The organism is Sinobaca qinghaiensis, from assembly GCF_003610495.1.
Lineage (GTDB): Bacteria > Bacillota > Bacilli > Bacillales > Marinococcaceae > Sinobaca > Sinobaca qinghaiensis.
Genome location: NZ_RAPK01000010.1, coordinates 55,831 through 111,247 on the forward strand (window position 1 = coordinate 55,831; position 55,417 = coordinate 111,247).

Genomic DNA, 55,417 nt, shown 5'->3' on the forward strand with positions numbered 1-55,417 from the left:
CTGGCGAGTTCCTCAGGCATCTCGGCCTTTCTCGGCGTAACAGAGCCGGCATTATTCGGGGTTAACCTGCGCTTTCGCTTCCCGTTTGTGTGTGCCATTATCGGCTCTGCCATGGCCTCCATGTTTATTACGGTAAACGGGGTTCTCGCTACTTCGATTGGGGTTGGAGGCATTCCAGGCGTCTTCTCCATTTTCCCGGAAGACTGGATTCCTTTCATTATCGGCATGGTAATAGCAATAGTCGTTCCATTTGTCCTGACTATCACGTATGCAAAAGTGAAAAAAATAGAAGTATAATCGTCTGCCGAACAGCCTCTTAAAAAAACAAAACTGGAGCATTTCCCTTATTTATACTAAAGTAAATAGGGGAAATGCTTATTATTACAGCAAAGGTGGTTTTTAGAATGGCGGATTGGTGGAAAAAATCAACGGTTTACCAAATATATCCGAAAAGCTTCAATGATACACAGGGAAACGGCCTTGGAGATATCCAGGGGATTATCGAAAAACTGGATTACTTACGAAAACTGGGTGTAGATATTTTATGGCTGACGCCTATTTATGATTCGCCGCAGAAAGATAACGGTTATGATATCAGCGATTATTATTCTATCTACTCAGAGTATGGAACAATGGCTGACTTTGACCGCCTTCTCCATGAAGCAAGGCGAAGGGATTTAAAAATAATTATGGACATAGTTGTTAATCATATTTCCACCGACTCTAAATGGTTTCAGGAGGCCCTGTCTTCTAAAGATAATAAATACCGCGACTACTTTATCTGGAAGGATCCCGTCAACGGAGAAGCCCCGAACAACTGGAAATCAAAGTTCGGCGGATCCGCCTGGGAATACGATGAAGCATCCGGCCAGTATTATCTTCACCTCTTTGATAAAACTCAGGCTGATTTAAACTGGGAAAATGAAAACCTCCGTGAAGATATTTACCGGATGATGAATTACTGGTTCCAAAAAGGAGTCGACGGCTTTCGGTTAGACGTGATCAATTTAATTTCAAAAGATCAGTCCTTCCCGAGCGACGATGGTTCTATACCACCGGGAGACGGAAGGAAATTTTATACAGATGGTCCGCGTGTGCATGAATATATGCAGGAAATGAACCAACACGTATTTTCTAAATACAACAGCGTGACGGTAGGTGAAATGTCCTCCACGACGATTGACCACTGTATTAAATATACGAACCCGGAGCGCCGGGAGCTTGATATGACGTTTAACTTTCATCATTTAAAAGTGGATTATCCCAACGGTGAAAAGTGGAAGCTTGCGCCTTTTGATTTTCTCGAACTGAAGCGGATTCTCTCCACCTGGCAGACACGAATGAATGAAGGCGGCGGCTGGAATGCTCTATTCTGGTGCAACCACGACCAGCCCCGGGTAGTCAGCCGTTATGGCGACGATGGCGCCTACCGCGTTGAATCAGCTAAAATGCTGGCCTCGACTATTCACATGCTTCAGGGTACTCCCTACATCTATCAGGGAGAGGAATTCGGCATGACCAACCCCGGCTTCAGCCGCATTGAAGACTACCGGGATGTTGAAACGCTTAATGTATACGAAGAGCTTCTGGCTTCCGGCCTGACAGACGAAGAAGCCCTCACAATCATTAAAGAACGTTCCCGCGATAATTCCCGTACACCTGTTCAGTGGGATGCTTCGGAGCATGCGGGATTCACAAGCGGAACCCCTTGGATATTTCCGGCTTCCAACTATAAGGAAATTAACGCCGAACAGGCCGTTGCCGATGAAAACTCCATTTTTTATTTTTATAAGGCGCTCATTGAACTACGGAAGGAATACGACATTATTACGGAAGGCGATTTCACGCTGCTATTGGAAGAAGATCCATCCGTATTTGCTTATGTAAGATCGTCCGGGACAGAAAAGCTGTTAACAGTAAGCAACTTTTACGGCTCTGAAACCAAAGTAAGCTGGAGTGCACAGGAAAAAGAACGTCTGCATGGCAGCGCCGAGCTTCTTCTCTCCAATTATAATAACAGCGCGTCCGGCCCTGAAAACTTATCGCTCCGTCCCTATGAAACAGCGATATACCGGATAACAAATGAATAAGACGAGCTGGTGACAGGCATGAAAAATAAATATATTCTTATATACGATGAGCTGGCCAAAGAGATCAGCAGCGGACTGTATCAATCTCAGGAACTTCTTCCTTCTGAATCGGAACTGACGGAAAAATACAGTGTATCAAGAGAAACCATAAGAAAAGCATTAAAATTATTATCCGAACACGGCTATATCCAGCGGATTCAGGGAAAAGGGTCTGTCGTGCTGGAAATAGATAAAGTAAACTTTCCTATTTCCGGCCTGGTGAGTTTCAAAGAGCTTGCAGGAAAACTTGGTCAAAGAGCGTCTACTTCGGTTACAGCGTTTGAGACCATCCTCCCTACTCCTTTTCTTGAAAAAACGCTTGATATTGATTCCAGGGAGCCGCTTTGGAATATCTCCCGGGTAAGAGAGATTGACGGCGAACGAATTATATTGGATAAAGATGTTATATTAAAGCGTACGGCCCCTGAATTAACAAAAGAAATCTGTGCTTCTTCTATTTATGAGTATTTAGAAGACTCGCTTTCTTTAACGATCAGTTTCGCCAAAAAGGAAATCACTGTGGAGGAGCCTACAGCAGAAGACCGGGAACTGCTTGACCTGGAGGGATTTTCTACGATTGTCGTAGTGAGAAATTATGTCTATCTCGATAATGCCCTGCTTTTTCAATACACTGAATCGAGGCATCGGACAGACAAATTCCGTTTTGTGGATTTCGCAAGAAGAAACCGGTAATAATGCAGGCCCCTGGTTAAAAAGGGGCCTGTTTTTCATTTTGGCGGACCGGCTCCCTGTAAAAGGTGAATTATCGGCTGATCCTATGGTACGATAGGAATGAAAGCAGGTGAACATATGTTTGAAATTAAACCCTACCCCGAATTTTCCTGGTCTCTTTCCAGGCACAAGACGCTTTTAAACTGTGCAAGGCAGTATGCCCATCAATATTATTCGGCTCACAACGGCTGGCTCCGTCAGGCAGAAGAATCACAGAAGCATGCTTATCGCTTAAAAAACATTACGAACCTGGAAATGTTTTTCGGTTCGCTCGTACATGACAAAGTGGAACATATGATAAATGAATTTTACAAAGGTAATCCGCCTGCAGATGAAGAAACACTAAAAAAAGAGATACGCAGCGAGCTGAACAGCGGCTTTCTCGAAGCGGTTAATGAAAGAGAAGTATGGTGGAACCGTCCCAAAAAAGGCACAATGTTTCATGAAATATACTATGGAGCTGCACCTGTGCTTCCTAAAGATAAAATCGAAAAAATAAAACAGCGCCTGGAGCTCGCCTTTGCTCATTTTTTCACCAGTAAAACATACCGGGAAATAAACGAATTCAAAGAGTCCGTTACGTTTATGGAAGCAGAACAGTTCAGGACTATCCGGCTGAACGGCGAAAAAGTCTACGTTGTACTCGATTTTCTATACCATAATAAAGAGACGGATGTATGGACTATCGTCGATTGGAAAACGGGAAAAAAATCAGCGGAGGATCCTCATCAGCTTGCGCTGTATGTGCTGTATATTCTTGAGAATTACCCGGTTCCGGATATTGAACACATTGTTATCCGCAATGAATACCTGCTCGAAGGGACGCATGAGGAGCACGTATTAACAAATGAGGTGCTCGAAGAAGTCCAGCAGTTAATGAAAACAAGCGTAGGCCGGATGAAAAGCTATTTGGAAGACCCTTCCTTAAATAAACCGCTGCCGATTGAACAGTTTCCACAGACAACCGAATACCAGCGGACCTGTACGCGCTGTAATTTTCATGAACTCTGTTTTCCAGGGGAAATTCTTTTCAAGTGAAAACGAAAAAAGCAGCCGGATTGTTAACCGGCTGCTTTTTCCACTTCAGCTTAAGGATCGGCCTGCGGAAAGCGACCCCTGTAAAATTTTTTGTCTTTTTTATAAGAGAGAATCAGGGCTGCTTGCAATCATTTCCCCGCTGCCTTGAAACACAACGCTCTTGAGGGTCGCGGGCAGAATGAAATGTTCTCCTTTTTCTGCTTGAAACGTTTCATCCTCTGTAATTATTTCCAGTTTTCCTTCAGTGACGCTGATCAGCTGATAGCTTGAAGTGAAATCAGGCTTATAGCTGCCATTTACCTGCAGGTGAAGGACGGAAAAAAACGAAGAAGACACCAGCTGCTCCACTTTCGCCTCTTCCGTCTCCAATACACTGCTGCGCTCAGGCTGGACGTTTTCATGAGGCGTCCTGGTTACATATATTGATTTTTCTGTATGAAGTTCTCTTTTGCTTCCATCAGGATTCAATCTGTCGTAGTCGTATACCCGGTATGTCGTATCCGAACTCTGCTGGGTTTCCAAAATAAGCGTTCCCTTGCCGATCGCATGAATGGTACCGCTCGGCACATAGAAAAAATCACCTTTTTGAATAGGGACTTTATGAAGAAGACGGTCCCAGGCACCCATTTTCATATATTCGCTTAGTTCTTTTTTTGATTCTGCATGATGACCCAGAACAAGCTCTGCCCCGTCTTCTGCTTCGAGTACATACCAGCATTCTGTCTTTCCATAGGCTTCGCCCTTTTCAAGCTCCTGAGCCTGAGTGTCGTCCGGATGAACCTGAACAGAAAGGTCTTCAGCCGCATCCAGTATTTTCACTAAAAGCGGAAAGGTATCTTCTTTAGGATTCCCGAAAAGTTCCGGATGGCCGGACCAGAGTGCAGATAGTTTCCTGCCATGAAGCGGGCCGTTTTTCACAACGCTTTCTCCATTTGGATGTGCAGAAATCCCCCAGCATTCGCCTGTTTTATGCGATGGAATAGTATAACCAAAATTGGTACGAAGCTTTTCGCCGCCCCAGATACGTTCTTGAAAAACCGGTTCCAGAAAAATTGGTTCGTTATACATAAGTGCCTCCTTTTGTATGCTGTTGTATTATGTACTTATTCATTGTAGAAAACTTTAGGAAAAAAGAAAAGCTGAAACCGGTCTTTCGGGGCCTGGTCTCAGCGCGGAGGTTATAAGATGAAACAAATTGCTGTCATTCCGTGCGGTAAAAAGAAAATATGGGATATTGACCCCCGGACGGGACCTGTGTATGCAAAAGAAGCTTATCAAGGAACGCTGCATAAAAAATGCACGCAGTACGCCCGCTTTCACCACCTGTATCCGGTAATCCTTTCAGCTAAATATGGATTCCTAAAACCTGATGATGTTGTCCCCGCTGACTATGATGTTGGGTTTCAGCACCATTCCGGCGTCATTAACGACGAAGCACTAATCTCACAGTGGCACGCAAAAGGCTTTTCCAGGACAGAAATAATTGTTGTGCTGACCGGAAAAAAGCATATCCGTGTCCTGAACCGGGTCATTGAAACCCCTCATCAATGGGAATTCCCACTCGCACATGCCCGTGGAATCGGTGACATGCTTCGCATTCTGGACCAGTCGGTTCAGCACTAACGTTTCACTTCCGCTCCGAGCGTGTTTTTAAAATGACTCAGTGCCCATTCGTGACCTGTTTTATTGAAGCTTGCTACGTGCGCTTGATCTACATGTATGCGAAAGCCTTCATTGTAAGCGTCCACTGCCGTATGGAGAATGCAGATGTCTGTACATACGCCTGCAAGAACTACCGTTTTAATTTTTTTCTGGCGGAGAAGCATTTGAAGCGGCGTTCCGGCAAACGCACTGTAACGGGTCTTATCAAGCCAGTGTACGTTCGGCCTGTCTTTAATCGATTCGTACAGCTCTTTTACTTTCCCAAACAATTCCCTGCCCGTCTCCCCCCTAAGGTTATGAGGGGGAAACAATTTTGTTTCCGGATGATCCGGCTCCTCGGGTTCATGAAGATCTACGGCAAAAAAGATTTCCTGCTCTTTTTCAACTGCCTCTTTGACACACTCTACAATGGCATGTTCGATTTCACGTCCGGGAGCTCCGCAGGTTAATGCCCCGTCTTCTGCCACAAAATCATTCGTATAATCAATGACAAGCAGTGCTTTAGACATAAATGCCTCCCTTTTATAACCTCATAGCGCCGTCGATGCGGATAATTTCCCCGTTCAGCATAGGGTTGCTGATTATGTGCTGAACCAGGCTGCCATACTCTGTCGATTTCCCAATCCGGTTGGGAAAGGGTACTTTTTCCCCAAGTCGTTCCAAAGCTTCTTTAGGAAGCGGATCGTACAGAATAGTTTCAAACACACCGGGAGCGATGGTCATTACGCGCACTCCGTATCTTGCCATTTCACGGGCGGCCGGAAGCGTCATGCCGGCCACTCCGCTTTTGGAAGCACTGTAGGCCACCTGTCCTACGCGGCCTTCGAGTCCTGCTATAGAAGCTGTATTGATAATAACCCCGCGCTCTTTATCTTCATTAGGCTCGTTATACCGAAGCTTATCGGCCGCAAGCCTCATCATATTAAAGGTGCCAACTAAATTAACTTCAATCACCTTTTTAAAATGGTCCAGCGAATGGACGCTTTTTTTATTCAGGATTTTTTCTGCTACTCCAATTCCCGCCGCGTTGACGAGGCCATGAAATCCGCCAAAATAATCGGCTGTTTTCTCCAGGCTTTCCAATGAATCTTTTTCCGAGGTTACGTCGGTTTTCAGGAAAAGAGCATTTTCTCCCAGCTCTTCTGCCAGCTGCTTTCCTTTTTTGCTGTTTGTATCTATAATCGCCACTTTCGCTCCATGCTCCACCAGCACCTTTGCAGCGCCTCTGCCTAGTCCTGTAGCGCCGCCGGTTACCATAAACACATGACCTTTAATATCCATTTGTATCCCTGCTCTCTATGTAGTGTCCATCATATATGCTTCTTCTCTACTTTAACATTAGCTGTTTATTTAAAAATCCCTGCTAATTAAATGAATAATTTTAAATTCACTAAAGAAGGGAACGTGTTATTTGGCAGCAATTAGGCTAAAATAAGTATATATACTCATATAAGACAGGATAAGGCAGGTGCACAGGCTATGAAAAAACAAACAGCGTGGATGATCATGCGCCTGCTCCTTGTAATAGGAGCAGTAGCTGCTGTTCTTTGGGTAACAGCCTTTATTTTTTCTCTTACTTATCCATTTTGGATTGCTGCTTTTTTTGCCTGGATTCTAAAACCTTTGTCTACTTTCCTTCAGAAAAAACTGCACTTTCCCGCAGGTATAGCCGCTGTAACAACACTTATGTTCGGCATCGCCGTAATCGGCGGGATTATTACTGGGATTACCTTTCTTGTTATCGACCCTATTCAGCGTTTCGCGGAACGGGCTCCTGCTATTATGGAAGATGCTTTTTATCAAATTCAGGATTTTCTTGATACAACTATTCTGCCATTATGGCAGCAGGTCAGCGGAATAGCTGATGGCATTGGCGGTGCCGGAGGAGGCCTGCCGGAAGTTGGTGCGGAAATAGGAGCCGGTCTCAGCAGGCTGGCGCAGAGCGCCGGAGATGCTGCTGCCCAGCTTGCCTTAAGCATTCCTGCTTTTCTGGTGGCATTTTTGTTTGTGCTTATCGCGATATATTTCATAGGTAAAGACTGGGGACGAATGTCAGGCGGGATTCGAAAGGCACTGCCTGACCAGATCGTACTGAAAATGAAAGAATTTTATAAAGCGATGTGGGTCCGGGTCTTCGGCTATATTAAAGCCCAGCTTATCTTAATGTGTATTACAGGAGTTATCGTATTTATCGGCCTGCTTATTCTTCAGGTCGATAACGCTGTTCTGCTCGCTCTGATTATCGGACTGGCGGAATTTCTTCCCTATCTGGGAACGGGCACTATTCTTATCCCCTGGGGTGTTTTCCTTATTATTACCGGCAATCTCGGTCTTGGCCTTAGTTTAATCGTTTTGTACGTCATTATTCTTGTCGTCCGCCAGGCTGTAGAGCCTAAAGTGCTCTCATCGAGCATGAATCTTAATCCGATTGCTGTTCTTGTTTCTTTGTTTGCCGGACTTCAGCTTTTTGGCGCATTAGGATTTATTATAGGTCCTGTTATTCTCGTCATTATTGTTATTTGTATCGATATAGGTGTCTTTAAGGCATTGAATCGTTTTATTAAAGAAGGATTTGTGTAAAAGAATTGTTTTTACAGGAACACAGAAGGGTAATGTAGGTAAACTACTATATGAAGAAGCGGAGAGAAGACAAATGGGACTAGTGTCAAATAAAATTGCTGTTGTAACAGGAGCAGCTTCAGGTATCGGGCAGGCATCTGCCATCAAGCTTGCACAGGAAGGGGCCAATGTCGCTTTAATTGACCTTCAGGATACATCAGAAACAAAACGGTTAATTGAAAAAGAAGGCGCATCTGCCCTCTGTTTTGAAACAGATGTTTCCGATCCGGAACAAATGCAGAAAAGCTTTTCAGCTACTGCTAAAGAGTGGGGCCGGATTGACATCGTACTTGCCAATGCCGGTATGAACGGTACCGTTGCCCCTATTGAAGACATGGAGCCCCATAAATGGGATAAAACGATCGAAACCAATCTGCGCAGTACATTTTTATCCGTTAAGTATGCCATTCCTCATATGAAGGAACAGGGAGGCAGCATTATTATTACCAGCTCGGTGAATGGAAATCGCACGTTTTCCAATATGGGGATGACAGCCTATTCCTCTTCCAAAGCAGGACAGATGGCTTTTGGCAAGATGGCAGCCCTGGAGCTTGCCGGCTATAAAATACGTGTGAATATCATGTGTCCAGGTTATGTGGAAACAAACATTTTTGACCGTACTTATACAGAAGGCGTGGAGAAAATTGAACTTCCGGTTAAAGTTGAAATGGACGAGTCCGCTGATACTTTGTTAAACCAGCCTGCGAAAGCAGAAAAAGCTGCTGATCTGGTCGTGTTTTTAGCTTCAGAAAAATCTTCTCACATTTCCGGTTCTGAAATTTATCTCGACGGCGCTCAATCTCTTATGTAATTCCAACGATAAAAGGACTGATTGATTCTATGCAGATAACAGATAAACAAATCAAAGCAATTCAAACCCAGGTCCAAAGCCGCACGGTTTCTCTTCCTGATGGAACGACGCTTCCCAGCCTTGGCCAGGGTACGTGGCATATGGGAGATGACCCTGCCCGCGAGGCAGATGAAATACAGGCGCTGCAGCTCGGCTTAAAGCTCGGGCTCCGCGTAGTGGATACCGCAGAAATGTATGGAAACGGCCGGGCTGAAACAGTGACCGCTAAAGCATTGAAACATTTCCGGAACGAAGCTTTTCTCGTATCCAAGGTTCTCCCTTCCAATGCCGGCAGAAAAAACCTCCAGGCTTCTTTGGAAAACAGTCTTTCCAGGCTCCAGACCGATTATCTGGATCTTTACCTGCTTCACTGGCGGGGAGGCGTGCCTCTGCAGGAAACCGTAGAAGAAATGGAAAAAATGAAAGCACAGGGTTTGATTAAACGATGGGGAGTCTCCAATTTCGACACCGCGGATATGCAGGAGCTTAATAATATCACCGGCGGCCAGTCATGCGCTGTGAACCAGGTATTGTACCATCTCGGTTCCCGCGGTATTGAGCACAGCCTTCTCCCTTCTATGAGAAAGCGTGCCGTTCCCGCTATGGCATATTGTCCGCTTGCCCAGGGCGGAAACCTGCGCAGCCAGCTTTTAACCAATCCATCCGTACAGAAAGTGGCTGATTCGCATCAGATAACACCGATGCAGCTTCTATTGGCATGGAGTATCCGTTCCGGCGATGTTCTGAGTATCCCTAAAGCAGGCAGAGAAGAACATGTGCTGCAAAACGCTCAGGCAGCCGGCATCGAGCTGACGTCTGAAGACTTAACACTACTCGATGAAGCCTTCCCTCCCCCTTCCCGGAAAGAACCGTTGGATATTGTATAAAAATAAGCCCGTGCTGATTAGATCAGCACGGGCTCGTTTTTATTCTGTTGTTTCTTTCCAGCCTTTTTCAAAGAGCATTTTTCCGGGCCATGTATAGGCTGTCAGCCCTCCATCACCTGTAATCGTTTCTCCTGTTACAAATGAGCTGTCTTTTGAAGCTAAAAATAAAGCAATGGTCGCCATTTCTCTTGGATCCCCCAGCCGGCCCATAGGGGTAACCCATTTTTGAGCGTCACGGAAAGCCTTACCGCTTTCCTCATTATCTGTTCCTGCCAGCTCTGATACCAGCGGCGTTTCGATTGTCCCGGGTGCGATGGCGTTCGCCCTAATGCCCTGGCGTCCATAATCAATCGCTATCGCTTTTGTCAGGTTGGTCACGCCGCCTTTAGCTGCATTATAACCCGAACGGTCCAGGTCAGCTGCAGAACCGGACATGGAAGAATTGTTTATAATTGATCCGCCCTTTTCAAGCATGAGCGGAATAAAGTACTTACTCATTAAAAACGTGCCGCGCAGGTCAACGCTGATAATATCGTCAAACAGCTCCACCGGATATTCATGAAGCTTTCCGCCTTCCTGGTCAATGCCGGCGTTGTTAAATAACACGTCAATGGTCGTATACTGTTCTTTTATTTTTTCAGCAAAACCGGTTACTTCCGATTCTTTGGACACATCGAGCACGTAAGCCTGTGCTTTTCCTCCGGCCTGCTGAATTTCTTCGGCAAGCTCTTTTACCTGTTCTTCATTTTTATCTGCGCAGAGCACTTCCGCTCCTTCTTCTGCGAATACTTTCGCTGTAGCACGACCAATACCCGTAGCTGCTCCTGTAATAACGGCTGTATAGCTTTCCAGTCTATTCATTTAATAAAACCTCTTTTCTATCGATTTCGTACGCTCTTTATTCATACCACTCTTTATAGATTATAAACGTTCTCTCTATCAGCTGTAATCGCTTACTGTCAGCGGATTCAGGCTTTTTTATTTCTTTTATTTTTTTGGGAAAGCATTAGTAAAAACCAGCCTGCCGCGATCGCCGCCATAATATATACGATGTAAGAATAAACATCCATAAAATCAACAATGGTATGCCACGAAGACCCCATCCCTGCTCCTATGGAAACCAGCACCGTGTTCCAGATTAATGTGCCGGCGGTGGTAAATAATAAGAACGTAAAAATATTCATATTGGACATGCCGGCAGGAATAGATATCAAGCTTCTCAGCAGCGGAACCATCCGGCATAAAAAAACTGTCCATACTCCATATTTATCAAACCATTTGTCCGCCCGGTGAATATCTTCGCTGGTTACTCTGATGTATTTTCCATACTTCCCAATTATTTTTTCCAGCTGTTCTACATCGAGCAGACGCCCAATGCCATAAAGGCAGACGGCGCCGGCAAGGGAGCCGGCAGTTGAAGCTAAAATAACTCCCGTGACTCCCAGCCCGGTGACAGTCGTCATAAATCCCCCAAAGGTGAGAATAATTTCAGAAGGGATTGGAGGGAAAATATTTTCCAAAGCAATAAGCAGAAAAATTCCCCAGTATCCAAATTCTTCCACGACATTCGTGATCCATGCTTCCATTAATGACAGCTCCTTATTTAAGATGAAAAAACAGGAATTCCAAATACAAAATGAAGAACAGTAAACACGATGATAATGAAAAGAATACTTCCTCCGATCATGTAAAGCGCTTCTTTGCCTTCCCGGTAATCCTGCTTTGCCATGAGCTGTTCCATCCTTTCTTTCATTTGTTCCAAACCTAAAGCTGAGGCCGAAAAAAACAAAAAAGAGCCTTTACCCGTGATCAGGTAAAGGCTCTTATCTTTAAAGGAAAGGGCTTCACCTGTACAGCAGGCAAAGGTCTCGCAAACAACGCAATGGTTGCCAGTCAGGCCGGCGGAGCGTAAGCACCACGTAATGACGACATAACTGTAAGCTACTCCCCTTTGAAATGGTAAGTATAGATTGTTAAATAATAATATGCCGAAACGAGGTTATTGTCAATTATTAATTTACAGGCGTTGAATAAGCGGATTTTTTTTCATACGCTCTTACTTTCCACATAGCAGCCATTCCCAGAACCGGCCCTATACTCAGTATAGCGAATACCCACTCCCATCCCATCCACATCTGAAAAACAGGAATCAAATTGATAGAAATAACCGATATTAGAAATCCGATGCACATCTGAAAAGTTAAAGCAGTTCCCGTATACTCCGGCTCTGCAAAATCTGATACAGCTGCTGAAAATTGGGCGGAATCAGCTATCACAGAAGCTCCCCAAATAACCGCCAGCAGGATAGTCAGCCAGAGAGCGGAACCGAATGTCCAGCCAATGCTCAGCGCGCAGGCAGCACTTATCCCCATTGCGGCAATAGTCAGCAGCGACCTTCCAATTCGGTCTGCCAGCAATCCGCCTGCTATACATCCAATCGCGCCGGCGGCTCCAATTGCAGTAAAAGCAGCGGCCGTACTCCATTCGTCCGGGACGGCAGACTGGGCAAAGCTCGCCGCCAAAAAAGCAGGCAGCCATGTCCACATGCCGTACAGCTCCCACATGTGGCCAAAATAGCCGTAGTTTGCAAGCATTACCGGCCGGTTTTTTATCACTTTCGACAAAAGCCCGATAGAAAAAACAGAAGGATTCGGTTTCACAGGAGCTTCCCCCAGAGCACCATACATCAAAACAGCGGCTGTGAACGCCAGAAGGGAACTGAGGATCAGTACAATGCCTGCCTCCGTGCCGGACGTAAATAAAAATAAGGCGTGCGGGAGAGAGGTCCCCAGGGTCAAAGCGGCAATTAAAATACCAATGGCTGCTCCCCGCTGTTTAGGAAACCACAATGAAATTAATTTAACCGCCGGAGGATAAACCCCAGCCAGCGCCGCACCCGTAAGTATTCTTAAAAGCAGACCAATCGAAATAGTATCTGCAAACAAAATCAGCATGTTCAATATGCCCCCTGCCAGCGCAGACAGAGCAAATAGTTTTCTTGTATTAAATCGGTCGGCCAGACCAAGTACAGCACTCAGAAAGGCTCCTGCTACAAAACCAACAGGGACAGCTGCTGAGAGCCAGCCCTCCATTAACGGAGTCAGGGCCCACCGCTCCCGTAAATCATCTGCGATTACTGAAGCGCTGAACCATAAACTCAGTGAGAAGAAAACAGATAAAGAAATAATTGATAAAGCATACCAGCGGTTTTTTTTCATTGCTTCTCCCCTTTCTTCCGGTACCGGTCAGGCAAAGAAGAAAGCATCCCGCCTCCGCGGAATACCTGGACTTATCCCAGCCGCACAGTGGAAGAAAGAAGTCCGGCTCCAATCACCCCTGCATTTCCTTCGAACTCTGCCTGTACTGTCAGGCATTTCCCTTTCAAACTTTTATATACATACTCGTTAATTCTTTGTTCCAGCACCTTGACGAGGAAGGGATTATGCTGAATGACTCCTCCGCCAAGCACAATCAGCTCCGGATTTATAGTCAAATAAATATTGGCAATTCCTGCAGCCTGATATTCAATTATCGGATCGAGAACCCGGACTGCTTCTGTTTGATTTTTCCGGTATGCTTCAAACAATTCACCCGCATGACTGCTCCCGCCGTAAAGCTCTACAGCTTTTTCTTTCAGCGCTGTTCCGGAAGCTACCTGCTCCCAGGTTTTATTTCCGGGAGATGGAGATTCTCCATTTCCTATTCTCATTAGTCCTACCTCGCCGGCTGCACCCAGGGCACCGGTCAGAAGCGAATTTCCAATTATAATGCCGGCACCGATTCCGGTGCTAATTGTAATGTATATCATGCTTGAGGCATGTTTTCCTGCTCCAAGCTGATGTTCTGCTACAGCAGCGGCGTTTGCATCATTGTCCAGCGTTACGGGCAGTCCGGATGCGGCCTCCAGTTCTTTTTTAAACGCAAAATCATGCCAGCCCGGTAAGTTAGGCGGATCAAGAATTACACCATTCCAGGGATCGAGCGGTCCAGGCGCCCCGCATCCAATTGTTTCAGCCTGATGATTCCCAAAAGAATCTATCATTTCTGTGATTTTTTTTATTCCTTCTTCAGCCGCAGCTGGGGTGGGGATTGTTTTAATCTGTTTGATCGTTTGTTTATTTTCAATAAGAGCGGTACGCAGACTCGTACCTCCCAGATCAATAGCGATTTGATATGTGCTGGTCATGGGCAGAGTTCCTTTCTAAACTAAATTAAAGCAATAAGTATGCTATCAGCGTTCCCATTCCTCCATAAAGCAGCGCAAACGGCATATTTCGGTATGTTATCTTATACGGATTCTGCATCGTATTCTGCGCGGTCATCGTAACAGTAATTCCAAATGTTCCTACTGTGGCAGTGGCCAGTCCGCCTGTAATCAAAACAAGACCAATGCTTAACGGATTCATCGTTTCATAAAGAGGCGGCAGAATTTCCATTAAAATCCCTATCGTTGCAATAGGGTGCACCCCTACCATCGACAGCCCTAAATACGTAAATTGAATCAACAGGAGAATCGCAAGCGGAAAGCCTGCTGCTGCTTCAAAAGGAGTCTGCATAACTGTAAGCACCGGTGTTTCATTCAGGCTGCTCGAAAAGAGTCCCAAAGCTAAAAACAAAACAACAAAATTCTGCATATTCGTCGTCCTCTGTTTCCACATCGACCAGCCTACTATACGAAACGTGCGCCAGCGTCTGATAACTAAGGCCCAGCAGAAAGAAAACGGAATCAGCACAAGGGTGACGGTTAATATGAAATTAAGTCCTGTCCAATTGCCGATAAGTAAAACAGCTGTAAGAAATACAGATAAAGCAGCAAACAATTCAATGATTTTAAATATTAACGTCTTCCAGTTGATTGATTCTTCCATTATCTGCTGATTGGCTGGAGTGTATGGATGCTTTTTAAATTCAAGTCGTCCCCACAGCATTTCTATAGCAAGAACGAGCAGAGAGCACAGAAGAAGCCAGGGAAGATATGCCACATACCCTACACCTGTAGCGTCAATGGTAATAGCTACCATGATCTCCATGGGGCTCCAGGCAAGAGCGATAGCAAAGGCCCGCAGGGTTGTACGGCTGACAAATGACTCTCTTAGCTTTTTCGACACGGCTGACAGATTATCCTGCAGCACCTGCTGAGAAAATGGAAGTGCAGAAAGGTTAATAAAACATACAAGCAAGTAGGAAGTAATTGAACTCCTGGCATATAACTTTCCTAAATCATCAACATTCGCTCTTAAGAGCTGGCTGATCTTCCTGTCGAATCTTCCTGCATGAACGACACTGTTCATCCATGGGAGTACAGCTAAAAAAGCCAGAAGCTGCATGTTTGATGTTAAGAAAATAGGAATTTGGGAAGCACTTTCCCCGCTAACGATAAAAAGGATCATCCCCACTCCGATAAAGAAAGTTCCCAGAATTTTAAAAAGCCTGGAAGCGGCAGCAAAGGAAATAATAAAAACAGGTACTGCTATGATACCTGCTGTATAAAGCAGTATATTGTGGTCTAGAAATATATTTACAAGATAAATTCCGAGCATAAGGGTATAGATTATGTAGCGGTTTTCATTAATTAAAGATTTCATCAAAAACGTCCTTTCCCCGATGCAGTGCTTCTTTAGTCTGCCACAGGACAAGAATTTAGACAATAAAAAACACCAGCCGCTTCCGGCCGGTGTTTTCCCATTTATTATGAAGCCTTTTCTAATTCCTCTTTCATTTTATCGCTGTAGCCAAACAGCCACGTTAACGTGAATGCGACTGCCGCTGCAAGAAGGTTAACTACAATATATAAAATAATTTGTTCATTCAAGTAGAGCAGGATTCCCGGACCTGCCGTAATAGCCATACCTGTTGCTTCCAGCTGGAAAAGTGAGGCAATGAATCCTCCCACACCTCCACCGATAAGTCCCATGAGAAAAGGTTTAACGTAACGGAGATTGACACCGAATATAGCCGGTTCCGTAATTCCAAGAAATGCGGAAAAGGAAGATGGCAGAGCCAGTGCTTTCAGCTTTTTCGACTTTGTTTTCAGACCTACTGCCAGAGCTGCCCCGCCCTGTGCTGCAATGCCGCATGTAATGATGGCGTTAAACGGATTGGAACCAAACTGCTCGAGGAGCTGAATTTCCAAAAAGTTAAATACATGATGCACTCCGGTAATGACGAGAACCTGATGGAAAAAGCCAATAATCAGACCGCTGATTCCAAATGGTGCTTCCAATAAAGCTACTGTGCCGGAAAGTACGATATTTTCCAGACCATGCATGACCGGGCCAATGAAGAAAAGCGATAGAAATATCATGACAAGAAGTGTCAAAAATGGAGTGACAATTAAATCCAGAGCTTCCGGAACTCTTTTTCTAAGCTGCTTTTCAAACAATGCTCCCAGCCACCCGGCAATAAAGGCCGGCAGAACAGAACCCTGGTAGCCGATCACCGGAATAAAACCGAAAAAGGTTAGTGGCTCTGCTACACCTTCTCCTACTTCGTATGCGTTAGGAAGAGAAGGATTGACAAGCATCAGGCCCAGAACAATACCAATGATCGGACTTCCTCCAAACACTCTGAAAGCAGACCATGCTATCAAAGCCGGCAGGAAGGCGAACGCGGTATCAGTTAACACTTGTGTAAACGTTATCAAGTTTGCCGGTACATCTTCAGGCGTAAGCCCAAACCACCCAAGCACCGCTTCCTGAAGCAGAAGTCCTCTTAACCCCATAAAAAGACCTGTTGCTACCAGAACCGGAATGATTGGAACAAACACATCACCAAAGGTCCGGATAGCCCGCTGAAACATATTCCCTTGTTTTTTTGCTTCCTGCTTCTGTTCAGAACTTGTGCTCTCTGCCACACCAAGCTTAGAAGCTTCTTCGTACATTTTATTTACCGTACCGGTTCCAAAAATAACCTGATACTGGCCCGAGTTGTAAAAAGCACCTTTAACTTTATCAATATTTTCTACGCTGTCCTGGTCAATTTTTTCTTTATCACGAACCATTATTCTCAGCCTTGTTGCACAATGAGATACGGAAGCAATATTTTCTTTTCCCCCTACTGCTTCGATCAGTTCTTTGACAATCTTCTTGTTATCAGCTGCCATTTTTCACCCTCCTGTTTCCTTTGTATCTTCTTTGGAATCGATTCCAAAAAGAAGCAAAATGATAGTCGATCCCTCTTTGGAATCGATTACATTCTCATCATAAGCTATTTCTTTCTATAAGTCCATACTTTAATATATTTTTTTTATTCTTTTTAACAGCAGGGTTTTCCATTTCTTCCAGTAGGATTCTGGCCGCTTCGATGCCCCCCTGCTCATTGTAATAATCAACTGTAGTAAGTGCAGGCTTTGCATATTGGGAAAGCTCTGACGCTCCAAACCCTGCAATCCCGATATCATCAGGTATGGCTACTCCAACATCATTAAGATAATCGGCTGCGCCGATCGCCATCCTGTCCGTAGCACTAACAATACTGTCAGGCTTTGTGTCTGATTGTTCCCAAATAGCTTTCATTGCGCTGTAGCCTGATTCAATTGTAAAGGCTCCTTCTGCCTGCCAGGATTTTTCTATCGGAAGCCCTGCTTCTTCAAGGGCTTTTATGTACCCTTTTTTTCTCCAGTAGCCTACCGCTTCATCTTTTTCGTCTACGCTGATCAACCCAATTTTTTTGTAGCCTTTTTTTATAAAGAGATTCGTTAAATCATATGAGGCCCGAAAGTCATCGTACATCAGACAGATTGCATCCGGGAATTCCTGCCCTACGACAATCACCGGTACTTTTGCTTCTGACACTGCTGTTTTTATCGGTTCAAGGGTATTCGTCGCCAGAAGAATAATACCGTCCACTCTTCTGCTTTCAAGCAGCTTAATATGTTCTACTTCTTTATTGATATTCAAATCGGAACTCGCCAGAAGGATTTGAAATCCCTTTTTTCCCAGCTCTCTATCTATACCTGAAACTACTCTCGTAGTTGTTTCCGTGCTTAGTCTTGGGAGTATAACGCCAATAACTTTCGTTTTTTTCGTCCGCAGGGATTTCGCATGTTCGCTTGGAATATACCCTGTTTCTTCTATTATTCTGTGAACCCGCTCCCTGGCTTCTTTACTTACTGCCGGAGATTCATTAAGTACTCTGGAAACGGTTGTTCTTGAAACATCAGCCATTCTTGCAATATCCTTTATTGTTGTCATATTACCACTTTCCTTTTCCGCTCCCGGGTATTTGCTTTCCTGCTTTATTTTATTCCCATTCTACCAGTTACTACAGAGTATTTCTTCAGTAATATTATAGTTTTTAAAATATTGTGGTTCAATTGCACACATTACATAAACATTTCAATTCGTTTAAATCAACGATTATCTGTTGCGTGGAAAGAAACCGGGCTGATAAGATGTGAAAGGTCGAGAGAGAACAGAGAACAGAAGAGATTCACTATTAAATGGAGGTTTTACACTTTGAAATTTCAACCATCACTAAAATCATGGACTAAGCTTGGCGTACCAGCCGTAGCAGCAGGATTTATTTTCTTTGCAGGTCCAGTTAATTCAGAAGCAAGCGAACTCGGAGACGATCTTATAGTAAAAGGACAGGAAAGCTCACAGGTAGAGAGCCTGCAGGAGCTTCTAAATGATAAAGGAACATTGGAAAAAAGCGCAGTATCCGGCACATTCGGTAAAGACACTAAAGCTGCTGTAACTGCTTATCAGGAAAAACATGACCTTATAGTAGACGGAATTGCCGGCCCACAGACAATTGGTGCTCTTGAAGTCTTAAAGCAAGGATCAACAGGCCAGCCTGTTGAAAACCTGCAGGAAGATCTTAGTGATCTTGGTCTTTACAATATTGAAGTAGACGGCATTTATGGAGATAAAACAGAAAAAGCCGTAACAGAATTTCAAAGCAAGAGCGGTATCAGCGTTGATGGCCTTGCAGGTCCTGAAACGTTTGGCGCTCTTCACACAGTAATGACAAAAGCTCCTTCATCAAATGAAGCCGCTCCTGCTCCTGAAGCTTCATCTGAATCTAAAGAAGAGGCTCCTGTAGAAAAGAAGGCGTCTTCTAAGCATACCCCTTCTGCAGATGCTCCTTCTGAGGATACTTCTTCTGAAGACACTTCTTCTGAGGATACTTCTTCTGAGGATACTTCTTCTGAAGATACTTCTTCTGAAGATACCAGCGCACAGGAAGCTGAAGAGCAGGCTGCCGCTGAGCGTCAGGCCGCTTTAGAAGAAGCTGAAGCTCAAGAGGCTGCTGAACAGGAGGCTGCTGAACGTGAAGCTGCCGCTGAACAGGCTGAAGAAGAAGCTGAAGCTGCAGAACGCGAAGAAGCCGCTGAGCGGGAAGCCGCTCAAGCCGAGCAGGCTGAACAAGAAGCTGCCGAGCTAGAAGAAGCCGCTGAAGCTGCTGCTGCTGAAGAAGCTGCTGAACGTGAAGCTGCCGCTGCTGAGCAGGCTGAACAGGAAGCTGAAGAACAGGCTGCTGCTGAAGCCGCTGCCGCTGAACAGGAAGCTGCTGAACAGGAAGCTGCTGAAGCCGCAGAGGCTGAAGAAGAAGCTGCTCAGGAAGTAGTAGAATCTTCTTCTACAGAATCAAGCTCTGATTCTGAAGCATCTGGAGATTCATTCACTGCTGAAGCAACAGCTTACACTGCCTTCTGCACAGGATGCTCAGGTACTACAGCTACAGGTGTTGACCTTCGTGCCAACCCTAACCAGAATGTTATTGCTGTAGACCCTAATGTTATTCCACTAGGCTCAACAGTTGAAGTAGAAGGAATGGGAACATTCACTGCTGCTGATACCGGCGGCGCAATCAACGGCAATAGAATTGATATCTTTATGGCTGATCGTGGCGACGCCGTATCATTTGGCCGTCAAAACCTTGAAGTAACAGTTATCGATTAATATATTTAAACTCCCTGAGACCATCTAATGGTCTCAGGTTTTTTTGTATAAACCAATACCTGAAAAAGCTCTCTGCCGTTTTGGCAGAGAGCTTTTTATTTTTTATACTTTTTCTTTATGAATGCTTTCTATAAATCGGCTTACTTCCTTTTTTGCTTCTTCAATACTGGAAGCATTAACAAGCATAGGTTCTTTTTCATATTGAGCATATGCATGATCATAACGTGGATCATAATAATGCTCCAGCAGAAGAGAAGCCACTCTGTCATAGCGTTCCTCATGCATAGCGGCATGGATGCTTTCTTTTGACTCTTCCGTAAGTTTGCTTTCTATTTTTTCAATAGCGTATTTGATTTCTTCATGATACAGCTTGGGATCGTACGTACGGAGAAGCACTTTTTCTCTTTCTTTCATTGGCAGCTGAACGTCAATCCTGTGTCCATACCACTTTCCATTTTGAATAAAGTCGGGAAGATGAATATTTCCGATACGGCGGCTCTCTCCTTCAATAATAAAAAAAGGAGCATCTTCTAGTTCCTTCACTCGTATCCAAAGAAGAAGTTCAAACTGTTTCTGGCTTCTTCTCTGCAGTCCTATCGATCCAAAAGCAGATCCCCTGTGATTGGCAAGACGCTCCAGTGAAATCACCGGATACCCTTCTTCTTCCAACTGATCAAGTATTTCCGTTTTGCCGGTACCAGTCCCGCCGGAAAGCACAATATAATCTCTTCGTTTGTTTTTTTCATTTTGGAAAGTTTTTTCCATCTCTTTTCTAAAAGACCTTATTCCACCCGGCAGCCTGGTACATGAAATCCCCATCATATTCATAAAAGATACGAAGGAGCCGCTGCGCATGCCGCCACGCCAGCAGTAAACCTCCACTTCCTGTTCTCCTTCGCTGATGTCACGCATCAGACGGTACATAGAAGGAAGTTTCGGTGATAATATTTCCAGGCCGAGATCCATTGCTTTTTCTTTGCCCTGTTGTTTGTAGACTGTTCCTACAAGCGCTCTTTCCTCATCGTCAAAAATAGGAATATTGATTGCGCCCGGAAGTGAATATTCTTCGAATTCTTTAGGAGACCTTACGTCAATATACTGCTTGTTTTCAGGTAACATTCTTTGAATCCTCTTCCCTTCTCTGCTTTACCTATTTAAGGCTTTTGGCTTTATCAGGCTGTACATCGTATATAATACAGGTGAATCTATCTGATGAGTATCTGCGAGCTTTAATGCTTCTCCCTGCAGATGTTCTACTTCTATTTCTCCGCCGCGGAGAAGGTCATTGTGCATGGAAGACGTGGCTTCGGCATTAAGGGATTTCATCTGCTGCAGCGCCGATTCTGCCTCTTCTGTCGTCAAGCTGCCGTTCTCCATATTAGCAATTTCTTTCATTTCCTTAAGCATGGAAAGTATCGTATTACATGCCTCTTCTGAACGGATTACTGGCCCTATTGTCAAATTCGAAGCGGTGGTAATACCTGAAAAAGCAGTGATAAACATATATTTTTTCCACATGTCATGCCAGACGTTCCTGCTTCTTTTCGTCTCCGCATTGACTGTTTCAAATAGTGTTTCTACTTCATCTACAACCGGCTTTTGTTCCGGCATCAGTTCCCCGTAAATTAATCCATGCTGACCGCTCGTGTGATGGACGTGCCCTTTTTCATCCAACGCTGCGATAATAAACGCCAGTCCGCCAATAATCCGGTTTTCCGGAATAACCTGCTTCATTTTATCAATATGAGAGATGCCGTTGAGTAAAGGCAGAACGGCTGCACCTGTTTTTTCAGCCAGTTCAGCGAGCTGCGGAAGCGCCTCTTCTATGTGGTATCCCTTCACCGCCCATATAATTAAATCTGCCTCTTCAGCTTCTTCTGGAGACACGATCGTATTAACATGACGTATGCTGAAATCGCCGGCGGTACTGTGTAACGTCAATCCGTGATCTTCGAGCTGCTTACGACGGCCTTCCCTGACAAAAAACGTTACATCATAGCCGGCTTCAAGAAGGCGCCCGCCTGTATATGCCCCTACTGCTCCGGCACCGTGCACTATTACTTTCATGTATATCTCTCCTTTATTTCCCTGATTGCACATTCAACCATTATCAGATATGATAGCGTGGATGATATAAACAATTAATTTCCGTGACAACCAGGAGATGAAAATATGAAATGGATTACCGCAATTAGAGAATGGAATCCCGTACAGACAATCAACCGCTGGATAGGCCGGGGAGACGGCAGCAGGACCGGGTCTGTTCAGGAATCATTAAGCCGTATGGAAAAAAGACGCCAGGAAGAAGAGTCTAAAACAGACAATCGCTTTTACCGGGCATCCCTTTACGCTTTTTTTACAATTTGTATCCTGCTTTTATTAATGCCCATCGTCTATTTTCTCCCCTGGCCGCAGGCTGCACTTTGGGTAGCTGTTATTATTCTGCTCGCCCTGGGTGTTTCTTTTACTTTATCGGCTATCACTATTAAAAAACAATCAAAGTATGTTCATCTGCCCTATATGTGGGGCATTCTTATTTTTGCCGTTCTGCTGTTCCTGTTTTTTCTATTTATTATTATTTATTTTCGTTTTCTGCTCGGTTAATTATCTGCGTTTATTTGTTTCCATACCGTGTAGGGGTCTTTCTCTCCCATATTGACCGGCTTATGATAAGAAGCATAGGCGGGCGCTTCTTCCTCCGGAGAGGGTGCAATCCCTGCTTCTCTTGCCTCCTCAAGCGTTTTCCCCATGTAAACCACAGGGATCTTACTCCAGTTTATAGCGGCTTCGCACATCGGACAAGGTTCACCGCTCGTATACAGTTCACAATCGCTTAAATCCGGAGAGCCCTGCTCTCTTGTCGCCTGCCTGATTGCTTCGAGTTCAGCATGCGTCGTAGGATCATTTGTCCGGTGCAGCTGGTTGGAAGCCCGGACTATGATTTTACCATCTTTTACGATAACACATCCAAAAGGGTCCCCGTTTTTTTCTTTTGCTGTTTCTGCTGCCAGCAGAAGCGCTTCTTTCATAAACTCCTCATTGTATCCCATGTTTTCCACCTCGTTATTTTTTATATTTTTCCAGGTAATCCTGCAGTTGATTCTGGGGATGCTCAATATCATTTCCATGGCAGATACTGATCAGATCAGGATTGAGTTCTTCAATTAAGCGGCTCGACTCGACCGCTTCCTGTGCATCCGCTGTAAAAGCTTTCATCGGCGGAGTCAATTTTCCTCTTTTGGAAGTAAACATGTCCCCGCTGATCAGTACGTTATCCTCTTTATGAAAATAAGCTGTGTGGCCGGGAGAATGACCAGGAGTCGGATAAGGAACTAGATTCATCATCGTGTGAAGATTATGGTTCTCATCCTCCGGCAGTGGTTTAACGATACCGGGCGTAATGCCGCGCTCCGGCTTTTTACGTTTTGGGTATGGTTCTTTTCCTTCTATATATTTAATTTCATTGGGGTGTGCATATACCGGTACTTTTCTTTTTCGTAAAATCGAAGAAAGGCCTCCTACGTGATCGGAGTGTCCATGAGTAAGCAGAATCATCTGCAGCGGCGCTTTTTCTTCAGCGAATGACAATAAATGAGACCCCATAAACGAAAGTCCTGTGTCAATAATGATGGAGTAGTCACCCTCTTGTATAACCCAGGCGCTCATCTTAACACCCATCCATGTTTCTGCTTTGTATACGTGCGGAGAAATCTGTTTAAATTTCATAATTGTGTCTCCTTTTCTAAGGAATGAATGATTAATGGTTACCTTAATAGGGAACTGTCTAAACATGACAATTACATCATACCATTTGAAAGGGGTTCAGTTCATGAAACTTCCACCTTGTCCCAATTCCCGTAACTGTGTTTCTACAATGGGAAGCCCTGATGATAAACAACACTATATGGACCCAATTGCGTTTGACGGCGAGCCTGAAGAAGCAAAAAGCATCATGAGGTCTCTTTTAAAAAACGATCCACTAGCTGAAATCGAACAGGAAGATGTTGACTATATGAAAGCCGTATATAAGGTTAAACTCCTTCCATTTAAAGACGATGTGGAATTCTATTTCGGTCAGCAGGGATTTGTGCATTTTCGTTCAGCCTCCAGAGTCGGTTATTCGGATCTTGGAAAAAACAGAAAGCGAATGAAAGCACTTAAAGAGCAATTTCGTGAAGAATATAAAAGGCAGGCAGCCACATAAGAATGAATCGATGGGTTTTGGCACCCATCTTTTTTATGGTTTCACATAAATATATTTTCCGATGACGGTCTCCCTGCTTCATATACCAGGGAAAAATTATGTTGATTTATAGTAAAAATCATAGTAACATCTTAATTGCAAATGATAATCTTTATCAATAGGGGGATGGGACATGAATAAGAAATACATATGGATTCCGGCAATGGCAGGTCTTCTTGCTCTAGGTGCCTGCAGTTCTTCAGATACAGAAGAAAGTGGAAGCGGAGAAGAAACCGGCAGCGGGGAAACAACAACTGTTCAAGGAGCTTCAGGAGAAGTTGAACTTGAAGAAACGCCTCAGAATATTGTAGTCTTAGAATGGGTTTATGCTGAAGATTTATTAGCACTCGGAGTAGATCCGGTCGGCATTGCCGACCTGGAAGGCTATAATCAATGGGTTAATGTAGAGCCGGAACTTCCTGAAGATATTACAGACGTAGGAACGAGGCAGGAACCGAATCTCGAAGCCATTGCCCAGCTTGAGCCGGATTTAATTATTACGGCATCTTCCCGGCATGAAGCTATCAGTGATCAATTAAATGACATCGCTCCGACCGTCATGTTTGAACCTTATCCAGAAGAAGGCGAAGGCGATCAGTATGAGGAAATGGAAACAACGTTCCGTGAGATTGCTTCCGCTGTTGATAGAGAAGATGAAGCCGATCAGGTAATGGAAGAACTTGACAGCTCTTATGAAGATGTGGCAGCTGAAATAAGCGATGGTGGATATGAAGGAAATGAAATATTATTATCCCAGGCATTCAGTGCTAATGATACCGCCTCTATCCGACTCTTTACCGATAATTCCATGGCCGTGAAAATTATGCAGGAAATTGGCCTTGAAAATGCATATGACGGGGAAGAATTTGAACTTTACGGCTATACGGAAACAAACGTTGATGCGCTTGAGCCATATCAGGACAGCGATTTTATGTATATCGTGCAGGAAGAAGACAATGTCTTTGAAAACCAGCTGGCAGGCAACGACGTATGGGAAGGCCTTAATTTTGTAGAAGAAGACCGCACCTACGCACTTCCGGGTGATACATGGACCTTTGGAGGACCGCTGTCTGCTGAAGTATTTGCCGAGCAGGTTTCAGACGCACTGACAGGAGAATAAATATGAAGCATTTGCATACGAAAACAAAGGCTGTCCTTATCTTCGGAGGGGGGACAGCCCTCTTGTTTTTTTTGTCATTTTTACATTTATATCAAAGCAGTCAGGATATGTCCTGGGCGGTTGTTCTGGAGGCTTTGCAGAACGAGGGGGACACGGTTCAGCATAGTATCGTTAAGTCCGTGTACCTTCCCAGAATTGCACTCGGCCTTATTGCCGGTGCTGCTCTGGCAGCCGCAGGAGTTATTTTTCAAACGCTGACAAAAAATCCGCTGGCTGCTCCAAGCACTCTTGGTGTTCACGCCGGCGCATATTTTTTTGTTGTAGCAGGCGCAGCGCTCGGATCAAGCGGTCCCGCCTGGCTTTTTGGAAATGGGTTTTTATTTGCCTTTCTGGGAGGCTCTCTGGCTGCTGTGCTCGTGTTTGCCTTGTCCGGCGGTATTAATGCGACTCCGGTGCGCATGGCTCTTGCCGGGCTTGTGTTGAGCTTAATGTTTTCTTCTTTCACCGCCGCCCTGCAGATTTTTTTCGAATATGAAACAGCCGGCTTGTTCCTTTGGGGAAACGGCTCACTTGTTCAGCAGGACTGGAGCGGTGTATTATTTGCCCTGCCCTGGACCGCGGTAATTACTATTATTATATTTCTTATCAGCCGGCAGATGGATATTATGCTGCTCGGCAGCGACCAGGCTAAAGCACTTGGTGAAAAAACAAAAAGAGTTCAGGTTATTATGTTCTTTCTTGCTGTAGGTCTCTCTGCTCTTACCGTAAGCGTTGCGGGCCCTATTGCTTTCATTGGCCTGATTGCGCCCCACTTAATGAGACTGGCCGGGTTTCAGCTTCACAGCCTTCTCATTCCGGCTTCCATGCTCTGGGGCGCTAACATTTTGATTGGAGCGGATATTCTTGGTCGTTTCCTGGATCCCTCTCTTACGGAAATGCCTGTCGGTTCTGTCACTGCGCTGATTGGTGCGCCCTGGCTGATATGGCTGGTGTTAAAACATCGTGGCAGCTTTTTTGGATCCGGCAGTAAAGAAAGCATTTCCGGAAGCCGGCTGTCTTTTATGATTCCTTATCCTATGGTTTTAACCGGCTCAGGACTTCTCTTAACGATAGTATTTTTTATAGGCATGGCTGGCGGGAGCACCGGTTTTGAATGGGTGGAAACCTGGCGGGCCCTGTTTACCGAAGAAGCTTCCGGCCAGAGATTTATTATTTTCGACTTGAGGCTTGGAAGAATGCTCGCTGCCTGTGCGGCCGGTATGCTTCTCGCGGCCAGCGGACTTTTGTTCCAGGGGATATTGCGCAATCCGCTTGCTGATCCATCCGTTATTGGAGTAACGGCAGGAGCAGGCGTCGGAGCGCTTAGCGTATTATTCTTTTTCTCGTCTCTTTCAGCTGCATGGCTGCCGGCTGGTGCGATTGCAGGAGCTTTTCTAACCGTAGCTGTTGTGTTATTCTTTTCCTGGAAAACCCAGTTCCATCCGGCCGTGCTGGCTTTAATGGGCATTGCGGTTTCAGCCGCCGGAGGAGCGATTACACAGATTTTAATCGTTCGTTCTAATCTAAATGCGGCTTCCGCCCTTACCTGGCTGTCCGGCAGCACATACGCCAGTGGTTTTACTGAGCTGCAGATGTTTCTTGTCTGGCCGCTTTTTATTCTTATTCCAGCTGCCTTTTTTCTTTTAGGCTCGTTGAACATCCTTGCACTAGGAGATAACAATGCTATAGGTCTCGGGGTGCCTTTGACGGCCGTCCGCTGGTTTTCTATCATTTTAGCTACTTTTTCTGCCGCTATGGCAGTAGCTGCTGTAGGTACTATCGGCTTTATCGGCCTTGTCGCCCCCCATCTTGCCAGACTGCTGGTCGGGGAAGATTATCGTAAAATTTTCCCTGTAGCTCTCTTACTCGGAGCTGCTCTGCTTGTTGGAGCCGATGCGGCCGGCCGCATAGCCATTGCCCCAAAAGAAATACCGTCCGGACTCGTAGCTGCTATTATCGGCGCTCCCTTTTTCTTATGGCTGATGAGCCGGACTAAAAAATAATAATGTTACACGCGAAAAAAGACAGGAGAGCGAATTTACGCTTCCTGTCTTTTTGTTAACTTCTCGTATTTTTCATTTCGTTCTTCTTTTTTCATGCGGGGACAGCGGTAGCAGTAGGAATTACTGCCTTTAAAAGCCAGACAGCACGTCGGCTTCGTATAAATTTTCTCTTCCCCCGCCGGGTTTGGTATTTCCATACAACGAAAAGAAAACGGCGGCTTGGAACGTCCAAATATCTTTCCGTCTTCAAATGCCAGAACATCCTGCCAGCTCTGCTCCAGAGCTTTTTCGGTTTCTTTTTCTTCTGTCACTTTAGCCAGATGAATAAAATACGGCACGGCATGATATACCTGACCCCAAAGTTCTTTCACGCGGACTCCTGCGATTTCCGAAAACCTGAGGAAAAGCGGAGTCACCTGTTCAGCGTAATAGCAGGCAAGAGCCTGCTTGGTATCAGTCATTCCGGCCCGGCTTTCTTCTAGTACGTCCCGGTCAATCAGAAATTGATACACCGGCTCAGCGTACTCACCGGGTACTAGAAATACCGTACAGCTGTCGGAAAGGCGGTTCATATCCAGGCCGTGTACAATGGCCCAGTGGCCGAATGCGATAAAACGGCTGAATCTGTTTGCCCAGAAAGCTGCACTCATATCCAGGCTTGGGGCATCAATATACGTTCCATACTGTTCTAAAAACTGTCTGCAGGACTCTGTTTCCTCTGCTGCCCAGTCTTTTAGGGAATGTTTACACTCCCATTCGCGGGGCTCTTCATGAATAACAGAAAAAACGCTTCGTAATTGAGTAGTATTCTTACGGATAGCGGTCTGCATAGGCTTACACCTGAGCTAATCTTAGTTCGGCTTCACTTGAGGGTGTACCACTCGTTTCATTGCTTACCAGATCATATGTCATACACAGAGGCTTTCCTGTGCGGGGATCTGTAACGACATATGCATCAATGCCAAATACTCTCCGAAGAACCTTCTGGCAGACTACGTCATGCGACGATCCATAATGCTGGATTTCCCCGTTTTTAATCGCAATTAAATGATCGGAAAATCTGGCCGCCTGGTTCAAATCATGCAGCACCATTACGATCGTACGGTTTTCTTCCCTGTTCAGCTTTTGGAGCAGTTCCAGTACTTCCAGCTGATGAGCCATATCAAGATAAGTGGTCGGCTCATCAAGAAGCAGCAGATCTGTCTCCTGGGCAAGCGCCATTGCAATCCAGGCACGCTGCCGCTGACCGCCGGAAAGAGCATCAAGCGTTCTATCCTGAAACTCTACCATTCCTGTATCGTATATCGCTTTATCGATAGCTTCTTTGTCCGCCTGATTTAATCCGCCCACTCTCTTCCGGTGGGGATAGCGTCCGAAAGCTACAAGCTGTTGTACCGTGAGTGTCTGTGGTGTTTCCGGCGACTGGGTAAGAATAGCCATTTCTTTTGCTACTTCTTTTGTTTTCATATCATGTATATTGCGGCCGTTTAAATAAACAGCACCGCTGTTGGGTTTCAATGTTCTGGACATAGCTTTTAATAAGGTGGATTTTCCGCAGCCATTTGGACCGATAATAGAAGTAACCTGACCTTCAGGTATTTCTACTGTCATTTCCTTTATAATGTTATTTTCCTGATATGAAACTGCTATCTGCTGTGTGGTTAAATTTGACACACTGGAAACCCCTTTCATGCTTTTCGTACATTTATTTATATAAACGTTTTCTTACTAACATTGATAATCATTTTCATTTAAAGTATAAATGTTTTTGAAAAAAATATCAACATGCACAAAAAGACTTTTCTGTATTTTTTGTTTTCCTCTCTTTCCCTGAGTATGCTACATTGTACTTATCCGGATAAAAAGGAGTTGTCGTTCAATGGATGAAAAAGCAAAAGAAGAACAGCTTGCATGGCTGAAAAGTGAATATGTAAGAGTGCAGGGGGACCTGGAAAAGCTGGAATCAGTAGGCCGGAGCCCCGAAGCCGCGCTCAGGCAGCTTACTGAACTGGAAGAAGAAATTGCAGAAACGAGAAAAAAATAGACCGGTTTTTTCAAGCCGCATAAAAATATCTCAAAGCGTTCACCGCTTTGAGATATTTTTATTATGCAGCTTCATTTATTTTTCTAAAAAGTATCTTACATGCTCTGTCTCTCCTGCGGGAATATCGGGATGCCTGATTAACTCCACCCCGAAAAGTCCATCTTCATTTATATCAAGCAGGCATGCCTGTTCCAGCATTTCTGCCGCTTCCAGATCAGCGTGGAATTTAATTTCAATATATTCTTCAGCATCTTCAATACTGGCAGTGAAAAGCGGGTATTCGATTTTTCTGACTTTCGGAATCGAAATAACGTAATTTTCATTATTGTAAATGGTGCGCATTACACGATAGCCAAGCCAATTGCCTTTCCTGTCATACAGCATATACCCGCTCACCTCAGGATACGCCCCAAGCGGTGTCGTTTTGTTGGCTTTGTGCTGCAGATAGATATAAATTAATTCATCTTCTATAGTAATAAGCATACTGCCCCTCCTCGGCCTCTACCTTTTTTTCTCTATTTTAACAGCAAATCTAAAATATCTTTACAATTTCCCGGCGCAGCGTTAGGATAATGAAGGTTTATTTTATTTTAAGGGAGACAATCATGAACAGACTAACATGGAAAGATAACTTTTTTATAGGTTTAATGCTGTTTGCTTTGTTTTTTGGAGCAGGCAACCTCATATTTCCTCCATTTTTAGGCCAGGAGGCAGGAACTTCCTATTTCCCTGCTATTATCGGTTTTGTCATTACCGGAGTGGGGCTTCCTGTTTTAGGTATTATCGCGGTTTCTCTGGCCGGGCAGAGCTTTCAGGGAATAGCCGAGAGAGTAAACAAACCGTTTGCTTTCTTTTTTATGGTCATTTTATACGCAGCTATCGGTCCTTTTTTTGGTATCCCGAGAGCTGCCAACGTTTCGTACGAAATGGGAATCGTTCCTCTTCTGCCGGAAAGCGGTACGGACACAAGCCTGTTTTTGTTTTCTATTTTGTTTTTTGGGATCGTTTTTCTTCTCAGCCTCAACCCTAACAAGCTTGTGACGAGTATAGGATATGTTATTACTCCTGCCCTGCTTGCTTCTATTGTTCTGCTCGTAGCCGGAGCTTATGCTTCCGGCTTTATGAGCGGAGGCGGTCCTCCTTCAGCCGAATATGAATCCCAGGCTGTCGGCAGAGGATTTGTCGAAGGATACTTAACGATGGATACTATCGCCGCTTTAGCATTTGGCCTGATTGTCGTTAATACATTAAAAGAAAAAGGTGCACTGGACCGCCGGGAAATAAGACGTTCGGCAGCTTCAGCAGGGGTTATTGCAGGTATAGGGCTTGCCGCTGTGTATATTGCTATTGGCTGGCTAGGAGTGCACAGCGGCCCACGTATGATAATGGAGAACGGCAGTGAAATCCTTACCTATTCTGCCGGCGAATCTTTCGGATTTACAGGCACTATTCTGCTTGGCCTGATAGTTACCCTGGCCTGTCTTACCACCTGTATTGGCCTCGTAACCGCATGCAGTCAGTATTTTCAGAGGTATTTACCTTTCCTGCCTTATCCGGCTCTTGCTTTTCTCTTAACGGCACTTAGTTTTCTTGTAGGAAATTTGGGGCTGAATACGATTATTTCTTTATCCGTTCCGCTTCTTGTAGCGATTTATCCGCTGGCTATCGTTTTAATTCTACTTTCTTTACTAAACGAAAAAATAACGCTTCACCGCTCCCACTATATTGGAGCCGTGGCGGGTACGATTCTCGTCAGCGCCTACGATGGCTTAAAAGAAGCAGGGCTTGTGCCTCTGGACGGAGCAGGCTTTTATTCTCTTCTTCCGTTTTTCGAACTTAATCTGGGCTGGATACTGCCTGCTCTGGCTGGATTTATTATTGGCCATATCTTTAGATCCAAATCTGTTTCTTATTAAAAAAAGCGGGGCCTCTGGATACATCCAGCCGGTCCCGCTTTTTTATATTCTTACATAAACCATGGTGGCATCTTTTCCACTTTGGAAAATATTATCTCCTGTGTACATCAGGGTAACATTGTTCAGCCGGTCTTCCATTTCTTTAATCTTCTGCTTTGCGACATCAAACGCACAGTAGCCCAGGAAATGCCCGTTAACATAAAGAGAACATTTATTATTCGTTAAGTAGACAAGCTTGATATGCCTATTCATGATATTAGTATAGTACACACCGCCTCTAAGTCTCACCACTTCATTTTCCTCCGCTCTATAATGTTCTTTTTAAAGAATTAAAAACATTATATAACGAAAAAAGGGATTTGAAAACACCTAAATGAAAGAAAAACACATTTTAACGAACATTTTTTGTTCTTTATATAGAAAAAAAACAAAAAATAAAAAAGGATCAGGTAAAAAAGATCCTTTTTGTTAATTTTTAATCCTCCACTTATTAAATTCAAGAAATTCTTTAAACTGATCTTTGGAAACTCCTGAATTCATTGCTTCTTCTACTATTTCCAACCACTCATTATCAAGATCATCTTCATTGATGTCCGTTTGTTCCTTAATTAAAAGATCAACGGATATGTTTAATACCTTAGCAATCTTTTCTAAAAACTGGATCGAAGGATTTGTTTGAATATCCCTTTCCAATGCACTAAGATACGACTTCGCTACTCCGGCCTGATTCGCCAGTTCTGTTAACGACAAGCCCCGGTCTTTTCGAAGCTGTTTCACCCTTTCACCAATCATCGCTTGAACCCCTTTGTATACTGTAATTTATTGTTTGTCGTTATTATAACATATAACGAATTGGAGTATGTTATAGTGAACGAATTTTTTTAAACTGCATAATTATGCCTATACTTATATTTACATATATTAAAAAAATAAGCCATATGAATTGGCTTATTTTTTCTTGATTATTTGGTTTGTCTTAAGAATTCTTTAACCTCACTAGGGGTTAAACCAGCTTCTTTAGCTTCCACCATTAGAGATAACCAATCTTGATCAAGCTTTTGTACTTTTGGAATTACTAGTTCCATCAACCCTCACCCGCCTTTAGGAAATTTCCCCAGGCAGTTCAGCCGTCTTAGCAGTTATAGCCTTAGACCTGTAACTTTGCGAGACTGCCTTTCAGCAGCTTTGCCTTTTTCTGAAGGTTGCTTGTTAGTGTTTTTATTTTACTACATATTTTGTAAAATAGGTGATATATTCCTAAAAGAATTATTATCAGAATTTTCTTTATTCATTATTCTCCTGTAGTATTTCCCCAAATAGAAATGGTATCTTTTTTTCCAGTACTTTTATGTGAACGGGAGTTTCTTCATACACTTCTCCGTCCGTATCTGCTTTCATCGTGTTTGCCGTTTCTAACTCCACTTCAGCGGCCTGGATATACTCAATGGAGCTTTGCTCCAGGTTATACATAAATGGATTTTTGGAATTAAAAAACTCTTTCAAAAGCGGAGCTCCGCTCTCTTTTATAATATATACATCAATCAGCCCGTCATTCAGCGATATCTGATCTCCCGGAAGACGGTTTGTGCCGATAAAATGTCCGTTGGCCAATAGAATCATCACTGCCTCATCCTTGTATTCTTTTCCATCTGCTTTTAACGTAAAGGCAAAGGGCGATGCATTGTTAAACGTTTGGAGTGCGCTGATAAAATAGCTGACTTTCCCAAGCATCCCTTTCAGCTGGTCATCAATATTTTCAGAAGTTTCCGCAATCAGGCCGACTCCATAAAAATTGGAAAAGTAGCGGTCGTTCATTTTCCCAATGTCAACATACTGTATATGATTTTGCTCCACCACAGCTGCAGCTTTTTTTAAATTCTGCGGAATCATAAGCGATCGTGAAAAGTCATTACAGGTTCCCGTAGGCAGAATACCCGTAACTGGCGGATCATCCAGAGAGGAAAGGCCATTAATGGCTTCGTGTACCGTACCATCGCCGCCCATGATCATTACAATATCGTAGCGGTCCCCCTGCTCACGGCAGAGTTGTTCTGTATGCCCCTTCTCCTGGGTAAAAGTAATCGTAAGTTCTTTAGTCTGCAGAGCCAGAGTACTGATCGTAGCATCCAGATTTTTTTGAATTTCGTTATTGCCGGACGCTCCGTTAATCAATAACCACATTTTTTCGTACATGCTTATCATTCCTCATCCTGTAACTTTCTTACCCATACTCTATACCCTATTATGTCATATTACATGCTTTAAAAAAAACCTCCGCCGAAAGTACAGGCAGAGGCTGATTCATTATTTTAGATAGGAAGACAGGGAATGACGGTATTCGTTCATGGAATACTGCATTTGTCTGCTGTCCAGCATATATAGTCTCCAGTTTTTATTCGGGTACAGATTCTGCATAATAGAAGCCGCCTGCTTCATCTGCTGTTCAGGAAAGCCGTCTGCGACAGCGTAAGCTGTAATATATCCGGCTTTTCCCGCCTCGATTCCACAGATTATAAACAGTCCGTCTTTCTTTATTTCCTGCTGTTCTTCCAGCTTTTCCGCCAAGTGCTGTATTTCTCCCAGACGCTGCTGCAGAAGTTTCAGCCCGAGGATGAATTCTTTTACATTTGTAAATTGATTAGGGTCAATGTATTTCCAGCGGCGCTTTATAGCCAGGGAGAGTCCTTCCCCATCACTAAGCTGCCTGTATGCGATATTCCGGAGTATATAAATCGTGAAATCAAATATAGAAGAAGATTTTCTTAATACATATTCCTGTTGATCTTTCACAAATCCCGCCTCCTGTTATCTGGCTTTTTCCAGCAATGGACACTGTTCACACACTTCATTACAGGCCGACAACGCTTTATAGATAGAACACCAGGAGCGTTTGGCATAGCAGACAGGAATTGCTTTTTCTTTTGCTCTTTCTTTAAGCTTGCTGCTCACATTGTGATTTATAAAATCTGTAAGGACTAATACCAGTTCTATGTTTTCCGGGATTTCGCGGTGTACCATTTTTACTTTTCTTCCGCTTATGTGCATAATGTCTGAAAATCCCAGTTCATTTAATCGATCCGGGATGGCACCCAGCTTATCTGCTCCTACTATTAACAAAGAATTCATCTGAAGCCCTCCCATTCTCAATGAAAATCATTCTCATTCAATACAACATAAGTGTATTGAAAACCATTCTCAATGTCAAATGTTTTTAATTTTAAAAAAAATGGGAATAGACGAATATAAAAGCATTTACACAATAACAATAGATATGGAGGTAAAAAATGATTAACAAGCAGCCAGACCGCGTCCAAAGGCTATTTTTCGATGATAATGGGAAAATACCAAACAACCCGACCCTTCCTGCACTTCTTTATTCTGTAAAAGAGCATCACCTGCATGAACTAGAACAAACTTTCCGCAGCAATGGATGGGAGAGCACCTGGTATGGAAGTATATTTACGTATCATCATTTTCACAGCAACAGTCATGAAGCCCTGGCTGTAATCAGAGGCAGTGCTTCTCTGCATCTGGGAGGACCGCAGGGAGAAGTTATTTCTGTTACGAGCGGAGATATACTTCTTCTGCCGGCCGGCGTCGGCCATAAGCTTCTGGATTCCGATGACATCTTTCAAGTAATGGGAGCATACCCTCATACCCGGGAAATAGACCTTTATACTGGAGATGAAAACAATCATGAGGTAGTATGTAGAAATATTCACCATGTAGAGCTTCCCCGGCTGGATCCTTTTTACGGCGAAGCCGGTCCTCTGCAAAACTATTGGAAATAAAGGAGACATTTCAACTATGGCACCATCAGCTCATTATCAAATACTGCTCGCAGAACGTCCGGAAGGAACTCCTACAAGAGATACCTTTCATTTTGACAGAGTATCCACCGCTTCCCCTTCTTCAGGCGAAGTGCTGTTAAAGACTTTGTATTTATCCGTTGACCCTTACATGCGCGGCCGGATGAACGAAGGCAAATCCTATGTCCCGCCATTTGAACTTCATGAACCTATCTCAGGAGGCGGCATCGGTGAAGTTGTGGAAAGCCAGTCTTCTTCATTGAAAGAAGGAGATATTGTCATCGGTAATTTGAACTGGGAGGAATATCCTGTCGTTTCTGCGGATGCGGTTCGTAAAATCGATCCATCCCTGGCTCCTGTTTCCACTCATCTCGGTATTCTCGGAATGCCCGGCCTGACTGCATATTTTGGTATTAATGATATCTGCCGTCCTAAAGAGGGAGAAACGGTAGTAGTATCCGGGGCTGCAGGCGCAGTTGGTTCAGCTGCCGGCCAGATCGCTAAAATATATGGAGCCCGCGTAGTTGGGATAGCCGGTACGGACGAAAAAGTCCGCTATCTGAAAGAGGAGCTTCATTTTGATGAAGTTATTCAGTACAATACAGTGGAAGATATGGGAGCAGCTCTGCAGGAAGCCTGTCCTGACGGCGTAGATGCATATTTTGATAACGTTGGCGGCCCTATTTCAGAAGCACTTTATCCCCTGTTAAATAAGTACGCCCGTATTGCTCAGTGTGGTGCTATTTCCACCTATAATTCCACTGGAGAAGATGTGGGACCAAGAGTACAGCAGTACCTTGTAAAAGCAAGCGCCCTTATGCAGGGATTTATTGTTGGTGACTTTTCCAGCCGTTTCCAGGAAGGCTCGGAAAAGCTGGCTGAATGGCTTCAGCAGGGGTCGATTACCTACCGCGAAAATGTGGTAGAAGGGTTCCAGCAGACGCCCGATGCCTTTATTGGTTTATTTAAAGGAGAAAATCTTGGAAAACAAATTGTGAAAATCTAAAATAGCGCAGCGTCAAAAGGAGAAACCCCAAATGCGGGTTTCTCCTTTTTATTTTTCTTCTATATATTCTTCTATCTGTCTGCCTAGATGCCGGCCTGGTGTATCTGAGAAGCCCTGGACTTTATCTCCCGGTTTTAAATCAATGACAGACACTCTTTCTCCTGACTCTCTCATTAAACAGACGCTGTCTGCCTGCTGGAGTACTGCTGTTATTTTCTTATTTTCAATAAATCCGGCTACATGGAGAAGGGGGCGGTGTTCCCATTTTGCCCGGCCGACAATTTTCCGGGACCATTCTTTTCCATCAAATATATCAATGGAACTGCCTCCCTGTATTTCCGATGCATACACCGTATTATCTTTTTCCCGGATATAGTGATGGATGCCCCCGGCGTTTACCCGAAATACTCTCGGAGGATAGGTTTCTGTTGCATTATTTTCTGAAAGCACATGAAAATAGCCGCTTCCGGTGCTGCCTATAAGCAGCCCTTCGGTTGGAGACAAGTGATCTGCTGTATCGATACAGACCCTTGTTCCCGTTCCTGCTTCTGTTATTTCATGGATAGTAATCACTGCTTTGTCTTCAGCCATTTCCTACTTCACTTCTTCCTGTTTACGCTGCCGGTGCTTTCTTCCCCAGTCTTCCATATGGTGCAGCAGTTCTTTGATGGATTCCCCGTATTCTGTAAGAGTATACTCCACACGTGGAGGTACAACAGGGTAGGATGTCCGCTTGACCAGCTCATCTCGTTCCAATTCTTTGAGCTGTTTGATTAGTGTCTGGTGGTTAATGTTCGGAAGGCGTTTTTTAATTTCATTGAAACGAAGCGTTGTTCCCATTAACTCCATTAAAATAACAGCTTTCCATTTCCCGCAGACAACCTCCAGCGTTTCTTTTATATCTTCAGGCGTTGTCTCATTCATTTGTTTTCTCCCCAGTCTCATTTAGTTTTCTTCAGCAGGAACCGTCCATTCCTATTAATATATATAATATTAATATCCTTTTTGAAGGACATATAAACCTTTGCTGAAGCGGGAGTTAACGTTTTTCAGCCGGGGAAATAGAAAATGAATGAAGCGCCCTCCCCCGGTTTACTTTCCACTTTTATTTTTCCGTCAAGAACCTGGGATAATCGGAAAGCAATTGAAAGTCCCAGTCCGGTTCCACCTGTTTTTCTGCTCCGGGCTTTATCCACGCGGTAGAAACGGTCAAAGATCTTCGACTGTTCTTCTTTGCTTAGACCTTCACCAAAGTCTGTGACCTTGATAAAAGAGGATTTTCCGCCCTGCACTTCAATAATCACTTTATCTTCACTATATTTTAAAGCATTGTCGAGCAGGATATACAACAGCTGCTTTACTTTGTCTTTATCCGTTACTGCTTCCATATCTTCTGCTGCCTTTACGAGAATCTCCCGGTCATATGTTTTGCTGAAGGCGTGGGAAGCTTCTTCCGCCAGAGCGGACAGATCTACTGTCTGTTTTTTTATTTCTTTCATGGACTCATCCCTCGCAAGTGTCAGCATCTGCTCTGTTATGCTCCTCATTCTCTCTGACTCGGACAGGATGGCATCCACTGCTTCCTCACGGACTTCCGGCTTTTCTTTTCCCCATCTTTTCAGCAGGCCTGCATAGCTTGCAATAATCGAGAGGGGGGTTTTTAATTCGTGGGAGGCATCAGACACAAATTGATTTTGTTTTTCAAAGTTGCTCTCCAGCCGTTCCATCATATGATTAAATGTATCTCCCATTTCATAAAGCTCGTCTTTGGAATTCCCTTTCAACGAGAGCTTTTTTAGCTCTCCCCGCTGCTGTATATCTTTCATTGTGCCGATCAGTTCCAGAATAGGACGCAGGAGCAGATTACCAAGCAGACGTCCTCCAATAATTGTCGGGATCAGGATTAAAAGCGTAGCGATTAACAATGCAATACGAAGAAACGTCATATTTTCCTCAAGTGCCTGCATATGTTCAGTCACTTCAAGCGTTACGATACTTCCATCCTCCCAAATAATCGGTTTTTCCACCGCCGCGTATCGTTCCCCGCCTTCTGATTGAAAAGTACGCTGCGATTCGCCGGTCGAATATTCCGCCGGAAGCTGCCGAAAACGGTCTTCCGTCGTTTGGATGGATAAAACCTCATTTTCGCCAATAATGCGGATCATTCCGTTGGCAGGCAGAAACGCCTGCAGCAGCGCTTCGGATTCGGCAGTGTTCCCCTCTGTGGATCGCAGGGATTCTGTGATGGATTCAGATTGATTCTGCAGTCTTTCTACTTCCGCATTGACTGACAGCCGATCGAATAATAAGTAAATAGATATGTTTACAATAATGACGATAAGAAGCATCCAAATTGTAGCAAACAGCTGTATTTTTGTTTTAAGCTTCATGACTGTTTCCTTTGATGGAATAGCCGACCCCGCGGATCGTATGAATCAGCTGCACAGGAAAAGGTTTATCGACTTTCTGCCGCAGATAGCGGATGTAGACATCCACTACGTTCGTATCGCCGTAATAATCAAATCCCCATACCTGTTCGAGCAGCTGGTCTCTCGTCAGAACAATATTATTATTTTTCATCATATACACGAGCAGATCAAACTCTCTCGGCGTCAGCTCTACTCCTAATCCCGCACGGTTTACTTCGCGATTATCAATATTCACCGTTAGATCTTCAACTTCTACTACGTTTTGTTTTCTTTCCTGCCTGCTGTTTTCAGCGTAACGCAGCTGCGCCCGGATTCTTGCCAGCAGCTCCTCAATTTGGAAAGGCTTTGTCATATAGTCATTAGCCCCGAGATCGAGCCCGCTTACTTTATCCGGTGTCTGATCCCGTGCGGTAAGAAGGATAACCGGCGTCCCATTATTTTCACGGCGGAACCGGCGCAGAATCTCCATTCCATTTAAGCCTGGAAGCATTACATCAAGCAGTATCAAATCCCAGTCTTTCTCCTTAGCGCGTTCCAGACCTCTCAGGCCGTCGTGAACGATTTCTGTCTTATACCCTTCGTACTCCAGTTCCAGGCTTGTTACCCGAGCAAGCTTTTCTTCATCCTCTATAATAAGAATCTCCTGCATGCCGCGCCCCCTCTCTCTTCTGCTGTTCTCTTACAGCTTATCCAATTTCTTATTAAAAAAAAAGACTGAATCATCAAGATTCAGCCACATCATTTATAGAAAGGCGTACTTTACTCAGCTGTCTGTATCAGCCTATTTGTGGCTGATAGAGCTTTCTTCAGCCATTACAGTATTCTGAGGGGCTCCTTTATCCTTGGATAAAATCCAGCCGGCTGCGGCAATCCCAACGAGTACGATGTAAAAAGAAGCTTTCCAGAGAATAGATTCAGCGAAATGTTCAGGCAGTACCGCCAATGCCGGATGAGAGAGAGTGTGAACCATCAGCTTCACCCCAACCCAGCCGACAATGGCAAAAGCAGCAATTTCAAGACCTGGTCTTCTTTCGAGCAGGGTAACAAACCAGCCGGCTGCAAACCTCATAATCACGACACCAATCAGCCCGCCTGTTAGAATAACCAGAAACTGCCCGCCATCCATCCCGCCTATCATGGGGAGATTTGTCCGGGGAAGCGTTACGGCAAGAGCCACAGCGGCGAGAATGGAATCGACCGCAAAGGCAATATCCGCTACCTCTACTTTTGCTACGGTACGCCAGAACCCGGCAGGCTTCTCTGCATTTCCCCCTGCCTTTTTTTCCACTGCGCCTTCTTTATGAAACCATATTTTACGGACAATATGATTAAGCGCAATAAATAGAAGATAGAGAGCACCTATTGCCTGCACCTGCCATACATCAATGAGAAATGAAATAATGAACAGCGAAGCAAAACGAAACACAAAGGCCCCGGCCAGGCCGTAAAATAACGCTTTTTTTCTTTTTTCCGGCGGCAGCTTTTTTACCATTACGGCCAGCACAAGCGCATTATCAGCGGCTAACACCCCTTCAAGAAGTATGAGAACGATCAGCACCCATCCATATTCCATCAGCATACTAAGTTCCATGTTTATCTTCTCCTTTTTTCAGATAAACCCGGCACCCTGCAGCGTTGAGTTATTCTGTGCAAAAGCACAAAAAACCTTCACCGCTGAGGCGGTGAAGGCATGAAAAAGTCCTTTACCGTCTCATAGGTAAAGGTCTCGCTAACAGCGTAAGGCTGCCAATAAAACCGGGGATTTCTCCCGTCCTGACGATTTTATTGAAAAAGCTACTCCCCTTTTTCCAAAGGATATCAAGTTATTTCTTTCAATGTACTCTTCTCCTGCTGCATTGTCAATCTTATATTACTCCGGCTCGACTTTAGCAGAAAGCTCTTCCCAGCGTTCAAACAGGTATTCTGTCTGCCTGTCAAGTTTCTGTTTCTCTTCCATCCACTTTTGAATACTTTCAAAATCGCTTCCGGCGGCATCTATCTTTTTCTGAATTTCCCCGCTCTGCTCCTCTGTTTCCAGAATATCCTCTTCAATGGATTCCCATTCTTTTTTTTCATTGTAGGATAGTTTGGCCGGTTTCTTTTTTTCAGGGGCTTTTTTGGCTGAAGAGATCGTTTCCGGTTTCTCTGCCTGTTCCGTTAAAAAGTCGGAATAGCTTCCCTGAAATCGTTTGACTGTTGGTGTGTTGTCGAAAATAAGCAGGTGATCCACAACCCGGTCCAAAAAGTAACGATCGTGGGAAACGGTAATAACACAGCCGGAAAAAGCGGCCAGATATTCTTCCAGAATCCCAAGCGTCTGGGTATCGAGGTCATTTGTCGGCTCATCAAGCATCAATACGTTTGGTTCTGTCATCAATATGCTTAATAAATAGAGCCTGCGCTTTTCTCCACCGGATAAGCGGCTGATGTAGTTCCACTGGACATTACGATTAAATAAAAATCTCTCCAGCATTTGTTCAGCGGTAATAGTTCTGCCATCTTCTGTCTGAACGACTTCTGCAATGCTTCTTATATATTCGATAACCCGTTTGGATTCATCCAGTTCTTCGTGATTTTGCGTATAATAGCCTATTTTTACTGTTGTTCCTGTATCGACTGTTCCGCTGTCAGGCTGTTCACGCCCTGCCATTATATTGAGAAGCGTGGATTTTCCGCTGCCGTTTTCCCCAATAATACCGATCCGGCTGCCTGGCTGAATGAGCAGATTAAAAGAGTCCAGAAGCTGACGGCCTGGAAACGCCTTGGAGACGTTCTCGAGTTCCATCACTTTTTTTCCTAACCGCTGTGCTCCTATGGCAAAGGAAAGCTCTTCTTTCGACGTCTGCTGCATCGTTTCTTTCGTATGATGAATCCGCTGCACTCTTGCTTTTTGTTTCGTCCCTCGTGCTTTTGGTCCCCTGCGCAGCCATTCCAGTTCACGTCTCATCGTGTTCTGCAGCTTTGTATTCCTGTTTTCTTCGTTTTCTTCCCGTTCCGCCTTTTTTTCCAGGTACATTTCGTAGTTGCCGCTGTATTCATATAGATTGCCTTTATCCAGCTCAAATACCCGGTTCGTTACCCGGTTTAAAAAATAACGGTCATGCGTGACGACAATCAGTGCTCCCGAAAAGGAAGCCAGGTATTTTTCCAGCCATTCAATAGACTGGTGATCCAGATGGTTGGTCGGTTCATCCAAAATTAGAAGGTCCCCCGGCTGAATTAAAGCTTTTGCCATCGCTACCCGCTTTTTCTGGCCGCCGGAAAGTTCTTTTGTCTTTTTAAAAAATTCGGTAATGCCAAGCTTTGTGAGAACCTGCTTAGCAAGCGTACTTGCTTCCCAGGCGTCCTCTTCCTCGATTCGCTGCTGTACGGCTATCATCCGCTCCTGTACCTTTTCGTCTCCGGGAGCTTTTTCAAGCTCTGCCTGTACTTTTTCGTATTCCCGCATAGTTTTCATTTTTTTTGAAGTACCGAAATATATTTCATCCAATACTGTGGCCTCTTCGTCCAATTCGGGTTCCTGGGGAAGAAAAGCCTGCTCAAATGAATTCGCATGGTACAGCGTGCCTTCCTCCGGACTTTCTATGCCGGAGAGGACTTTTAACAGCGTGGATTTACCGGTGCCGTTCACTCCAATTAATCCAATTCTATCGTTCGGCTCAATAGAAAAAGAAATTCGGTCAAATATTGTTTTTTCGCCGTATGATTTATACAGATCTTCCACTCGAATAATACTCATCACGCATTCCTGCCTTTCTCTTTATGCCGTGCTATTATACCATATTTCCGCTCTTTTTCTCATTTGCTGCAGCGTGTCTGACATCTGTATTCATACAAAAAAACCGCCCGGAGGCGGTTCATTTTTGTTTTATGAGTTAGCAGGACGTTTTGGATTTCTTCTTGTTCTTGCATAACTCTCTTTGCGCTGCGTTGACTTGCCGTAAGGCTTTTTGCCGCCTCCGCCTGCGCCGCGGGGACCGTCATTTCTCTTACGGTAGTTGCCGCCTCCGCCTTGTTTTTTAGAGCGGAGTGGTGCTTCTTCTGTAAGCTTGACTGTTGCTTTTTCAGCTTCTTTTGTATTCATCTTAAGGGCAGCTGCTACGAGCGTTGTTGCATCGTATTCACTAAGAAGGTTTTCGGCCGGTCCTCTAAGGGAGTCCAGCTTTTCTCCTTTTGCCGCTTTTTCAAGATCTTCTACAGCCTGATGGATGCGGCCTTCCATTGCATCTTCAAAAGTAGGAAGCTCTTCTCTGATCATTTTAGCTTTAGTTGTATCTTCAATATACTTCAAATGGCTTTTTTCTTTTGGCGTAACAAAGCTGTATGCCAAACCATTCTTACCGGCACGTCCGGTACGGCCGATACGGTGAACGTAGCTTTCCGGATCCTGCGGCAGGTCAAAGTTGTAAACGTGCGTTACGCCGGTTACATCAAGACCACGTGCTGCAACGTCTGTTGCCACAAGGATATCAATAGTAGACTTTTTAAATTTACGGATTACTTTATCACGCTTTTCCTGCTTCAGGTCTCCGTGGATACCTTCTGCAGCATAGCCGCGCTGGGAAAGAGCTTCAGCAAGCTCATCTACTCTTCTTTTTGTCCGGCCGAAAACGATAGCCAGTTCAGGAGGAGTAATGTCAAGCTGATGACAGAGTGTATCAAACTTCTGTTTTTCCGGTACTTCGATATAACGCTGTTCGATGTTGGAAACAGTCAAGCCTTTGCTTTTCACTTTAATGGCTTCTGGATCTTTCATGAACTTATTTGTTACGGTTTTTAGTCTTGTAGGCATTGTTGCCGAGAAAAGAAGGGTTTGACGGTCTTCTGGTGTTTCACTGAGAATTGTTTCAATGTCTTCCACAAATCCCATGCTGAGCATTTCGTCTGCTTCATCCAAGACGACCATTCTCATTGTGTTGGGACGGATTGTTTTTCTTCTCATGTGATCCATGAAGCGTCCTGGAGTTCCTACGATAATCTGCGGGGATCTTTTCAACGCTTTAATCTGGCGTGAAATATCCTGTCCACCGTAAATCGCAAGGGACCAGATGCCTGCATACTTGCCCAGGCGGTTAATTTCTTCAGATACCTGAATAGCCAATTCTCTTGTAGGAGCGAGAATTAAGCCCTGTGGTGCTTTTTCTTCTTTGTTCATGTTTTCAATAAGCGGGATACCGAATGCTGCTGTTTTACCTGTTCCTGTTTGTGCCTGACCGATGATATCCTTGCCTGCTTTAAGCTTAGGGATAACCTCTGATTGGATAGGCGTTGCTTCTTCAAATCCCATAGCCTCAACAGCCTTTAGGATTTGCGGGTTGATATTTAGTTCTTTAAACAAAGTCAATAAAATGATCTCCTTTATATTTCATATTTCTTATTATTTCCGCAACAAAATAGTGTGGCAGATACTTTTACCTTGCAAGTTTGCTTAACTAGTTCATTCCATAACCTTAATATTATACCATATTTATTGATCTTAAAACATCATTTTCATTAATGTTTTTTTACAATCATTAAAATATAGTAACATTATCTTTATACAGGCTACGTTGATTTACTCACTTAATAGGTATAAAATAAAGGCATTCCTAAAACTATTTTTAAAGGGGGCCCTGACATGAGTAAGCCTTACGCTTATATCTTTGATGAAAAAATTCAGCAGGTAACCGCCGGGACGTCATCCGACATTGAAACACTGGCCGACAGCACACAGAGTGTTCATTATTTCGCTTCTCAGCAAGAAATGGCTGAAGAAGTGAAACAATACTACCATAGAGAATGTATTATTACGCTGGCCACTCATTTGAACATTTTTGAAAAAGAATTATTTGATACTGTCTAGAAGCCGTTCCTCCGGGAGCGGCTTTTATGCTTCTACTAATTCTCCGCCTCTAATGGCAGCTTTCACCGCATGGACATCTGCCTCTTTTGCTATGCGCTTAAAGATCGACTCTTCACGTGGTGTACATAGTGTAATTACAAGGCCTTCTCTTCCCATGCGCCCTGTTCTTCCCGCGCGGTGGGTGTACTGTTCTTTCGTAAACGGAAGATCCAGTGAAATGACGCAGGGCAGTTCTTCAATATCCAGTCCGCGCGCTGCTACATCAGAAGCAAGCAGCAGCCGGATCTCTTCATTTCTGAACGCTTTTAGTGACTTTTCCCGTTCTTCTTTTGAACTCTGCGCATGCAGGGTTTTTGAAGACCAGTTCCTGTAGTTCATTTTCCCGGAAGCTTCTTCCAGCTTATCCGCGTTGTTAACGAAAACAATGGCCTGTTTTCCTACGGCATTTACAATCTTTCTCATCTGGTCAATTTTGTCCCGCTCATCGGACACTATATACAAATGAGTAATTCTTTCTTTTTCTTCCTGCGTAAATTCTACACTGAATAATTGATAAGGATCCATAGTCCGTTCAGCGAATGCCTTTACTTCCTTAGTAACTGTAGCTGACGTGTAAACCAGCTGGGTTTCGCGTTTCACATCTTTTAGAAGCGACTGCATGTATTTTGTATTTTCTTTTTGCAGCAGCTGGTCGGTTTCGTCCGCGATAAATGTCTGCAGCGCATGCAGCTTCAGCTTTTTTCTGCTTTTCAGCTCGTCAAGCCGTCCAGGTGTTCCTACCACCACGTGGACTGTTTTTTTAAGCTTATCGAGCTGACGCTGGATATTGGCTCCGCCGATAAAAGCTGCGGACTTAATGCCGGATCCCTGCGTCCAGATTTTCACCTGCTCTGCTACCTGCATTGCAAGCTCTCTTGTCGGCACGACAATCAGAACCTGCGTCTGTTTAACAGATTCATCTATCTTATGGAGAGAAGGCAGCAGATATGCTACCGTCTTACCTGTACCGGTCGGGGAATGAAACAAGGCATTTTCGCCGTTAAACAAGGGCGGGATTACTTTTTTCTGGATCGGTGTCCATTCTGTATAACTGCTTTTCTCCCAGTTATCTTGTATATAAGAAGGGAACGCATCCAAAGCCGGACTTTCGTTGTTCATGTAATATCTCCTTTTACGCTTATCTATTCAGTAGTGTCTAGTTTAGCATAAATTAATATATATTTAGAGATAAAAAAAGAACGGCCGCAGATGCAGCCGTTCTTTTCATTCTATTATTCTGCTTTTGTCGTAATTGTTACGTCGATATTTCCTCTTGTTGCTTTGGAGTAAGGGCAGAATTGGTGGGCTTTTTCCGTTAACTCTTCCGCTTCTTCCTGGGAAACACCGGAGATATTAACCGTCAGCTCTACGCTGATTTTAAAGCCATTGTCTTCTTCATCTTTATTTAAGCTTACAGCTGCTGTCGTTTCTGAAGTAATGTCCTTTTTTTCTTTTTTGGCCATAAGGTTTAATGCACCGTCATAGCATGCAGAGTATCCTGCTGCAAAAAGCTGCTCGGGATTTGAGCCTTTGTCCGAACCGGATCCCGGCTGTACCAGGTTCACATCTATAAGTCCATCGTCTGACTTCACGTGACCTTCACGGCCGCCTTGTGCTGTTGCGTAAGAAGTAAACATTGTTTCCATTATAAATTCCTCCTTAATTAGTAGCAGCATTTCCACTGCTGTAAAATCCTAACCACTATTTAATGTACCCTGTCTGATGAATCATCAAACATTCACGAGCTGATTTATTTGCTTTAGTTATTATTCATTATCTAGAATATACTTTGTAACTTAAATAGAGGAGGCCATTATATGACTGCATCAAATAACTATTCGTTTTTACAACCATTCACTCTCCCCCGTGGACAGGAACTTAAAAACCGGGTCTTTCTGGCACCGATGACCAATTTTGCATCTAAACCGGACGGTGAGGTCAGTGATGAAGAAATAGCTTATTATGAAAGAAGATCCGGCGGAGCTTCTGTTGTCGTAACGGCCTGTGCAAATGTTACAGAAGACGGTAAAGGCTTTAAAGACGAAATCGGCGTGCACCGCGATGATTTAATTCCGGGACTTGCAAGACTTGCTGATGCCATTAAAGCAAAGGGCTCTAAAGCAGTTCTGCAGATTTTTCACGGTGGAAGAATGTGTCCGCCTGAGCTGGTTCCGGACAATACGCCGGTCAGCGCAAGCGCAGTAGCCCCTGTTCGCGAAGGAGCTGTTACGCCAAGAGCTTTGGAAAAAGACGAAATCAACCATATTATTCACAGCTTCGGCGAAGCAGTAAGAAGAGCAGCTGAGGCCGGATTTGACGGAGTGGAAATCCATGGAGCCAATACCTATTTGATTCAGCAGTTTTTTTCCCCACACTCTAATATAAGAGAAGACGAATGGGGAGGCAGCTTTGAAAACCGTACCAGGTTCCCTCTTGCTGTCACAGAAGCCGTATTGAACGCGGCTGAGCTCCATGCGGATGATTCGTTTATCGTCGGCTACCGGCTTTCTCCCGAAGAAGCAGAAAATCCTGGTATCACTATGGAAGATACGCTTGCTCTTTCTGAAATATTATCTTCCCAGCCGCTCGATTATCTTCATGTCTCTGTCCAGAACTTCTGGTCAGGTTCTATGAGAAATGAACACGACACTTCTTCCCGGGTAGCACTTATTCAGGAGAAGATAGGCTCACGTATTCCTGTGATTGGGGTTGGTTCCCTTCACACACCTGAAGAAGCAGAAAAAGCCATGGCTTCCGGAGTCCCCCTTATTGCCCTAGGACGGGAATTTATAATGGAACCGGACTGGATCGAAAAAATAGTAAACGGAAAAGAAGATACGATCCAAACCACTCTTTCCGTTCATGATCAGAAAAAACTTGTCATTCCTGATGCGCTCTGGCAGGCAGTTACCCAGACGCCGGGATGGTTCCCTGTAACAGATAAGTAATATAAAAGACTTCCTGACCGGCGGCATGTCCGGGCAGGGAGTCTTTTTTCTGTGATTCAATAAAAATATTTGATATTATTATGAACAGAAAAAAAGCTATTACTTAATAAAGGAGCCCTTCACAACATGGATCATCATTTTCCTATTGATCTGCCCGCTACATCCATCCTTCTCGAAGCGATCGACCATACGCGAGTTGGCGTTATCGTTTCCGACCCGGAGCTTGAAGACAACCCGATCATTTACACCAACCAGGGATTTCTGCAGATGACCGGCTACAGCTATGAGGACATTCTTGGAAAAAACTGCCGCTTTCTCCAGGGACCTGAATCATCCAATACTGCCGTCCAGAAGCTGCGTGACGCTATTGCGCAGAAAGAGTCTGTAAGTGTGCAGCTGGTAAACTACAAAAAAAACGGCGAGAAATTCTGGAATGAACTTCATATTGACCCTGTGTATTCAGAAGAAGAAGAGAAATATTTTTTTATCGGGGTGCAAAAAGATATTACTGTACAGAAAAATGCAGAAGAAAGCCTCAGAGAACATAATAAAGAAATAGCCCTTCTTTCTACTCCTATCGTACCCGTCATGGACAAGGTCTACGTGCTTCCGCTTATAGGAAATATTAACGAAGACCGGATTAAACTCATATTTAATAACGTGACAGAAGCCGTTTACTATTCCGAGATTGAAACGCTTATTCTTGATTTGTCCGGTCTTGTCAGACTTGATGATGAGGTAATCAAAAGCTTATTTACGTTATATGATCTCTTAAACCTGCTTGGAACCGAGCTGCTTTTAACTGGCGTCACTCCGAAAATAGCCGTACGTTCCAAAGAAGTTCATGCCGATCTCAACTCTTTCAAAGCATTTAAAACTGTAAAAGACGCTATAAACTATAAACAAAAAAAGAATTAATTTTTTTTCGTAATTAATGCTATTTTTTAAAAACCCGTGAAACTACTGTACTGAAAGCATTTACAACATTTACATTTGATTGTTTAACCGCATAAACAGCTGAAAAGGCGAAAAATATAATTAATTTGTCCTCTGGGTGGTTGCAAAATTAAAAAATCGATGGTATTCTAAAGTAGCTATTTTGTCCGGTACAACTATTACAAATAGGGTATCGGTTTGCAAGATAAGTAATACTATTAGTGCGCAACAGATTATTACGCACGCAGGAGGAACATCACATGGAACAAGGTACAGTTAAATGGTTTAACGCAGAAAAAGGTTTTGGCTTCATCGAGCGCGAAGGTGCAGACGACGTATTCGTACACTTCTCCGCAATTCAGGAAGAAGGCTTCAAAACTCTTGAAGAAGGCCAGCAAGTTAACTTCGAGATCGTTGAAGGCGACCGTGGACCACAAGCAGCTAACGTAACTAAAGCATAATTTTAGCCGACACCAATGTAAAAACCATAATGAAAAGAGCTTCCCTCCGGGGGAGCTCTTTTTTGCGTTCTTTCAATCCCCCCCTTTTGTTTCCGCCACGTTCATATTGGGAATAAGCAGAATATATAAAAGGAGGCAGTACATATGAATGGAAAACGAGTACTCATCACCGGAGGAAATACAGGCATGGGCCTTGCTTCGGCTAAAGCACTTGCCAAAAAAGGCGCCCACGTTATTATTACGTCAAGAAACAACGAGCGGGGTATCAATGCTGTTCGTGAAATTAATAGCTACAGTGGAAAAAACTCCGCTGAAATGATGATCTGCGACTTGGCTTCTTTGGAAAGCATTCGTTCTTTCTGCCGGAATTTCACTTCCAGATGGCATTCGCTCGATGTTTTAATCAATAACGCCGGAGTTGTTCAAACTACAAGAGCAGAGACAGCCGACGGCTTTGAAAAAACCATTGGTGTCAATCATATTGGTCCTTTTTTATTGACGAATCTGCTTCTTGATACACTTAAAGCAGCGCCTCAGGGCCGGATAATTATGGTGTCTTCCGGTGCCCATAAATGGGGACGCATTAATTTTGAAGATCCTCATTTTAAAGCGAATTACAGTGTATGGAAAGCCTACGGTCAATCCAAGCTGGCCAATATTTTATTCGCTCTTTCTCTTAATCAGCGCCTTGCAGGTTCCAGCGTTACTGTAAACAGCCTGCACCCCGGTGCAGTCAGCACCAGTCTCGGCGTAAATCGCGATACTGGATTTGGCAGAGGCATTCATGCGGCCCTTCGTCCCTTCTTTCAAACATCGGAAGAAGGAGCTTCGACGGCTGTTTATCTGGCCTCTGCAGCTGAAATAGCATCTATTTCCGGGAAATATTTCGAAAACATGCAGCCGATTGTTCCTTCTAACAATGCTCTCGACCGCGGGCTTGCTGAAGACCTGTGGAAGTGGAGTGAAAAAGAAATCGCCAATGCCCAATAAGGAGGGTTTCCATGTATAAGCCATTATTCTTTCTAGGCGGGGTTTCCCTGCTTCTTGCCGCCTGTGGAAATGAGGAGGCTGATAACAGCCCGGAAAACAGCAGCGACAGCTCGGCCACTGCCCATACTCTTGCCGAAGACCTTAATGTTCCCTGGTCCATCCAGCCGCATGAAAATGGATTTTTCGTAAGTGAAAGGCCGGGAGCCATTGTGTGGATTGATGAAAACGGTACCGTTTCAAGAACAGAACCTGACCTGTCCGAAGAAGTGGCCGCAGAAGGCGAAGGCGGCTTTCTCGGTTTTGTTCTCGATCCCGGATTTAACGATACCAACCAAACAGCTTATGCCTACTATACGTATGAATCGGAAAATGGACTGGCCAACCGTATTGTGTCTCTCGAACAAACGGACGGAGAATGGGCCGAAAATGAAGTGCTGCTGGAAGGCATACCTGGAGCATCTATTCATAATGGCGGCCGTCTTGAAATCGGTCCCGATGGGATGCTTTATGCCACTACCGGAGACGCAGATGCAGAAGATACCTCTCAGGATCCGGACAATCTGGCCGGCAGCATTTTGAGAATGGAAACAGACGGCTCGATTCCTGAAGATAATCCTATAAAAAACTCTTACGTATATTCCTATGGGCACCGTAATCCACAGGGACTGGCCTGGAATGAAGAAGGCACTATGTACAGCTCGGAGCACGGCTCTTCTGCTGAAGATGAAATCAACCAGATTCAGGCGGGAGAAAATTATGGCTGGCCGGAAATTACCGGGGATGAACAGAACGAAGAAATGCAGACGCCTCTTTTTCATTCCGGCAGTGATACGTGGGCTCCTTCCGGAATGGATGTGGACGATAATGGCCATGTGATTGTGACCGGCCTCCGCGGCACCCAGCTGATGCGGTTTAATGTGGAAACGGAAGAAATGAACGTGATTTACAGCGGAGAAGGCAGACTACGTGATGTATGGATCGAAGGAGAAAGTTTATATATGTTAACAAATAACAGTGACGGCCGGGGTAATCCGTCCAATAACGATGACCGTCTCATTGAACTGACGGACTTTTAAAGGAAAGGAGCTGTCCATTTTATGAAGGAAATAGCCGATTTATTAAAAGCTTCCTCTTACACTACCATAATGACCGGGGCCGGTATGTCAACAGAAAGCGGCCTCCCGGATTTCCGTTCCCAGCAGGGCCTCTGGCAGAAATACGATCCTGTGAAAATGGCCAGTACCGAAGCTATGCGCTCCAACCGCTCCGCTTTTGTTTCTTTTTACCAAAAAAGAATAGAAGCTCTGCAGAGTGTATCTCCTAACGACGGTCATATACTGCTGTCGGAATGGGAGCGTAACGGTCTTGTGCAGCAGATTATTACGCAGAACGTTGACAATCTTCATCAGGAAGCAGGGAGCCGTCTCGTTTCCGAACTTCATGGTTCCCTGGCAGCGCTTCGTTGTGATGAATGCGGCAAAAAAGAGGATACTTCCCGTTATGTAAGGGCAGAAATAAAATGTCCTTCCTGCAGCGGACTTCTCCGCCCTGATATTGTTTTATTTGGAGAGATACTTCCTTCCCGTGCTTTAGAAGATGCAGAGAAAGCGGCTCTTCAGTCGGATCTGTTTATCGTAATGGGAACAAGCCTGACGGTTGCACCGGCTTCCTACTTCCCCCAGGATGCAAAGCAGAACGGCGCTTCCCTGGTTATTATTAATGAAAGCGAAACAGAGCTTGATTACCTGGCAGATTACTTGTTTACCGGGCACTCTATATCAGAAACGATTCGTTTAATTAATGCCCACCTTTAAACCGCCCAGTATTTATCTGCCGTAAACGTAATGGTTACCCACTTTTCCATATCCAGCTGCTTCATCCCTGCTTCGAATTCCATGCGCAGCTTGTCCATTTCCTTTACGTTCTGGATACCGGATGCCTCGTCTACGATGTAATCAATGTCTATATACAGCGTTTTTCCTACTTTGGTGGTTCTTACTATCATGTCCTGCATTTTATATTTAATTAACAGATCTTCTGCTCTGGAGTAAATCAGAGCTGCAGTAGCCGGAGCCGGCACCATTCGGATCAGCTCCCTTCCATTACTGCGGAGCAGCCGGTACGGCATTTTCAAAAAATACACACTGATAATAAGCACCATAAATGGATCGACATAAGGAAGCACGGCGTGAAAACCAGCGGCCTGAAGAAGGAATGCAAACATAAATCCCCCCAGCACCCCTGCACTGAGCAGAGTATCCATCAGCCACTGGGCTGATTCCGCCTGTAAAAAAGACGAATTCTCTTCTGCTTTTCTGCTTCGTATCACACCATATACTCCGCCGCAGAGAATAGTGCTTACCACGGCATATACAAGCGCGCTGCCAAGAGCAATGTCTCTTCCCCCGTGCCATAACGTATAAATCGACGAAACAGCAGCTCCTATACATAATAATGTAATGATAAGTGCCTTGAAGGAAACAATTAACGGCTCGATTGATTCTTTTCCATATTGAAATTGTTTTAAATTTTCCTTTTTCATAAAGTAATAGGCGCTGATCGACATACCCGACAGCCCGAGGCTGATGAAGGAATAGAGGCCGTCAAAAAGAATCATTTGAGAAGAAGCAGCTATTCCCCAGATAATCCCCATAATAGAAAATAATAAAGCCCCTGATACAGACAAGCCCAGCAGCGTTGATTCTTTAAATTTCATGATTACTTTTCTCCTTTAATGAATGAATGAATGTCAGTCAGTATAAACGCCAGGAAATTATTTTAATCCCTGGACAATAAATAATTTAAGTTCTTCCCGGTATTCTGTGCTGTCGTTGTACTGTTCATCGAATAAATAGACCTGCTCCGCCGATTCTTCCATTACGCCGATCAGCATCTTGGAAGTGATTCTTATCCGGATACCTGGACGGATTTCCTGTTTCTCGACGGCATCTTCGAGAAGATGATCCATCCAGCGGTAGTAAGGCTCATAAATTTTTTCCCATTCCTGCAGAGCCCCTGACAGGGAAAGTCCGGAATAACATAAAGCCAGTACGTCCTTATATTCAGCGGTAATATCAAATGTGGCATCCACAATTGCATCTATTTTTTTATCAAATGGCTGCTCTGCCGCCACTCTTTCATCCATTATATTTAATATATCATCCAGCAGCTTTTCCGCTATGGAGGGAATCAATGCATATTTCGAATGAAAATATAAATAAAAGGTCCCCTGCGCTATTCCTGCCTGCTTAACGATATCGGCTACTTTTGTTTTTTCAAGCCCCTGTTCAGAAAATACGCTGATGGCACTCTGCAGGATCCGCTCTCTTTTTGTGTTGTCTATAATATATCCCTCCAAAAAAAATGAATGACTATCAGTCATTTTTAAGTATAACAGGTTTTCTTTTGTTCTTCCAGCCCATTTATGCTACTATTAATGAAAATGATTCTCAATTAAGAAAGGATGACTTTGCAATGTTGCAAACGCAGCGTAAAGACCTTGCTGATATTATTACAGAGAGACGCTCCATCAACTCTTTTTCAGATAAGCCTGTATCCGAAGAAGTTATTATAGACCTTCTGGAAACCGCTAAATGGGCACCAGATCATGGAGTCCGGGAACCGTGGCGCTTTATCCTCTGTCTTGATAACGGCAAAGAACATCTGCTGGAAGCGATGCTCGCTTACAACAGCCAGTGCAAAAAGCCTAAAAACCCTGATAAAATACGGGCAAAAATAATGGGACCTTCCGCTCACCTGCTTGTGATCAATAATGCTGAAACAAACCGCAAAAAATGGGAGGAAAATTACGGGGCTGCAAGTGCTCTCATCCAGAATTTCCAGCTTTGTGCCTGGGAACAGGGTATCGGCATGATATGGAAAACCGGCAGCTATATCGATAACGATACATTTAAAGAAGCGATGCATATCGACAGCGATGAAACGATTATCGGATTAATGCAGATCGGTTATCCGGACCAGATCCCCGAGGCGAAGCCTAGAACGACAGTACTCAATAAGATAACTACATTAAAATAAAAAGAACTCCCGGCGGCTGCCGGGAGTTTTTCTATCTTAAGAGGACATAAAGTCCCCGCCGTTAATATGAATACACTGACCAGTCATATAGGATGATTCATCTGAAGCGAGCAGTACATAAGCCCCTACGTGCTCAGAAGGCTGGCCGGGACGGCCCATAGGTGTATCGGTACCAAACTGCTCCACGGATTCCCCATCAAAAGTAGAAGGGATGAGCGGCGTCCAGATTGGGCCGGGCGCTACCATATTAACCCGAATGCCTTTTTCTACAAGACTTCCCGCCATACTTCTTGTAAAACCGACGATTGCTCCTTTTGTTGCTGTGTAATCAATCAGAATAGGATTGCCCCGATAAGGGTTAATAGAAGTTGTATTAATGATCGAACTGCCGTTCTTTAAATGCGGAACGGCAAATTTGGTTACATGAAAAACAGAGTAGAAATTCGTGCGGAACACTTTATCAAGCTGTTCAAAGGAAATATCCTGTATATCATTCTGCGGATATTGAATAGCTGCATTATTTACTACGATATCCAATTTCCCCAATTCACTGACGGTTTTTTCTACAATATCTCTGCAGACCGTTTCTTCCGATACGTCTCCAGGAAGAAGCAGTGCCTTTACTCCCTCCTGCTCCACCAGCCGCTTTGTTTCCTCTGCATCTTCATGTTCATTGTAATAGCTGATCGCTACATGCGCACCTTCTTTGGCGTATGCCATTGCAACTGCACGGCCTATACCGCTGTCTCCACCCGTAATGAGTGCTACGCGGTCTTTCAGCTTATCTGCGCCTTTATAATGATCCGGCTGAACCGGATGGGGATCCATTTTAGATTCAACCCCCGGCTGCTCCGGCTGTGTCTGGTTGGGCTGTCCTTCGGTCTGTCTTTTCGAAATGTCCATATATATCCTCCTGTTGTTTTGTTTGAATGACTTTCGGCAATACTTTCTTTCTTCCCCCTCTTTTTCTTTTGAAACAACAATCAGCCATTTTTTTCTTTTTTTATCCAAAAAATGGCTTCCGGAGTACAATAAATATTTATTTCGGAAGCAGAAACATTATTCTTGACTTTAACGAATGGGTTCGATAAGATAAATCATGGCAAAAAACTTGGTAGTTTTATAGAAACCCATTAGTTTTAAGGAGAAGAATGTATTTATGACCAAAGAAAAAAAGCAGTTCATACTCAATAAAAGCATGCATCTATTTTCCGAAAGAGGCTTTTACAAAACATCGGTTCAGGATATTGCTGAAGCCTGCCGGATGTCTAAAGCCTCTATTTATAAATACTTTGAAAACAAAGAAGATATTCTTTTAAACATTGCTACCCACAACCGCGACCAGATGATTGCCAGCTCAGAAGCTATTCAGATGGATACCTCGCTTACGCCCAGAGAAGCTTTTAAAGCGAAAGTAATGGAAGAAATCCGCGGGTTCATAGGCAAGAGGGAATTCATTTATATGCTTCAGCAGGCTAAGCCCCAGCAGTCGCAGAGAGTAAACGAGCTGATGAACCAAAGCTACGGCATTCTGCTGAACTGGCATAAAAATATGCTGCTGGAAGGGTTTGGAAGTGATGTTCAGTCCAATATCTGGGATGTAACTATTTTATTTAAAGGCTTCACAAGAGAAATAACGCTGCTACTGGATAAAAAGAAAGAAGAAGACGTGGACTACGAAGCTATCGCGGAATTTGTTGCATCAAGTATTGAAGCCGTTATTGCGTCTGGA

Annotated in this window: 62 protein-coding genes and 1 riboswitch (2 of these 63 running past the window's edge); of the genes, 26 read left to right on the forward strand and 36 right to left on the reverse strand. The window is 44.3% G+C overall.

All coding sequences use genetic code 11. The features are described from left to right. The 4 genes from treP to ATL39_RS12310 all read left to right on the forward strand — a co-directional run. A protein-coding gene (treP, locus tag ATL39_RS12295; protein ID WP_120193655.1) for a PTS system trehalose-specific EIIBC component crosses the window boundary here: on the forward strand, positions 1–297 show its 3' end. The gene continues 1,122 nt to the left of window position 1, outside the view; the window shows 297 of its 1,419 coding nt (coding positions 1,123–1,419); its start codon lies off the left edge, out of view; it ends in the stop codon at positions 295–297. A 107-nt stretch (positions 298–404) separates the two neighbouring features. Continuing rightward, a complete protein-coding gene (gene treC / locus ATL39_RS12300) occupies positions 405–2,090 on the forward strand; it encodes an alpha,alpha-phosphotrehalase (protein ID WP_120193656.1) in 1,686 nt (561 codons plus the stop codon). 18 nt (positions 2,091–2,108) lie between these two features. Beyond that, a complete protein-coding gene (treR, locus tag ATL39_RS12305) occupies positions 2,109–2,822 on the forward strand; it encodes a trehalose operon repressor (RefSeq protein ID WP_120193657.1) in 714 nt (237 codons plus the stop codon). Between the two features lie 117 nt (positions 2,823–2,939). Then, entirely contained in the window at positions 2,940–3,899 is a 960-nt protein-coding gene (locus tag ATL39_RS12310; protein WP_120193658.1) for a PD-(D/E)XK nuclease family protein, read from the forward strand. A 99-nt stretch (positions 3,900–3,998) separates the two neighbouring features. On the opposite strand, the gene manA is transcribed toward ATL39_RS12310, so the two are convergent. Continuing rightward, the gene (manA, locus tag ATL39_RS12315) at positions 3,999–4,967 is read right to left on the reverse strand and encodes a mannose-6-phosphate isomerase, class I (protein WP_120193659.1); all 969 of its coding nucleotides are present in this window, start codon (positions 4,965–4,967) and stop codon (positions 3,999–4,001) included. 117 nt (positions 4,968–5,084) lie between these two features. On the opposite strand from manA, the gene ATL39_RS12320 reads away from it, so the two are divergent. Next, positions 5,085–5,522 (forward strand): DUF6884 domain-containing protein, encoded by a 438-nt coding sequence (locus ATL39_RS12320; RefSeq protein ID WP_120193660.1) that lies wholly within the window; start codon positions 5,085–5,087, stop codon positions 5,520–5,522. On the opposite strand, the gene ATL39_RS12325 is transcribed toward ATL39_RS12320, so the two are convergent. Both ATL39_RS12325 and ATL39_RS12330 read right to left on the reverse strand, forming a co-directional pair. Then, positions 5,519–6,070, reverse strand: coding sequence for a cysteine hydrolase family protein (locus ATL39_RS12325; protein WP_120193661.1), 552 nt, complete (start codon positions 6,068–6,070; stop codon positions 5,519–5,521). The two genes, ATL39_RS12320 and ATL39_RS12325, sit on opposite strands and share 4 nt — an antisense overlap. A 13-nt stretch (positions 6,071–6,083) precedes the next feature. Then, positions 6,084–6,842 carry an SDR family NAD(P)-dependent oxidoreductase gene (locus ATL39_RS12330; protein WP_120193662.1) on the reverse strand — a complete coding sequence of 253 codons (759 nt, stop codon included), beginning with the start codon at positions 6,840–6,842 and terminating at the stop codon, positions 6,084–6,086. Positions 6,843–7,040: 198 nt separating this feature from the next. Here ATL39_RS12330 and ytvI point away from each other — a divergent pair, with 198 nt between their 5' ends. The 3 genes from ytvI to ATL39_RS12345 all read left to right on the forward strand — a co-directional run bounded on the left by ytvI (position 7,041) and on the right by ATL39_RS12345 (position 9,917). Further along, entirely contained in the window at positions 7,041–8,141 is a 1,101-nt protein-coding gene (gene ytvI / locus ATL39_RS12335) for a sporulation integral membrane protein YtvI (RefSeq protein WP_120193663.1), read from the forward strand. A 73-nt stretch (positions 8,142–8,214) separates the two neighbouring features. Further along, complete coding sequence (locus ATL39_RS12340; protein ID WP_120193664.1) at positions 8,215–8,991, forward strand: SDR family oxidoreductase; 777 nt, start codon at positions 8,215–8,217, stop codon at positions 8,989–8,991. 29 nt (positions 8,992–9,020) lie between these two features. Continuing rightward, positions 9,021–9,917: an aldo/keto reductase gene (locus tag ATL39_RS12345; RefSeq protein WP_120193665.1), complete on the forward strand. Its 897-nt coding sequence runs from the start codon at positions 9,021–9,023 to the stop codon at positions 9,915–9,917. A 39-nt stretch (positions 9,918–9,956) separates the two neighbouring features. On the opposite strand, the gene ATL39_RS12350 is transcribed toward ATL39_RS12345, so the two are convergent. The 8 genes from ATL39_RS12350 to ATL39_RS12380 form a co-directional block, all read right to left on the reverse strand. Next, positions 9,957–10,778, reverse strand: a complete 822-nt coding sequence (locus tag ATL39_RS12350; RefSeq protein ID WP_120193666.1) for an SDR family oxidoreductase — start codon at positions 10,776–10,778, stop codon at positions 9,957–9,959. A gap of 107 nt (positions 10,779–10,885) precedes the next feature. Beyond that, positions 10,886–11,503: a DedA family protein gene (locus ATL39_RS12355; protein ID WP_120193667.1), complete on the reverse strand. Its 618-nt coding sequence runs from the start codon at positions 11,501–11,503 to the stop codon at positions 10,886–10,888. Between the two features lie 17 nt (positions 11,504–11,520). Then, positions 11,521–11,646 (reverse strand): hypothetical protein, encoded by a 126-nt coding sequence (locus tag ATL39_RS17630; RefSeq protein WP_281270896.1) that lies wholly within the window; start codon positions 11,644–11,646, stop codon positions 11,521–11,523. A gap of 283 nt (positions 11,647–11,929) precedes the next feature. Beyond that, the gene (locus ATL39_RS12360; RefSeq protein WP_120193668.1) at positions 11,930–13,135 is read right to left on the reverse strand and encodes an MFS transporter; all 1,206 of its coding nucleotides are present in this window, start codon (positions 13,133–13,135) and stop codon (positions 11,930–11,932) included. A 71-nt stretch (positions 13,136–13,206) separates the two neighbouring features. Next, positions 13,207–14,103: an ROK family protein gene (locus ATL39_RS12365; protein WP_120193669.1), complete on the reverse strand. Its 897-nt coding sequence runs from the start codon at positions 14,101–14,103 to the stop codon at positions 13,207–13,209. A gap of 25 nt (positions 14,104–14,128) precedes the next feature. Next, the gene (locus ATL39_RS12370; RefSeq protein WP_120193670.1) at positions 14,129–15,502 is read right to left on the reverse strand and encodes a hypothetical protein; all 1,374 of its coding nucleotides are present in this window, start codon (positions 15,500–15,502) and stop codon (positions 14,129–14,131) included. A gap of 104 nt (positions 15,503–15,606) precedes the next feature. Continuing rightward, a complete protein-coding gene (locus tag ATL39_RS12375; protein ID WP_120193671.1) occupies positions 15,607–17,019 on the reverse strand; it encodes a sucrose-specific PTS transporter subunit IIBC in 1,413 nt (470 codons plus the stop codon). Positions 17,020–17,116: 97 nt separating this feature from the next. Then, complete coding sequence (locus ATL39_RS12380) at positions 17,117–18,109, reverse strand: LacI family DNA-binding transcriptional regulator (RefSeq protein WP_120193672.1); 993 nt, start codon at positions 18,107–18,109, stop codon at positions 17,117–17,119. Positions 18,110–18,373: 264 nt separating this feature from the next. Between ATL39_RS12380 and ATL39_RS12385 the strand changes: the two genes are divergently transcribed. Beyond that, the gene (locus tag ATL39_RS12385) at positions 18,374–19,822 is read left to right on the forward strand and encodes a peptidoglycan-binding protein (protein ID WP_147419358.1); all 1,449 of its coding nucleotides are present in this window, start codon (positions 18,374–18,376) and stop codon (positions 19,820–19,822) included. Between the two features lie 102 nt (positions 19,823–19,924). Here ATL39_RS12385 and mnmH read toward each other — a convergent pair whose 3' ends face one another. After that, on the reverse strand, positions 19,925–20,941 hold the full coding sequence (gene mnmH, locus ATL39_RS12390; RefSeq protein ID WP_120193674.1) for a tRNA 2-selenouridine(34) synthase MnmH: 1,017 nt from the start codon (positions 20,939–20,941) through the stop codon (positions 19,925–19,927). A 27-nt stretch (positions 20,942–20,968) separates the two neighbouring features. Then, on the reverse strand, positions 20,969–21,889 hold the full coding sequence (locus tag ATL39_RS12395) for a ketopantoate reductase family protein (protein WP_170146920.1): 921 nt from the start codon (positions 21,887–21,889) through the stop codon (positions 20,969–20,971). Positions 21,890–21,994: 105 nt separating this feature from the next. On the opposite strand from ATL39_RS12395, the gene ATL39_RS12400 reads away from it, so the two are divergent. Next, positions 21,995–22,426, forward strand: coding sequence for a hypothetical protein (locus ATL39_RS12400; RefSeq protein WP_120193676.1), 432 nt, complete (start codon positions 21,995–21,997; stop codon positions 22,424–22,426). Here ATL39_RS12400 and ATL39_RS12405 read toward each other — a convergent pair. Together ATL39_RS12405 and ATL39_RS12410 are read right to left on the reverse strand one after the other, a co-directional pair. Beyond that, complete coding sequence (locus ATL39_RS12405) at positions 22,423–22,872, reverse strand: nucleoside deaminase (RefSeq protein WP_170146921.1); 450 nt, start codon at positions 22,870–22,872, stop codon at positions 22,423–22,425. The genes ATL39_RS12400 and ATL39_RS12405 overlap by 4 nt on opposite strands. Before the next feature lie 13 nt (positions 22,873–22,885). Then, positions 22,886–23,548, reverse strand: coding sequence for an MBL fold metallo-hydrolase (locus tag ATL39_RS12410; protein WP_120193678.1), 663 nt, complete (start codon positions 23,546–23,548; stop codon positions 22,886–22,888). 103 nt (positions 23,549–23,651) lie between these two features. Between ATL39_RS12410 and ATL39_RS12415 the strand changes: the two genes are divergently transcribed. The 3 genes from ATL39_RS12415 (at position 23,652) to ATL39_RS12425 (ending at position 27,227) form a co-directional block, all read left to right on the forward strand. Beyond that, the gene (locus ATL39_RS12415) at positions 23,652–24,026 is read left to right on the forward strand and encodes a DUF1499 domain-containing protein (RefSeq protein ID WP_245960985.1); all 375 of its coding nucleotides are present in this window, start codon (positions 23,652–23,654) and stop codon (positions 24,024–24,026) included. Positions 24,027–24,198: 172 nt separating this feature from the next. Then, positions 24,199–25,185, forward strand: a complete 987-nt coding sequence (locus tag ATL39_RS12420) for an ABC transporter substrate-binding protein (RefSeq protein ID WP_245960986.1) — start codon at positions 24,199–24,201, stop codon at positions 25,183–25,185. Positions 25,186–25,187: 2 nt separating this feature from the next. After that, positions 25,188–27,227 (forward strand): iron ABC transporter permease, encoded by a 2,040-nt coding sequence (locus ATL39_RS12425; protein ID WP_120193680.1) that lies wholly within the window; start codon positions 25,188–25,190, stop codon positions 27,225–27,227. A gap of 35 nt (positions 27,228–27,262) precedes the next feature. On the opposite strand, the gene ATL39_RS12430 is transcribed toward ATL39_RS12425, so the two are convergent. Both ATL39_RS12430 and ATL39_RS12435 read right to left on the reverse strand, forming a co-directional pair. After that, the gene (locus tag ATL39_RS12430) at positions 27,263–28,057 is read right to left on the reverse strand and encodes a hypothetical protein (protein ID WP_120193681.1); all 795 of its coding nucleotides are present in this window, start codon (positions 28,055–28,057) and stop codon (positions 27,263–27,265) included. Positions 28,058–28,061: 4 nt separating this feature from the next. After that, positions 28,062–28,901, reverse strand: a complete 840-nt coding sequence (locus ATL39_RS12435) for an ABC transporter ATP-binding protein (RefSeq protein ID WP_120193682.1) — start codon at positions 28,899–28,901, stop codon at positions 28,062–28,064. A 205-nt stretch (positions 28,902–29,106) separates the two neighbouring features. On the opposite strand from ATL39_RS12435, the gene ATL39_RS17445 reads away from it, so the two are divergent. Next, positions 29,107–29,271 (forward strand): SE1832 family protein, encoded by a 165-nt coding sequence (locus tag ATL39_RS17445; RefSeq protein WP_170146923.1) that lies wholly within the window; start codon positions 29,107–29,109, stop codon positions 29,269–29,271. Positions 29,272–29,346: 75 nt separating this feature from the next. Here the strand turns inward: ATL39_RS17445 and ATL39_RS12440 are convergent, their stop codons facing one another. After that, complete coding sequence (locus ATL39_RS12440) at positions 29,347–29,754, reverse strand: hypothetical protein (RefSeq protein ID WP_120193683.1); 408 nt, start codon at positions 29,752–29,754, stop codon at positions 29,347–29,349. 122 nt (positions 29,755–29,876) lie between these two features. On the opposite strand from ATL39_RS12440, the gene brnQ reads away from it, so the two are divergent. Then, entirely contained in the window at positions 29,877–31,187 is a 1,311-nt protein-coding gene (gene brnQ / locus ATL39_RS12445; RefSeq protein WP_170146924.1) for a branched-chain amino acid transport system II carrier protein, read from the forward strand. A 42-nt stretch (positions 31,188–31,229) separates the two neighbouring features. Here brnQ and ATL39_RS12450 read toward each other — a convergent pair whose 3' ends face one another. The 6 genes from ATL39_RS12450 to ATL39_RS12475 all read right to left on the reverse strand — a co-directional run bounded on the left by ATL39_RS12450 (position 31,230) and on the right by ATL39_RS12475 (position 34,313). Further along, entirely contained in the window at positions 31,230–31,478 is a 249-nt protein-coding gene (locus tag ATL39_RS12450; protein ID WP_120193685.1) for a hypothetical protein, read from the reverse strand. Between the two features lie 177 nt (positions 31,479–31,655). Beyond that, entirely contained in the window at positions 31,656–31,979 is a 324-nt protein-coding gene (locus tag ATL39_RS12455) for a helix-turn-helix domain-containing protein (RefSeq protein ID WP_120193686.1), read from the reverse strand. A gap of 170 nt (positions 31,980–32,149) precedes the next feature. Further along, a complete protein-coding gene (locus tag ATL39_RS12460; protein ID WP_120193687.1) occupies positions 32,150–32,272 on the reverse strand; it encodes an anti-repressor SinI family protein in 123 nt (40 codons plus the stop codon). Positions 32,273–32,301: 29 nt separating this feature from the next. Further along, positions 32,302–32,387: riboswitch (cyclic di-GMP riboswitch) on the reverse strand. Positions 32,388–32,471: 84 nt separating this feature from the next. Continuing rightward, positions 32,472–33,380: a diacylglycerol/lipid kinase family protein gene (locus ATL39_RS12465; RefSeq protein ID WP_120193971.1), complete on the reverse strand. Its 909-nt coding sequence runs from the start codon at positions 33,378–33,380 to the stop codon at positions 32,472–32,474. Between the two features lie 111 nt (positions 33,381–33,491). Next, positions 33,492–33,977, reverse strand: a complete 486-nt coding sequence (locus ATL39_RS12470; RefSeq protein ID WP_120193688.1) for a hypothetical protein — start codon at positions 33,975–33,977, stop codon at positions 33,492–33,494. Between the two features lie 15 nt (positions 33,978–33,992). Continuing rightward, positions 33,993–34,313 (reverse strand): DUF2325 domain-containing protein, encoded by a 321-nt coding sequence (locus tag ATL39_RS12475; protein ID WP_120193689.1) that lies wholly within the window; start codon positions 34,311–34,313, stop codon positions 33,993–33,995. Positions 34,314–34,471: 158 nt separating this feature from the next. On the opposite strand from ATL39_RS12475, the gene ATL39_RS12480 reads away from it, so the two are divergent. After that, positions 34,472–34,978, forward strand: a complete 507-nt coding sequence (locus tag ATL39_RS12480) for a hypothetical protein (protein WP_120193690.1) — start codon at positions 34,472–34,474, stop codon at positions 34,976–34,978. Positions 34,979–34,994: 16 nt separating this feature from the next. Beyond that, positions 34,995–36,002 (forward strand): NADP-dependent oxidoreductase, encoded by a 1,008-nt coding sequence (locus ATL39_RS12485; RefSeq protein ID WP_120193691.1) that lies wholly within the window; start codon positions 34,995–34,997, stop codon positions 36,000–36,002. Positions 36,003–36,050: 48 nt separating this feature from the next. Here ATL39_RS12485 and ATL39_RS12490 read toward each other — a convergent pair whose 3' ends face one another. From ATL39_RS12490 to cshA, 7 genes are all read right to left on the reverse strand, one after another. After that, positions 36,051–36,593, reverse strand: coding sequence for a 3-dehydroquinate synthase II domain-containing protein (locus ATL39_RS12490; RefSeq protein WP_120193692.1), 543 nt, complete (start codon positions 36,591–36,593; stop codon positions 36,051–36,053). 3 nt (positions 36,594–36,596) lie between these two features. Further along, complete coding sequence (locus tag ATL39_RS12495) at positions 36,597–36,926, reverse strand: winged helix-turn-helix transcriptional regulator (protein ID WP_120193693.1); 330 nt, start codon at positions 36,924–36,926, stop codon at positions 36,597–36,599. A gap of 125 nt (positions 36,927–37,051) precedes the next feature. Then, positions 37,052–38,392, reverse strand: a complete 1,341-nt coding sequence (locus ATL39_RS12500) for a HAMP domain-containing sensor histidine kinase (protein ID WP_120193694.1) — start codon at positions 38,390–38,392, stop codon at positions 37,052–37,054. Next, a complete protein-coding gene (locus tag ATL39_RS12505) occupies positions 38,382–39,080 on the reverse strand; it encodes a response regulator transcription factor (RefSeq protein WP_120193695.1) in 699 nt (232 codons plus the stop codon). The genes ATL39_RS12500 and ATL39_RS12505 overlap by 11 nt, the downstream gene beginning before the upstream one ends. 132 nt (positions 39,081–39,212) lie before the next feature. Next, on the reverse strand, positions 39,213–40,022 hold the full coding sequence (locus ATL39_RS12510) for a TerC family protein (protein WP_120193696.1): 810 nt from the start codon (positions 40,020–40,022) through the stop codon (positions 39,213–39,215). 279 nt (positions 40,023–40,301) lie between these two features. After that, positions 40,302–42,170, reverse strand: a complete 1,869-nt coding sequence (locus ATL39_RS12515; RefSeq protein WP_120193697.1) for an ABC-F family ATP-binding cassette domain-containing protein — start codon at positions 42,168–42,170, stop codon at positions 40,302–40,304. 129 nt (positions 42,171–42,299) lie between these two features. Further along, positions 42,300–43,775 carry a degradosome RNA helicase CshA gene (cshA, locus tag ATL39_RS12520; protein WP_120193698.1) on the reverse strand — a complete coding sequence of 492 codons (1,476 nt, stop codon included), beginning with the start codon at positions 43,773–43,775 and terminating at the stop codon, positions 42,300–42,302. Positions 43,776–44,048: 273 nt separating this feature from the next. Here cshA and ATL39_RS12525 point away from each other — a divergent pair, with 273 nt between their 5' ends. Next, positions 44,049–44,273 (forward strand): hypothetical protein, encoded by a 225-nt coding sequence (locus ATL39_RS12525; protein WP_120193699.1) that lies wholly within the window; start codon positions 44,049–44,051, stop codon positions 44,271–44,273. Positions 44,274–44,297: 24 nt separating this feature from the next. Here the strand turns inward: ATL39_RS12525 and ATL39_RS12530 are convergent, their stop codons facing one another. Further along, the gene (locus ATL39_RS12530) at positions 44,298–45,431 is read right to left on the reverse strand and encodes a DEAD/DEAH box helicase (RefSeq protein ID WP_120193700.1); all 1,134 of its coding nucleotides are present in this window, start codon (positions 45,429–45,431) and stop codon (positions 44,298–44,300) included. Positions 45,432–45,544: 113 nt separating this feature from the next. Next, positions 45,545–45,958, reverse strand: a complete 414-nt coding sequence (locus ATL39_RS12535; protein WP_425453002.1) for an organic hydroperoxide resistance protein — start codon at positions 45,956–45,958, stop codon at positions 45,545–45,547. 171 nt (positions 45,959–46,129) lie between these two features. Between ATL39_RS12535 and ATL39_RS12540 the strand changes: the two genes are divergently transcribed. The 6 genes from ATL39_RS12540 (at position 46,130) to ATL39_RS12565 (ending at position 51,461) form a co-directional block, all read left to right on the forward strand. Beyond that, on the forward strand, positions 46,130–47,260 hold the full coding sequence (locus ATL39_RS12540; RefSeq protein WP_120193701.1) for an NADH-dependent flavin oxidoreductase: 1,131 nt from the start codon (positions 46,130–46,132) through the stop codon (positions 47,258–47,260). Positions 47,261–47,386: 126 nt separating this feature from the next. Next, positions 47,387–48,178: a YtvA family blue-light photoreceptor gene (gene ytvA / locus ATL39_RS12545; RefSeq protein ID WP_120193702.1), complete on the forward strand. Its 792-nt coding sequence runs from the start codon at positions 47,387–47,389 to the stop codon at positions 48,176–48,178. A 278-nt stretch (positions 48,179–48,456) separates the two neighbouring features. Beyond that, positions 48,457–48,657, forward strand: a complete 201-nt coding sequence (locus ATL39_RS12550; RefSeq protein ID WP_120193703.1) for a cold-shock protein — start codon at positions 48,457–48,459, stop codon at positions 48,655–48,657. A gap of 144 nt (positions 48,658–48,801) precedes the next feature. Beyond that, entirely contained in the window at positions 48,802–49,647 is an 846-nt protein-coding gene (locus tag ATL39_RS12555; RefSeq protein WP_120193704.1) for an SDR family oxidoreductase, read from the forward strand. Positions 49,648–49,658: 11 nt separating this feature from the next. Beyond that, positions 49,659–50,723, forward strand: coding sequence for a PQQ-dependent sugar dehydrogenase (locus ATL39_RS12560; protein WP_120193705.1), 1,065 nt, complete (start codon positions 49,659–49,661; stop codon positions 50,721–50,723). A 21-nt stretch (positions 50,724–50,744) separates the two neighbouring features. Next, positions 50,745–51,461, forward strand: coding sequence for an NAD-dependent deacylase (locus ATL39_RS12565; RefSeq protein WP_120193706.1), 717 nt, complete (start codon positions 50,745–50,747; stop codon positions 51,459–51,461). On the opposite strand, the gene ATL39_RS12570 is transcribed toward ATL39_RS12565, so the two are convergent. Both ATL39_RS12570 and ATL39_RS12575 read right to left on the reverse strand, forming a co-directional pair. Further along, positions 51,458–52,363: a cation diffusion facilitator family transporter gene (locus ATL39_RS12570; RefSeq protein ID WP_120193707.1), complete on the reverse strand. Its 906-nt coding sequence runs from the start codon at positions 52,361–52,363 to the stop codon at positions 51,458–51,460. The genes ATL39_RS12565 and ATL39_RS12570 overlap by 4 nt on opposite strands. A 57-nt stretch (positions 52,364–52,420) precedes the next feature. Next, the gene (locus ATL39_RS12575; protein WP_120193708.1) at positions 52,421–53,029 is read right to left on the reverse strand and encodes a TetR/AcrR family transcriptional regulator; all 609 of its coding nucleotides are present in this window, start codon (positions 53,027–53,029) and stop codon (positions 52,421–52,423) included. 92 nt (positions 53,030–53,121) lie between these two features. Between ATL39_RS12575 and ATL39_RS12580 the strand changes: the two genes are divergently transcribed. After that, entirely contained in the window at positions 53,122–53,685 is a 564-nt protein-coding gene (locus ATL39_RS12580) for a nitroreductase family protein (protein ID WP_170146925.1), read from the forward strand. A 36-nt stretch (positions 53,686–53,721) separates the two neighbouring features. Here ATL39_RS12580 and ATL39_RS12585 read toward each other — a convergent pair whose 3' ends face one another. Beyond that, positions 53,722–54,588: an SDR family oxidoreductase gene (locus ATL39_RS12585; RefSeq protein ID WP_120193710.1), complete on the reverse strand. Its 867-nt coding sequence runs from the start codon at positions 54,586–54,588 to the stop codon at positions 53,722–53,724. Between the two features lie 256 nt (positions 54,589–54,844). On the opposite strand from ATL39_RS12585, the gene ATL39_RS12590 reads away from it, so the two are divergent. Then, positions 54,845–55,417, forward strand: partial view of a TetR/AcrR family transcriptional regulator gene (locus ATL39_RS12590; protein WP_120193711.1) — the 5' portion only. Its footprint extends 312 nt past the window's final position; the window shows 573 of its 885 coding nt (coding positions 1–573); it begins with the start codon at positions 54,845–54,847; its stop codon lies beyond the right edge, outside the window.

Bases quoted from the DNA above. Each gene is read 5' to 3' on its own strand.
- treC (WP_120193656.1), top strand. From the start codon at position 405: ATGGCGGATTGGTGGAAAAAATCAACGGTTTACCAAATATATCCGAAA.
- treR (WP_120193657.1), top strand. From the start codon at position 2,109: ATGAAAAATAAATATATTCTTATATACGATGAGCTGGCCAAAGAGATC.
- ATL39_RS12310 (WP_120193658.1), top strand. From the start codon at position 2,940: ATGTTTGAAATTAAACCCTACCCCGAATTTTCCTGGTCTCTTTCCAGG.
- manA (WP_120193659.1), bottom strand. From the start codon at position 4,967: ATGTATAACGAACCAATTTTTCTGGAACCGGTTTTTCAAGAACGTATC.
- ATL39_RS12320 (WP_120193660.1), top strand. From the start codon at position 5,085: ATGAAACAAATTGCTGTCATTCCGTGCGGTAAAAAGAAAATATGGGAT.
- ATL39_RS12325 (WP_120193661.1), bottom strand. From the start codon at position 6,070: ATGTCTAAAGCACTGCTTGTCATTGATTATACGAATGATTTTGTGGCA.
- ATL39_RS12330 (WP_120193662.1), bottom strand. From the start codon at position 6,842: ATGGATATTAAAGGTCATGTGTTTATGGTAACCGGCGGCGCTACAGGA.
- ytvI (WP_120193663.1), top strand. From the start codon at position 7,041: ATGAAAAAACAAACAGCGTGGATGATCATGCGCCTGCTCCTTGTAATA.
- ATL39_RS12340 (WP_120193664.1), top strand. From the start codon at position 8,215: ATGGGACTAGTGTCAAATAAAATTGCTGTTGTAACAGGAGCAGCTTCA.
- ATL39_RS12345 (WP_120193665.1), top strand. From the start codon at position 9,021: ATGCAGATAACAGATAAACAAATCAAAGCAATTCAAACCCAGGTCCAA.
- ATL39_RS12350 (WP_120193666.1), bottom strand. From the start codon at position 10,778: ATGAATAGACTGGAAAGCTATACAGCCGTTATTACAGGAGCAGCTACG.
- ATL39_RS12355 (WP_120193667.1), bottom strand. From the start codon at position 11,503: ATGGAAGCATGGATCACGAATGTCGTGGAAGAATTTGGATACTGGGGA.
- ATL39_RS17630 (WP_281270896.1), bottom strand. From the start codon at position 11,646: ATGGCAAAGCAGGATTACCGGGAAGGCAAAGAAGCGCTTTACATGATC.
- ATL39_RS12360 (WP_120193668.1), bottom strand. From the start codon at position 13,135: ATGAAAAAAAACCGCTGGTATGCTTTATCAATTATTTCTTTATCTGTT.
- ATL39_RS12365 (WP_120193669.1), bottom strand. From the start codon at position 14,103: ATGACCAGCACATATCAAATCGCTATTGATCTGGGAGGTACGAGTCTG.
- ATL39_RS12370 (WP_120193670.1), bottom strand. From the start codon at position 15,502: ATGAAATCTTTAATTAATGAAAACCGCTACATAATCTATACCCTTATG.
- ATL39_RS12375 (WP_120193671.1), bottom strand. From the start codon at position 17,019: ATGGCAGCTGATAACAAGAAGATTGTCAAAGAACTGATCGAAGCAGTA.
- ATL39_RS12380 (WP_120193672.1), bottom strand. From the start codon at position 18,109: ATGACAACAATAAAGGATATTGCAAGAATGGCTGATGTTTCAAGAACA.
- mnmH (WP_120193674.1), bottom strand. From the start codon at position 20,941: ATGTTACCTGAAAACAAGCAGTATATTGACGTAAGGTCTCCTAAAGAA.
- ATL39_RS12395 (WP_170146920.1), bottom strand. From the start codon at position 21,889: ATGAAAGTAATAGTGCACGGTGCCGGAGCAGTAGGGGCATATACAGGC.
- ATL39_RS12400 (WP_120193676.1), top strand. From the start codon at position 21,995: ATGAAATGGATTACCGCAATTAGAGAATGGAATCCCGTACAGACAATC.
- ATL39_RS12405 (WP_170146921.1), bottom strand. From the start codon at position 22,872: ATGGGATACAATGAGGAGTTTATGAAAGAAGCGCTTCTGCTGGCAGCA.
- ATL39_RS12410 (WP_120193678.1), bottom strand. From the start codon at position 23,548: ATGAAATTTAAACAGATTTCTCCGCACGTATACAAAGCAGAAACATGG.
- ATL39_RS12415 (WP_245960985.1), top strand. From the start codon at position 23,652: ATGAAACTTCCACCTTGTCCCAATTCCCGTAACTGTGTTTCTACAATG.
- ATL39_RS12420 (WP_245960986.1), top strand. From the start codon at position 24,199: ATGAATAAGAAATACATATGGATTCCGGCAATGGCAGGTCTTCTTGCT.
- ATL39_RS12425 (WP_120193680.1), top strand. From the start codon at position 25,188: ATGAAGCATTTGCATACGAAAACAAAGGCTGTCCTTATCTTCGGAGGG.
- ATL39_RS12430 (WP_120193681.1), bottom strand. From the start codon at position 28,057: ATGCAGACCGCTATCCGTAAGAATACTACTCAATTACGAAGCGTTTTT.
- ATL39_RS17445 (WP_170146923.1), top strand. From the start codon at position 29,107: ATGGATGAAAAAGCAAAAGAAGAACAGCTTGCATGGCTGAAAAGTGAA.
- ATL39_RS12440 (WP_120193683.1), bottom strand. From the start codon at position 29,754: ATGCTTATTACTATAGAAGATGAATTAATTTATATCTATCTGCAGCAC.
- brnQ (WP_170146924.1), top strand. From the start codon at position 29,877: ATGAACAGACTAACATGGAAAGATAACTTTTTTATAGGTTTAATGCTG.
- ATL39_RS12455 (WP_120193686.1), bottom strand. From the start codon at position 31,979: ATGATTGGTGAAAGGGTGAAACAGCTTCGAAAAGACCGGGGCTTGTCG.
- ATL39_RS12460 (WP_120193687.1), bottom strand. From the start codon at position 32,272: ATGGAACTAGTAATTCCAAAAGTACAAAAGCTTGATCAAGATTGGTTA.
- ATL39_RS12465 (WP_120193971.1), bottom strand. From the start codon at position 33,380: ATGTACGAAAAAATGTGGTTATTGATTAACGGAGCGTCCGGCAATAAC.
- ATL39_RS12475 (WP_120193689.1), bottom strand. From the start codon at position 34,313: ATGAATTCTTTGTTAATAGTAGGAGCAGATAAGCTGGGTGCCATCCCG.
- ATL39_RS12480 (WP_120193690.1), top strand. From the start codon at position 34,472: ATGATTAACAAGCAGCCAGACCGCGTCCAAAGGCTATTTTTCGATGAT.
- ATL39_RS12485 (WP_120193691.1), top strand. From the start codon at position 34,995: ATGGCACCATCAGCTCATTATCAAATACTGCTCGCAGAACGTCCGGAA.
- ATL39_RS12490 (WP_120193692.1), bottom strand. From the start codon at position 36,593: ATGGCTGAAGACAAAGCAGTGATTACTATCCATGAAATAACAGAAGCA.
- ATL39_RS12495 (WP_120193693.1), bottom strand. From the start codon at position 36,926: ATGAATGAGACAACGCCTGAAGATATAAAAGAAACGCTGGAGGTTGTC.
- ATL39_RS12500 (WP_120193694.1), bottom strand. From the start codon at position 38,392: ATGAAGCTTAAAACAAAAATACAGCTGTTTGCTACAATTTGGATGCTT.
- ATL39_RS12505 (WP_120193695.1), bottom strand. From the start codon at position 39,080: ATGCAGGAGATTCTTATTATAGAGGATGAAGAAAAGCTTGCTCGGGTA.
- ATL39_RS12510 (WP_120193696.1), bottom strand. From the start codon at position 40,022: ATGGAACTTAGTATGCTGATGGAATATGGATGGGTGCTGATCGTTCTC.
- ATL39_RS12515 (WP_120193697.1), bottom strand. From the start codon at position 42,170: ATGAGTATTATTCGAGTGGAAGATCTGTATAAATCATACGGCGAAAAA.
- ATL39_RS12525 (WP_120193699.1), top strand. From the start codon at position 44,049: ATGAGTAAGCCTTACGCTTATATCTTTGATGAAAAAATTCAGCAGGTA.
- ATL39_RS12530 (WP_120193700.1), bottom strand. From the start codon at position 45,431: ATGAACAACGAAAGTCCGGCTTTGGATGCGTTCCCTTCTTATATACAA.
- ATL39_RS12535 (WP_425453002.1), bottom strand. From the start codon at position 45,958: ATGGAAACAATGTTTACTTCTTACGCAACAGCACAAGGCGGCCGTGAA.
- ATL39_RS12540 (WP_120193701.1), top strand. From the start codon at position 46,130: ATGACTGCATCAAATAACTATTCGTTTTTACAACCATTCACTCTCCCC.
- ytvA (WP_120193702.1), top strand. From the start codon at position 47,387: ATGGATCATCATTTTCCTATTGATCTGCCCGCTACATCCATCCTTCTC.
- ATL39_RS12550 (WP_120193703.1), top strand. From the start codon at position 48,457: ATGGAACAAGGTACAGTTAAATGGTTTAACGCAGAAAAAGGTTTTGGC.
- ATL39_RS12555 (WP_120193704.1), top strand. From the start codon at position 48,802: ATGAATGGAAAACGAGTACTCATCACCGGAGGAAATACAGGCATGGGC.
- ATL39_RS12560 (WP_120193705.1), top strand. From the start codon at position 49,659: ATGTATAAGCCATTATTCTTTCTAGGCGGGGTTTCCCTGCTTCTTGCC.
- ATL39_RS12565 (WP_120193706.1), top strand. From the start codon at position 50,745: ATGAAGGAAATAGCCGATTTATTAAAAGCTTCCTCTTACACTACCATA.
- ATL39_RS12570 (WP_120193707.1), bottom strand. From the start codon at position 52,363: ATGAAATTTAAAGAATCAACGCTGCTGGGCTTGTCTGTATCAGGGGCT.
- ATL39_RS12575 (WP_120193708.1), bottom strand. From the start codon at position 53,029: ATGACTGATAGTCATTCATTTTTTTTGGAGGGATATATTATAGACAAC.
- ATL39_RS12580 (WP_170146925.1), top strand. From the start codon at position 53,122: ATGTTGCAAACGCAGCGTAAAGACCTTGCTGATATTATTACAGAGAGA.
- ATL39_RS12585 (WP_120193710.1), bottom strand. From the start codon at position 54,588: ATGGACATTTCGAAAAGACAGACCGAAGGACAGCCCAACCAGACACAG.